Below are 42,619 nucleotides of genomic sequence, written 5' to 3'. Positions count from 1 at the left end.
TAGAGGAATAGCTACTCGATATGACAAGCTCAAAAGAAATTATCAAAGTTCTGTTGCTTTAGCCTGTATATTTTTATGGCTACCTTTATAGGGTTAATTATGAACAGTAAATGTCAACAGACCCTAATCGGAACTCACAAAAAAGAGCGCTTGATGCGCTCTTTTTTTATACTCATTTTTCTATTCCGCCTTTTCAAACACATAGGCTTTTTTAGGAAATGGATATTCCTTAAAGAACTTACGGTTGCGGCCCTGATCCCCATTCCAGATTTTATCCAGATCCATCACAAGATTCTGGTCCTGATTGATCCGATAATATAAATTCACATCCACCGCATCACAGCGCACAACGATCTCTTGTTCTGTGGGCTCAACATGCCATTGCACCTGCTTACAGGTTCGCTCTATTTTGGCCATATTGTGCGATGGATCTGAACCCAAACGCCCGAAACTGGTATTGGTCCAATAAACTGAACCATCTTCTAATAAATTTAAGATATATTCCGCTTCTTTTTCATCTTTGACACAACCGGCAAATGCATCAGTACAAGGAATACGCGCATGATAGCGCCCAACATATTGCATATCTTGTTGAGTCGGTTGCGTCATATGTTTAGAAGCAACATGAGGAACTGTTGCTTGTCCAGCAACCTCAGTCAGTGACATTCCTTCACTTGCACTTGTTCGTGCTTGCTCAGCATCTAACATGACTGGAATAGAACTTTCATCACCAGTTGGCTGCGCTTGGTTTGATGTTTTCATTGAATCTGGATGATAGCTATCACAAGCACTCAAGCCCAAACTCAATAAAAATCCTACACTAACATGCTGTAAGAAGAACCTGAACTGCATATCCACAAATCTCTAATATCAACATCGTTGTCACACTTTTTTCAAAAACATCCGATGGTTCTGCAAAATATAGGAAGCATTTGAATATTCGTCTATTCCCTCAAATGGGTAATTATGGCGGACGTAACTTGATGAAATAGCAAATTAACAAAGCAGAATGCTTTAAGTCGGTGCATTTTAGGCGATACTGTCGTTTTTTCCATCAGCCTTTTACACACCGTAACGATTCTCCCATCTGTTTAAACTTTAAAAAAACCAGTTCATCCCTATCTTATTATTAACAGCGACTTATCAGGAATGAAGCCTCATTCTACTGCTGTATCAAATATTTTAGGAGAAAAATTAAATGACCAATTCTGGTTTATATCGCTCAAACCGACAAAGCATGATCGCTGGTGTAATGGGCGGTATTGCGGAACGTTTTGGTTGGAATGCAAATTTATTACGCTTGATCTTTGTAGTGATTTCACTCATGAGCGCCGCTTTCCCTGGTATTTTGGTTTACCTGATTTTGTGGTTAGTAATTCCAAAACAACAGCAAAGTCGCGTTGATTATGTACAAGGCTATAATCAGCCCGTAAAAACCGTTTATGAAGACCAAAGCATAAAACGTTAATTTCTTTGCCTCTTTTGGTCGCTACGGTTGAATTTCCCCCTAATACAACCGTAGCTTTTTTTTATTCTGATTGAAGCTTTTGACGATTGAGTTGTTGTTGAAGCGCAGCGATCATATCTGCACGACTAATCATGCCAATCAAACGTTGATTTTCCACGACAGGAATATAATTAAAAGATTTTTCTACAAAATAGGGGACTAAATCCTGAATCGGCTGTGACGGTTCCACAGTCACGACACGCCGACTCATAATCTGCCTTACATAATGCTGCCATGAATTTCTTGGATCGGCGGCCCCCTTAAACCACTCCACCACCTCATATAAAGCCAGCGTTCCAACCAGTTTTTCTTCCATATTGACCACAGGCAGGCTCATCAGGTTAACTTCCTTGAACTTCTCTAACGCCTGATGAATATCATCATCTTCATGCAGCTTGATCACATCCTGACTCATGATATCGCGACAGATAAAATGACTGTTCAAGCGTTCACTTGCATGTTCCTGTGCTTCCAGAATGATTTTTTCCAGATCGTATTGGCTGATGTCCAGCAACTCGGTGTGTTGTTCCAAAGCATATTCGATATCTTTGGGTTGAATCGAGACTTTTTGTGTCGGTGTCGGGTCTTTGGAACGCTCATTGACATGCGCTGTAATCGGATAATGACGTCCAATCAAACGATTGAAAAAGACAGCAATCAACAAAAGTAAAATTGAGTTGAGTAATACGGGATATAAAATAAAGTGGAATCCTAAACGATGTACAGCATCACCGCCTAAAACCGCGGTAATCGCCACTGCACCGCTTGGAGGATGCAATGAATCAGTTGTCATCATCATAAAAATGGCTAACCCAACTGCGACACTAAAAGCAGAGGTTAAATCAGGTAATAACTGTGTGCATGTCACACCAATGAAACCAGCCAATATGTTGCCAACCACAACATTCCACGGTTGCGCTAAAGGACTACTCGGAACTGCAAAAAGCAGTACAGAAGAGGCCCCCATCGGCGCGATATACCATGCATTCATACCACCCAATACATACCAACTGATTAAAGAGGATATTGCTAAACCACAAAGCGCACCAAATCCTGAAAGTAAACGTTCTTTCAAAGGTAATACTTTGTAATTCGGTTTTAAGAAATTTAGCCAGTCTGATTGGGTTAAGCTCACAATGCACCTTGCTGGAATAGTGTTGTTTCATTGGTTGCAGCAGTATACGCCGACTCAGACTGAAGATGTATTTAAATTACAGTTTTAAATAATAACGAAAACTGATCAAGGTTAATTTAAATACTCCTCCAATTGCTCCAATCGCTCTGCATATTTTTGCATGGGGCAAAACTCATACATCGGCGAACCGATATAAGCACCAGCATTACGGCACTCTTGATCGACAAAATTTTTCCAGAGCTGTTGTGATTTCATGATGTCCTGATAGCGTTCAAGCTGCTTGTATTCCTGACTCTGTTTTTTTATTTGATCCAATACCTGCACAATCTGCTTTGCATATAAAGTTTTGGTTCTGGTACTACAGATCTCTACCACAGCATTATTGATATTCCCCAGTTTTAGCTGTTGAATGGTGTCATCGACACATTGGCTATAAGGATCTATCGCTTTACCTTGCGTTTTGGCAAATACCAAAGTACTCAAACAAGCCATAATCAGTACTGCTGTTTTTAAAACTAATTTAGTCATGAATGTGCTCTTTTGTTATGTTGGTATTTTTAAAATAATAATCAAAAAAATGCCTTAAACATATTTTTCATTCAAATATCGCCAATAGCGTTTAGGCAAATATTGCACATGCAATTTCACATTTTGACGTTCTTTAATATTGATACTATTGAAATAATCTTTCCAAAGCTGATCATATAATTCTTCTTGTTCATCTAATTCTAATTGGAAGTTTTGACTTGCCCCATTTTCAATATTACGGTCAATCTGATGAGCATCTAAAGACACCTCATGAATCTCATGTAAGTCATAATACAATCCATATTTACGTTGTTCGTCATAAATCAACCAACGTTGATCTTGATAACGACGCTTAAAATGCGGCTGTATTAAAGGCAGCACATTAAAATCAGGGCGAACCAAACTTAAAAACAATCCATCTGTGGTTTTCTTAAAACGCACAAATGCTTCCATACGATGCTTTTCGCGTCCCACCTTTTTCGTCCATTGTGAAATCGCTAAAACACTAGGATGCGAATAATTCTTCTCAACTGAATGTTGATGTCGAAAGACATAGATACAGTAATTAAATAAATGCTGATAGGCATCCAAGGATTCCGATAAATAGGCAAAATAAAATTGTTTCAAAGATGAATGCGACAATTTCTGCTGTAAAGCTGACCAAACACGTGCTGCATGTTGCTCATGATTTGGAATTTCAACTACCGTGGCAAATAAACCATGCTGTGCGCCTTGGTTTAAACACAATTGCACGTGGAATTCTTTAAATTGAAAAGCACGAAATACGCAGTTGAGTAAACCGACCATAGAGCCATCAAAATAGTAATAAACCACACCATCACTGAGCATTTTTAGAATCCTAAACTCAGCTGAGGTGACAGTTGTTTCACGTATTTAGATGAACCCTGCGTTAATATTTGCTGGCGAATATCAGCCGTAGAAAGTTCCTTTTGAAACCGTGGACTGTCTTCACAACGAATAAAAAACTGGGCACGTGAATACGCCACACCGAGTTGTTTCAGTAAATCAGTATGTATCTTGCCAAAACGACGCGCTTGCACGATTTTCTTGGCTGACTTTACGCCGATACCTGGTACACGAAGGATCATACGATAGTCAGCACGATTTAAATCCACTGGAAACTGCTCAGGATGACGCAACGCCCAACTCAGTTTTGGGTCTACATCCAAATCTAAATGTGGGTGTTTTTCATTGACGATTTCATTGACTTCAAAACCATAAAAACGCATCAACCAATCACTTTGATAAAGCCGATTTTCCCTTAATAAAGGCGGCGCCGAACCGACCGCTGGTAAATAGTTATTTTCTGTGTTGATTGGAATATAACCTGAGAAATATACCCGTTTCAGTTTAAATTCCTTGTAATGTCGATCTGCCATCACAAGTACGTCTTGATCAGTTTCCTGATGTGCGCCGACCACCATTTGCGTGGTCTGCCCTGCGGGTACATATTTTGGCACATGCTTGATAATCTGGCGTTCATCTTTGAGTTGAATCAGTCGATCTCGCACTAGCCCCAAGTCTTTTTGTACTTCTTGATGTGATTTTTCAGGCGCAAACGCTTTTAATCCGACCTCAGTTGGCATTTCTAAATTGATGCTCATACGGTCAGCATAAAGTCCTGCTTCATGAATCAGTTCAGGCGATGCTCCAGGAATAGTTTTGAGATGAATATAGCCATTAAAATTTTCTTCTAGACGTAGTTTTTTCACCACTTGAAGCATCCGCTCCATCGTATAGTCTGCGGATTTAAAAATACCTGAGCTAAGGAATAATCCCTCTATATAATTTCGACGATAAAAATTAATGGTCAGGTCAACCACTTCTTGTACGGTAAATGCAGCACGTTTGACATCATTAGAACGACGTGACACACAATAAGCACAATCAAAAATACAGACATTACTGAACAAGATTTTCAGCAATGAAACACAGCGCCCATCTTCGGTATAGCTATGGCAAATCCCTGCCCGACTGGCATCACCTAAACCTTTGTCTTTATTTTTACGGTCACTACCACTAGAGGAACAGGACACATCATATTTAGCTGCGTCCGCAAGAATTTGTAATTTTTCACGAATGCGATCAGACATATCAAACACCTCTGTGACAACATCATTTCAAAGCTAACATTTCATGATTTGAAAATTAAGATTGAGAAAGATGTTATGCGTCATGAGGTGACGTTTATGTGAATGGTTTCCTATTCAGGACTTTGCCAACTGGAAAATATGTCTGCTATGGGGTACGTTTTGAATTAACTCGAAAATTAAACAAAAGCGTTTAAATAATTTATTATCAGAACTTGTCGCTGAAACGCTCGAATCCTTTGCACTGCACCCGAAAATCCTTATACTTAACCACAATTTTTGTTTGATTCCAGTGGATGCACCATGAGTCGTGCTATATCGCATATTGATACATTTCAGGGCTTAATTCTTGCCCTACAAAACTATTGGGCGGAGCAAGGCTGCGTCGTATTACAACCATATGATATGGAAATGGGTGCAGGGACATTCCACACTGCAACTTTCTTACGCGCATTAGGTCCAGAAACTTGGAACGCGGCTTATGTTCAACCATCACGCCGTCCGAAAGATGGTCGTTATGGTGAGAACCCAAACCGCTTACAACACTATTATCAGTTCCAAGTGGTACTTAAGCCAAACCCAGACAATATCCAACAGCTTTATCTTGATTCGTTAAAAGCGATCGGCATCGATACACTGACTCACGATATTCGCTTCGTAGAAGACAACTGGGAATCTCCAACACTAGGCGCTTGGGGCTTAGGTTGGGAAGTTTGGTTAAATGGTATGGAAGTGACGCAATTCACTTACTTCCAGCAAGTCGGTGGTGTTGAATGCTACCCTGTTACTGGTGAAATCACATACGGTTTAGAACGTCTTGCGATGTACCTTCAAGGTGTAGACTCAGTTTACGATCTTGTTTGGACCAAAGGTCAGTTCGGTACTGTGACTTATGGTGATGTATTCCATCAAAATGAAGTGGAACAATCGACCTATAACTTTGAATATGCGCCAGTCGATAAATTATTTGAATTATTCGATTTCTATGAAGCTGAAGCAGCTCGTTTAATGGATGCTGAACTTCCACTTCCTGCTTATGAGCAAGTGATTAAAGCATCGCATAGCTTTAACTTATTAGATGCGCGTGGTGCGATTTCTGTAACTGAACGTCAACGTTATATTTTACGTGTTCGTACCTTAGCGCGTTCAATCGCTCAAAGTTATGTGGCTGCGCGTGCGAAACTCGGTTTCCCAATGGCAGAACCACATTTACGTGATGAAGTATTAGCACAGTTAAAAGCACAAGTTGAAGCAGAAGCAGCCCAAGCTGAAAAAGCGAAGGAGAATAAATAATGACAAAGCATACTGTTTTATTCGAACTTGGCTGTGAAGAACTTCCACCAAAAAGCTTAAAAACTTTACGTGATGCCTTACAAGCTGAAACGGAAAAAGGCTTAAAAGATGCAGGCTTAAATTTTGCTGCGATCGAAGCTTATGCTGCACCACGTCGTTTAGCGCTCAAAATTGTTGATATTGATGCTGCTCAAGCAGACACACAAAAACGTTTTGACGGCCCTGCTGTTCAAGCCGCTTATGATGCAGAAGGCAAACCAACTAAAGCACTTGAAGGCTTTATGCGTGGTCAAGGCATTACGGTTGATCAGCTTTCGACGTTCCAAGCAGGTAAAGTAGAAAAAGTTTGCTTCTTGAAAGATGTGAAAGGTCAAAGCCTTGATGCTTTACTGCCACAAATTTTACAAACTGCATTAGACAACTTACCAATCGCAAAACGTATGCGTTCTGCTGCAAGTCGTACTGAATTCGTGCGTCCAGTAAAATGGGTCGTATTGCTGAAAGATGATCAAGTGGTTGAAGCAACTATTCAAGATCATAAAGCAGGTAATGTGACTTATGGTCACCGTTTCCATGCACCTGAAGCAGTGACTTTGGCGCATGCAAATGACTACCTTGCTGCTTTAGAAAAAGCTTATGTCGTTGCGAACTTTGAAAAGCGTCAAGCAACCATTCAAGATCAAGTGAAAAAGTTAGCTGATGAAGTTAATGCAACTGCGATTGTCCCAGCAGACTTACTTGATGAAGTCACCAGCTTGGTTGAATGGCCAGTTGCATTACGTGCGACTTTTGAAGAGCGTTATTTAGCTGTTCCTCAAGAAGCCTTAATTACAACCATGCAGGACAACCAAAAGTATTTCTGTTTGATCAATGCAGAAGGTAAATTACAGCCTTACTTTATTACCATTTCAAATATTGAGTCGAAAGATCCGATTCAAATTATTGAGGGCAATGAGAAAGTTGTACGCCCTCGTTTGTCGGATGCAGAATTCTTCTTCCTACAAGATCAAAAGCAACCGCTTGCATCTCGTAAAGAAAAACTCGCAAATATGGTATTCCAAGCACAATTGGGTACGCTTTGGAATAAATCAGAACGTATTGCGAAATTAGCTGTAGCATTGTCACCAATTACAGGTGCAAATGCAGCCGATGCTGAAAAAGCAGCGTTACTCGCTAAATGTGATTTGACCTCTGAACTTGTGGGTGAATTCCCTGAACTTCAAGGGATTGCAGGAACTTATTATGCTCGCCTTGAGGGTGAGAATCATGAAGTTGCTGAAGCTTTAGGTGAGCAATACTTACCTAAGTTTGCGGGTGACGTATTACCACAAACCAAGACAGGCACAACGATTGCGCTTGCAGATCGTTTAGATACGCTGGTTGGTATTTTTGGTATTGGTCAAGCGCCAACAGGTTCTAAAGACCCATTTGCATTACGTCGTTCTGCAATCGGTATCTTACGTTTAATCATCGAAAATGAACTCGATGTCACGATTGAAGAACTGGTTAACTTTGCGCTTCAAGGTTATGGTGACGTGGTTAAAGATCATGACAAGACGCGTGCGGATGCCGTTGCGTTCCTTGAAGGTCGTTACCGTGCTAAGTATGAAGACCAAGGCGTAGCAGTTGATGTGATTCAAGCGGTTCAAGCACTTGCTCCAAAATCTCCTCTTGATTTTGATAAGCGTGTGACTGCGGTCAATCATTTCCGTACCTTGCCAGAAGCGGCTGCATTGGCTGCGGCTAATAAGCGTGTTGCCAATATTCTTGCCAAAGAAGCAACGCCTGAAGGTGCTGTGGTTGAAGCGAATCTAGTTGAAGCTGCTGAAAAAGCGCTTTATGCAGAACTTCAAACATTGACACCAGTGGTTCAGCCTTTACTTGCTGCACGTAACTATACTGAAGCGTTGTCTAAGCTTGCTGCTCTTCGTGCGCCAATTGATGCCTTCTTTGAAGGTGTGATGGTTATGGCTGATGATGCTGAATTAAAAGCCAACCGTTTACGTTTATTGGCGCAATTACGTGATTTATTCACAGCAATTGCAGATGTAAGTGTATTGCAGGGTTAGGTTATTTGATTCATTGAAGTAATCTAGAAACCCTGCTAATAATAGTGGGGTTTATTTTTAGAGGCAATAATGAGCAAACTTTCTCAACCACAGCGTGTATTTGAGCTTTTAAAACAATCACCGTTAAAAAAATTTAAAGCTCGAGATATTGCCGAAGGAATTGTTACTTTATTTCCCGAAGATTATGTGGAAAAACGAAAAAACCCACGCTTCAAAACCGATGACGAGTTTATTAGTCAAGTGTTTGCTGAAATTGGCGCACACAAACATGGCATCCTAAAACTATCACCCTATATTCATGTACAAGACAAACCTCGACCGCGTGTGTATTGGTACGACCCAAATCATCAAGCTGAACATGGCGAATCTTTTGCCAATGAAGAATTAACTTCAAACGAAAATTTTGAAGAAACTGAAATTAATCTCCCATTGATTAAATCAGGAAATTTATCCGAGCATGATTTATACCCCCTACTGATTGAATTTTTAAGAGTACAGTTCGGTTTATATTGCCTGAGAATTGATGAAAAACGCTCTAAAAACTCTCGTGGGCAAAACGGCAATCAATGGTTACACCCCGACATTGTTGCCATGCAACCTTTAGATAAACACTGGCATGAACTCGTTAAAAGCTGTGTTAAACATGGCTCTGGTCAAAATGTGCGTTTGTGGTCATTTGAAGTCAAAAAAGAACTCAACAGCTCCAATATTCGCAGTAGCTTCTTCCAAGCAGTCAGTAATTCCAGTTGGGCAAATGAGGGCTACCTCGTAGCAACATCTATATCAACAAATGAAGTTGAAGAGGAGCTGCGAATGCTTTCGGCTTTGCATGGTATTGGCGTTATTTTACTCACTCCAGAAAATCCGACTGAAAGTGAAATTTTACTTCCTGCCAAACGCAAACAAGAACCCGACTGGCAAACGATAAATCGAATTTTGAAAGAAAATAGCGACTTTAAACATTTTATTGATTTAGTCGCAAATTACTTTCAGACAGGTCGCACCTACCAAGAAAATTGGAATAAATAAGGCATAGGACATTTGCCTACATTTAGCGATGTTAAAAGCAGGCAAACCGTCATCCTTGCGACTGATTCATACAAAGCACATCAAAGCACAACGGTTTACGCACTGTATCAATTTCACATCACCTACATTCTTTTCTTGAACTTGGCGATAAGCTATAAAACTTGAATTGCAACATTATTGCCAAAAGGATAAAAGATGATGAAAAAAATATCTGCTCTGTGTTTAGCGACTACACTGATCGCATCGTCTTCTCTCTGGGCAACCGAAAATACAACAGCCACAAATGCAAACACGACTACGGCTGAAAAAACACTCCCTTATGGTGACAACCCGAGCCTTGGTCGAGTATTGCTGTATAAAACAGGTAAAGGGCTACAAAACCTAGGTGAATCCATCCAAGGTGCATCGGAAAACACCTCACAAAAAATGAGTGAAAAGTGGAAAACCACAAAAGAATACACGGCTGAACAATCCGTCATTGTTCAGGAACAAACCGAAAAAGCCAAACAATATACTGCTAAAAAATGGCAAGACACCAAAGATGCCGTGATTGGAAACAATGATGGAAATATTCCTATTGAACGTGCTGAACTGAGCCAACCCTCATCAAATTAATACGATTGAACAAAATTTATAGGAATGAATGAAACAATGACAGTTATGCCTTTTAAAACCATTTTGCTTTGTTTAGTCAGTAGTATTGGCTTTACCGCGTGTTCAACGCTCTCTTCTCAAGCCGAGCAGCCTTTACAGCAACTGCAAGTGGTTCAGAACATTGATGCCCTACCCGATACCAAGACCAATGCCGCATCCTTAAATAAATACAAGAATCATTGCATGATCCAGTTTACAGGTTATTTTGATGGTGGGCAGAGTACGGAATCATGGGAATTTAAAGGCAATCAGTTAAGTCGGGCTTTTTCTGAGACCTATCAATATGTGCCGAATCGTTTATTCAATGCGACCACTGAAAAACCTGTATTAGATCAGAAAACGCGAAAAACCACAGTATTTGACATTCAGAAACCTGAGGTAAAACATAACTTTGACAAGTTAAAAAGCTACTTTAACCAAACCGTTTTGGACCAATGTAGCTAAGTTTGCCATCTCCACAATTTCTATCCAGAGTGTGTTTGAGCTGTAATGTGCTTGTAAAGTTTTGCTGAAATCCATCGCTTTCTTTCATTTGCTCGATATGATTCATTTGCGTTGATGAAGTACCCCAAACGGTACATCGCTTAAGGAAATCGCAATGAAGAAAATGATCAAAACAGCTATCGTGACAACAAGTATTCTCGCTTCTGCCTCTATTTTCGCACAAAATGTTGGGGTCAATGCCAATGGGTCAGCTCAGGTTAATGTCCAGTCTGGTGGCTTGATTAGCGGCGTTGCAGGTGCGGTCAAAAATACTGCTCAGGGCGTAGGTCACGCAGCACATCATGTTGGCCATGCCGCTGTACACACAGGTGTAAATGTGGGTTCACAGGTGGTAGACAAAACCGCAAAAGTGGTTAAAAACACTAAGGATTATGCGGTAGAGAAAGCTGCTGATGGCAAGGAGTTTGCTGCTGAAAAAAGAGCAGAAGCAAAAAAACGTCATCAGCAACATCAGGCTGAGCAAAAGTCGATTGGCCTGAATACCCAAGCAGGGGTTAACGTTGGAAACTCATCCATTCAGGCACAAACGGGCTTGAATGCAGACAGGAAACAGGCTCAGGCAGGTGCAAATGTTGGCGTGAAAGTATTAGGTGTGAATGCGAATGTAAATACCAATGCCAAAGTGGGTACAAACTAATTTTCTAACCCATCGTCAAAAGCCCTTTGCTTAAGCAAAAGGCTTTTGATTATGTGATTTAGTCTATCAATTGTAGTTTAGTCTGCTCATCTGCATGATTTTCAATAAAATGTCCCTGCCCATGATCATCACAACTCAAGGTTAAATTTTTATAACTGAGTTGATAAAATTCAGTATAGCGTTTAAAAATCAATAAAGACTGATCCAAAGCCAAAGCTTCACCGACTTTAACTAACTTATGAATCCCACGATCATTCATCGTCAAAACATAAGATTCTGCATTTAACTCAAGTTGAACAACGGCATTCGCACTGGCTTTCAATGGCAATAGATATTGTTGATTCGGCTGAATTGCTTCAGCGTTATAAGCCTCTAGCTTTAAGCTAACTAAATTAAAAACTAACCATGTATTTTGAATCGTGCGAATGGTCGGCACTGAGCTGTCCATCTGTTGGATAAAATGCGGATGAATACCTAACTTCTGTAAATTTTGCTCAGTACCCTGTTGTAGATTAAATAATTGTTGAACCAATTTTTGCTTAAGAACAGCATCAAAATAACGTTCATCTAATTCAAAATCGTTATTTTGTAAGATTCGCAATAAAGCTTGATGATGCCTGCTCAATAATGCATCTAATACATGGCGATAGTAGAACTTACTTTGCTTTTTAACCTCTCGAACACGCTTATAAAAATAAGTAATCTCAAAAGGTTGCTCAACAAAATCATTGAGTAATTGCGAACTTGCCAAAACCGAGAGTGCTTCATGTCCTGTAAAAGGCAAATGAATCACATGCATTTTTGGTAATAAGGGCTGTATTTTTAAGAAATGTTCTTTATCTTCTGCATAGTATGGATCATAGACAATGATGTATTCACGAGATGAATCCACTTCATCTGCCTGAATCTGCATATTTTGATGAATAGATGCGTCAAAAAATTCTGCATAACGGCGATCATGAACCACATCAGGGTCTATCGAATATTGTGGTACAAAAGCAACGATTTTATGCATATTCAATAAATTAGAATATTTAATCGCAGCATAGCCTCCCATTGATCCACCATAACCCACAATCTGCTCAAACTGTTGTAAGGTCGGCTGAATCTGTCGCTGCATCTCAAGCATGCTGCTTTGAGGAAACCAAGATTTTTGCTTCGGCATAATACCGATAACATTGTATTGATATTTTATGAGTGATTTTTCAGCATTAATTGACATTCCTTTGGCACGACTAATCAAATCGCCAAACGAAACCACTAAAGTGTCACTTGAACCTTTTAAAAAAATAACGCGAATATGTTCATCTTCAAATATTATTTGCTTATCCATGCTCACACTGAAAAATTAATCCTAGGCTTGTCGCAAAAAGCCATCAAATGATGTCTTTGCCAAACCCTATTTGCGGAGTATCTTATTTTATAGAGATAAGACAGATTAAAAAGCGCAAAAAATGACACAATCCTTACATCCTTCGGCTCAAAAAGGCTTTAGTTTAGGGGCTGAACTATATCAACAAGTTCGTCCCAGTTACCCACCAGAAATCGTCGTTTGGCTGCAAGATCAGCTCAAAGTCGGTGAAAATTCCACTGTTATTGACCTCGGTTCAGGGACTGGCAAATTCTTACCTTTCCTGCTTCAGACACAGGCAAAAGTGATCGCGGTGGAGCCCGTGGCAGAAATGCTACAACAGCTTCAACAGGCCCATCCAACAGTCGAATGTCTACAGACTTCAAGCGATCAACTTCTGGTGAAGGATGCATCCATTAACGCCATTATTTGTGCCCAATCTTTTCACTGGTTCTCAAATATCGAAACGCTCAAGGAAATGTATCGGGTATTAATTCCTACGGGGCATCTTGGACTGCTTTGGAATCAACGTGATATTACTGTTGACTGGGTCAAAGCGTTGGCCGATGAAATCGCACCATTTGAAGCAGATACACCACGTTATCATAGTGAGAAATGGAAACAGGTTTTTGAGCAACAACAGCTCTTTCAATTCAACGGTCTTCAGACCTTTCAACTCAAACATACCGGCACAGTAGAACAAGTGGTCAGCAAACGCTTACTTTCCACGAGTTTTATTGCAGCAATGCCAGAACATCAACAACAGCAATTAAAAGCAAGATTTGAACAAATTGTATTTGATTTTACAGGCCAAACTGCTCAAGATCAGATTGATTTTCCTTATACAACCTTTGCCTACCATTTCCAAAAAATAGCAAAGTAACAATAAATCAGGTGTTTCTATGACCTTTAAATTTAAAACCACAATTGCACTCAGTTGCTTGATCAGCTCTACACTATTACTGAGTGCTTGTAACAAAGATCCTAAAGCACCCTCTCAGCAAGAACAGCAAACTCAAAATTCTAATGATGCGATTGGTCAGCTTAAGCAAATCCCGATTAAACAGTTCCCTACAACGGCTGACGATGCGCATGATATTGCAATTTTAGATGACTATGACCGTCGTTTTACCGAAATGAGCGATAGCATGGAAATAGAACTTGCAAAGATGAAAGAAGCCAATACGCTCACTCCAGCGTTTGAACAGGAACGCCAAAAAGATAATGTTCAATCGGCATTGAATATGCTGAAAGAGTTAGAACTTAAAACAGAACAAGGTCGATATATTCAAGGACTTTTATATGAATACTGGGATAATCAAGCCAAAGTACTTGAGCAAAGTACCTTAGCGAGTACTACAGAAAATACTGATACGGCCAAACAAGTTGATCATTTAAATGAATATCTACATGCGCAAAGCCAACTACACCATTGGAAAAGTTCTCAACCAACAGAAACTAAAAAGGCGAGTGAGTGATATAAAAAATTGAGGGTCATACGACCCTCTCTTGTTCAACAAGATTAGATTTTTTGTTTTTCTATCCACTGAATTGAATTAACACGGAATAACTCACAAGCACCATCACCCGTATCCGTAGCTGTTAAAGAAGATCGCCAAACCAAATTTTTATCCCGAATCTCAACCAACTCACCTTTCAACTGCACCAAATCCCCACGCTTCACTTGTTTGATTTGCTGGGCAATTTCAGGATTTGCGGGAATAATATGCATATTGGAAACCATTTGCATGGCTTGATTTGCAGGAACAGGTAGTTTATCTATTTTCCAATTCAAATAGCGGTCATATTGATTTACTGAGATTTTACGTGCGATCTCGGGCTTGGCAAACAAACCCCAACTCACGGCATAATCAATCGGAGAAAATTTTGCTTGTTCGTCATCTTGGTACATTTTAGAACCAAGAATACGGAAGTTGCCATAAAAAGGCTGTAACACCGAAATAGACTGATCCTTTGCGATCGGCGATAAACCATTGGCAATGTTATATTCTATTCCGCTGGTCGATGCATGTGTCTGCCCAAGCATAACCACCATGCCTAAACTCATCCATAGACGTTTTTTCATGGCTTATCACCCTCAAAATCTAACTAAATTCTTAGAAAAGCGTATCTCTTCATAGTATGCTTAGACGATGAAAAAAATTACTTTTTTTAGTAACAATCAAACTTACTTTAGTCATATTTTTGTGGCTTTGTTACTGATTTCTCTAATCTGAATCAACGAATGGATCTCTATGATTTATCAATTCTATCAACGTCGAGTTTTCCCACATTTACTCAATCAAGTCATGCAGACTGCAAGTTTGATGGATAAGCGTCGTGAATTATTGGTTCCTATCGAAGGTGAAGTCCTCGAAATAGGTTTTGGTACAGGTTTAAATATTCCTTTCTATGGCAATGTTGACTCACTTTATGCTTTGGAACCCAATCCAGATATTTATCATCTTGCCGTTGAACGAGTTCAGCATGCGCCTTTTTATATTAAGCATGTACAATCCAGCGCAGAAAAACTTCCATTTGCCGATGCAAGTTTAGATCATATTGTTTCCACATGGACTCTCTGTAGTATTCCAAAACTTGATGTCGCCTTAGCAGAAATTTATCGAGTGTTGAAACCTACAGGCACCTTTCATTTAATTGAGCATGTGAAACATCCTGACTCGATCAAATTACAATCCTTACAGACCCTACTTACTCCAATACAGAAAAGGATTGGAGATGGATGCCATCTCAATCGCGATATTGAACGACACCTTGCACAAGCTAAATTTAAATTTCTTGAGAAAGAATATTTTGATGCAGATGGTATTCCTGCGATTGCACAAAAAATGCTATTGGCTCGCGTGCAGAAGTTATAAATTCAAAGCAATCATTAATTTTCAAAATCAATTCTTAGCGTTTCAAAACGAATACGTCCTTCACGTACTGCTTGAGCAATTGCCTGCTGTCCTTTGCTCAAGCGCGCACCACCACTTTTAATATCAAGTAGAATCACTTCAATATCGTCTGCAGTCCCATCACCATCACGAAAATCGGTATAGCCATCAAAAACCACGTAATCGACAGGATCACCGAGAAATTTTGCATCACTGGGTAAATACTGAAATTCAGGTAAAATCGGTGCAAACTGTTCTGCCATTTTTCCTTTTAACACCGCACGACTGGTATTTACACTACGTTTCTGTGCATCTAGCAAAGCTTGCTTATGTTCTAATTCTAATTCAGCAATATATTTTTCATATTCCGCCTGAATACGACCATTCCGCGTATTGGACAAAATCAGCGTGGTAATCACAACACCAATACAACCACCAATTAACATTGCAAGCCAAACCGACATAAAACTTTCCTTTTTCTGAATCTGCTATTTAACTGCAACATTAAACTTTTGTCATGTGTCACACACTCTACTGAAAAAGATGCTAAGGTATAGTTGAATACAAAACGCTTGTTAAAAAATCTAATTTCATGAAGACAATATTAATTGCAAATCAAAAAGGTGGCTGTGGTAAAACCATGACAGCCATTACGCTTGCCACAGCACTGTCACAAAAGGGCTATAAGGTCGCGTTGGCTGATGCTGATAACCAAAAATCATCATTACAATGGTTAAAACAACGCCCTGAAACTGTTGCTGCCATTCAAAGCCTCGACTGGAGGCATGAGAAATCAATTGGTGATGCACCTAAACATCTCGATTATTTAATCATTGATGCCCCAGGCGCACTGTCAGGTGAGCATGCAGAACAATTGGTCAGCGAAGCCCATGCCATTGTGACCCCTTTACAGCCCTCATTCTTTGATATTGATAGTACGCGTCGGTTCCTAAAACATTTACAAGACATCAAACGCATACGTAAAGGAAAAGTACAAATTCTGTTGATTGCCAATCGCGTGAAAGCGAATAGCTCTAGTTCAAAAGACATTCAAGACTTCTTTAATAAGATTGAACAAGAACCTGTCGCATGGATTTCAGAACGTAGTGCTTATGGCACGTTGGCTATGCAAGGTTTAAGTATTTTTGATAAACCACAGAAAAATTTTGTGAGTATTCAAAGCCAATGGCAACCCGTTCTGAATCAGTTAGTCGATGATCCAAGTGAATGGTTTTAAGCCGCCTTGCTCCATTAGCAGGATGGAACAAGGCATGAGACCATTGATGTAACTGCATTAATAAAACTTATCTTTATTTAGGTTCAATGAAAGGTGCGGGGTTTGGGCTAGGTTGGTCTGTGTCATCACCCTCATCTTTCAGGTTATGTCTCATTTCATCACTATCGAGGTTTTCCATAGCTTTACGGATGGTCTCGTTACCGTGACTGCCATCATTTGACTGGATTGCCTGTTCACGTTCCGCACCTTGCTCCTGTAGTGCATTTTCAGGATTTTTAGGAATATCTTCCCTTTCTATAGCCTGCTGTAATTGATCACTGTCCGTCAGGCCTTCCACTTGCTGATAACTGAGTTTATCACCGTTCAAGAGGGTAGCCACTGCGCTTTCGGCTTGTGTACCATTGCTGTTATTCGGTTGTGAATGATGGTCCTGACCTGTTTTTGCAGAGGTATTGTCCTGATTATTTGAATGTGTCATCGAACTGCTCCTTAAATTCACTTTATGGATGTGTGATGAATTCAATATAACAATACGCTTTGTAACTCTTTGCCAACTCTTGTATTAAACTCGATAGCAAATGTTGCTATGGTAAGTTGCTGTATTGCAGTCTTAAAACTTTCGTAAATGCTGAGATATACATATTGCCGATCACTGGCCACTCCATTGAAAATAATCGGCTGGCTGAAACATGCCAACGGTTTAGCCCCTGATTCCATTTAGAGATTTCAACGTGAAATTACTGAATGAAAATTTTACTGGACGCATTTTTCAGTTAATATGATTTTATTCAACTTTTAGCCCTAGAGACGGAAGCTTGTGCAACAATACGCTCCCACATTACAACGTGTTTTATTGTTTGGACTGTTCTTTGTCTTAATGTATTTGGGATTCAGCATTCTCAAATACTTTATCGTCCCTGTTCTTTGGGCAGCGATTATTGCTTATATGACATGGCCTGTTTATTTATGGGTACAACGTCGCTTTTTCGGTGAAAATCGACCAACGCTAAATGCAACGATCATGATTACGTTGGTCATTTTAGTGATTGGGGTTCCCTTTGTTTGTGCCATTTTCATGCTGCAACTCGAAGGCCGAAATTTATATTTTAATTTACAAAAACAATTATTTTCAGGTCATATTCAAGTCCCCGAGTTTATAAAAACACTTCCGATTGTGGGTAAGGATATCAGTCGTACAGTCAATGAATTAAGTGCCGATCCGAATAGTATTGCGAAGAATGTTGCCGAATGGATACAAGGTCATTTGAGCTATGGCCGTTTTGTACTGAGTGAGATTAGTCGGAATTTAGTTAAACTGACCTTTGCAATCATGACGTTATTCTTTTTCTATCGGGATGGACAGATGATTCTGGCACAGGTCAGCCGCGCTATGGAAATGGTGATTGGCCCACGTGTACACCATTATCTAGAAACCATTTCAGAAACAACACGCGCTGTAGTGTATGGCGTGGGATTAACTGCTGTGGCACAAGCCATTTTAGCAGGTCTCAGTTACTTTGTAGCAGGTGTGCCGAACCCAATGCTACTCACCATGGTAACGTTTATTTTGGCCTTAATTCCATTTGGAACTCCCATCTCCTATTTAGGGGTTGGTTTATGGCTATTTGCTCAAGGCCAAACTGTCGAAGCAATTGGTGTGATTACATGGGGTGTCTTGATTGTAAGTAGTTCAGATAATGTGATTCGACCTTTAGTTATCTCAGGCGCAACTCAAATTCCATTCATTTTAATTATGTTTGGTGTGCTAGGAGGAATCGCAAGTTTTGGTTTAGTGGGCTTATTTATTGGTCCAGTCATCTTAGCTATTTTATTGGCAATCTGGCGTGAATGGCTGCATGAGAATGTTCAGGAGCCAATCGCTGCCATTGAAGCGCCACCTGAAACAAAGTCGTAATCTATTTACACGATTTACCATTTAATCTTACTGACAACTTGCGAGTTATCCCATAGTTTATTTGAATCAAACAAATAAAGCTGATAGATAAGGATAATTTGCAATGATTTCAACGGTACAAAAGTCTTGTGTTCTGACAAGTTTAGTTTTGATGATGAGTGCATGTTCTTCTATTAACTTAGACAGCAATGCATCCAAAATTCAAACACAGCCAACGACAACAGATCAGAAACAACTCATACAAGTTTACCAAGTCGATGCCAAAGGTGTAGGTGCATCCATTGGAACAGTAACATTTAAACAAACAGCAAAAGGTCTATTAATTACCCCCGCGCTTGGAAAACTTTCCCCAGGTGAACATGGTTTTCATATCCATGAAAACGGCTCATGTGAAGCTGCTGAAAAAGAGGGCAAAATGGGAGCCGCCCTCGCTGCGGGCGGGCATCTTAACCCAGAGAAATTTGCCCATCACGGTACGCCACTGGATGGACATTTAGGTGATCTACCAGCCCTAAAGGTGAATGACAAGGGTTTTGCAACAACGCCTGTGCTTGCTCCACGCCTGAAACTTACCGATATTCAGGGTCGGGCAATCATGATTCACGCAGGTGGAGATAATTATTCAGATACACCTAAGCCTTTAGGTGGTGGTGGCGAGCGAATTGCCTGTGGTGTTATTCAATCATAAAAGCACTGTGGGTATCTAAAAAGATATCCACAGTTTCGTAGATATTTTATGCAGCTACAAATGACTACGCTATTGGTTCAGCATATATTTAATTGATTCCCTCGGCTTTACGTTCTTGCATCACTTGTTTGAGCACAGCTCTTGGTTGCATAAACCAAAAACCGATCAAACTGACACTCGTTAAAGCAAAAGCCCAAATATGGAAATGCGTATAAAGTACACGCACCAATTCTATAATCACAAAGAAACTCATCATCAATAGCATTGAAACAGCCGCAGCGACTGTCCCTTTGGATACTTCTGAAGACATTAATGCAAAACGATATAAAACTGAAAAACTAATCCCCTCTCCTAAGCTTATTAAGGTCATACCGATCAATAAACACGGCACTAGATAAGTTTGCCAAATCACGCCTAAAATTAAAAACAGCGTTCCAATCAACATAATCGGTAAGCCCATCAAAATGGTTTTGCCTAATGGAAAGCGATCAATTATTTTGATCAGGATAATATTCCCTGCAATTAAGCCAAAAAATACAGGAAATTGCGCTAAACCATATTGCACACTACTGAGCTTTAACTCATCGACCAAGATAATGGGTGATAACGCAATCCACAGCATTAATGGCATCCCAACCAAAGGTAAAGCAATGCTTAACCCTAAGAAACGGCGATTGGTGAATACTTTTTTAAAATCATCAAAAATATAAATAAAAGGTTGTCTCGCTCGACGCTCTGGGGTTGCTGGCATAAATTTATTTAGACCAAACCAACTCAGGAATGAAACGATTGCAATCGCAACAAAACCCCAATGCCAAGAGACATAATCAATCAGAAATGCACCAAGAACTGGCCCAAGTAATGGCGCAAGCAAGGAAATATTGGCCATTAATGCCATCACTTTAATGGCATCACGTTCCTCAAACGTTTCCTGAATTGCAGCATAACCCACTGCCGAAATGACCGTAAGGCCAATTCCCTGTAAGAAACGTAAAGTCAGGAATTGTTGGATATTCTGGGTCAGTAAGATGAGCAAACAACAGATGGTAAAGAATGCCACGCCTGCCAATAATACTTTCTTACGTCCAAGACGGTCTGACAGAGGTCCAAGCAACCAAGCAACACTTGCTCCACCCAATAAATAAAAAGACATGGAAGATGGTGCCCATGTTGCACTAACACCGAATTGTTCTGTAATTGCCAACATTGCTGGCTGAATTAAGTCATTACCAATATAGACTGAAAATTCGAATAGCACTAAAGCTAATGGAAACATGAGCGTTATACGGTTTAACGTCATGCTTTGATTGTTCGTCATCATGTTCTATTCACAAAAATAACCAATTCGCGTGCATCCATCTCCTTGAAAAAAAGAAAATAGATTCCGCACCACGTCATTTTATGGTTCTGATTTAAATTAAATTTTGATTTTCATGCAGTGAGAGCGCATGTAATAAATATGGAAACACCGTATTCACAAGGTGTATAAATTGCGTGAGATTCGTAAATATTTTACCTATCGTAAAAATTTACAAGCGCAACTTTAGCACTTTTTAAAAATGCCTGCAATTTAAGCAATAAAATGAATTGTGTGGATATGTGAATAACCAAAAAGTTATCCACATTTTTGTCTATATTTTATCCAGCACCAAATTGCAGCTCAGGTTTAAGAGCACAATTCAAACTGGAATTTATTGGTATTGTCCCCTCTCGCACACTGATAGCTTTGTTTTTTATTTACAATCTTCCAGACTTGTTGATCACGCTTTAACTCATATTCGGTACGAATAGCTGCAACAGAATCATCTAATTGGGCTTGTTCAACAGTGATTTCCGCATCTGTTGGGTTTTCAGCACGATTAAACTGCTGATCAATTTTGAGATTAGTTTCATCATGAAATAAATTTGGTTGATCGAGTAAAACCGCATGTATTGCTGTACTTTTTTGTACCGCTGCTTGCTGCTGTGACTGTGCAATCGGCTGATTGCATGCGGTTAAAAATAAGCTACACCCTAAAACCATCCAAATTTTATACATTTTGTACCTTTCCTATTTACCACATGCATTTATGCTACTATGCAAAACTCGATTTCAAAGCAACAAAATGTATGTGACTTATGAGAGATTTGTTGTATTTATCAATTATTTGAACATCATCACAAGTCACTAAAAAAACAAATTTTATAACATGAATATCACCACGGATTAGCCATCACCAATGTCAGATTTAGCAAAAAAATTAGCAATTATTTTAGTCGTCAGTAGTACGATTGTCGGCTGTTCGAAAAAAGAAGAAAGTGCTGTAAGCGATGCATCTGTAGCGACAGAAAGTGCGGCGCCCAATAGTGAAACAATTCGAGCAAATGCAGCAAAAAACCCCGAACAGTTAGTAAGCACACAACAAAGTGCTCTCGAACAAAATCGGCAATTAATTAAAAGTGCTGAATTAAAATTTGAAGTGAACGATGTATTAAAAACTACATCTACACTTGAGCAACAGTTATTACAATACAATGGCTATATTGAGAATAAGCAAATTGACTATCAAGTGAGTGACCGTTCTCAACATGATCGTATCGATGGAACCGTGGATATTTATGAAAAAATCACACCAGCGGTACAACTGACGGTACGTATTCCAAATGATCAGGTGACAACATTTCTAAATCATTTATTGCCTTTAATGCTGAACTTTAATACACAAAGCTATGAAGCAAAACGTTATGAATTAAAACTGTTAGAAGAGAAACTCAATACAGCGAACCAAAGTAATAGCGCATCTAATCCAGTAAATAATCAATTACAACAGCTCACTGATTTAGAAGTGAAAGATCGCCTAGCGTATAGCACCATTCGTTTAGAATTTTTCCAACAGCCAAAAGTGCGTAAGAGTCATGACCTCAATATTCATCGTATTGCATCACTAGACAGCGATCCATTACTCACCCGAATAGCCGAAGCATTCAAAATTGGACTATCCTATTTTAAAGAAACGCTCATCTGGTTGATCCAATTTTGGGCATTTTATATAGTGATTATTGCAATTTGGTTGATCCGTAAAGCTTATAAAACACGAAAACAGAACCCATAATTATTGATTTTTAGTCAATAGTATTTTGCTTATTTATACATTTTTACTCATGAATAGATTTTCTAAAATATATCCAAGTTTTAGAAATCTATTTTTTGAGTTTAATTTTATGAGCAATATTTTAATTATTAATGGTGCTAAACAATTCGCTCACTCGAATGGTGAATTGAATGACACCCTGACTGACTTTTCCGAATCACATCTAAAAGCTTTAGGTCATACAGTACAAGTGACACGTACCGACAGTGACTATGACATCCAAGCCGAAATTGAAAAATATTTATGGGCAGATGTAGTGATCTATCAGATGCCAGGCTGGTGGATGGGCGCGCCATGGACCATGAAAAAATATATTGATGATATCTTTACCATTGGTCATGGTTCACTCTATGCAAGCGATGGACGTAGCCGTTCTGATGCATCGAAAAAATATGGTTCAGGTGGCTTGCTCCAAGATAAAAAATACATGTTGTCGTTGACGTGGAATGCACCAATTGAAGCGTTCACTGATCCAGATCAATTCTTTCACGGCGTTGGCGTTGATGGTGTGTATTTAGCTTTCCATAAAGCCAATCAATTCTTGGGTATGGAATCATTACCTACATTTATCGTCAATGATGTAATCAAAATGCCCGATGTACCAAGCTACATCGAAGCGTACAAAGCCCATTTAGATCAGCTTTTTGCGACGGCCCATTAAGAGAGAAAACCTATGTTGACGATTATTGCAGAAATTCAGACACATGCAGGTGCAGAACATCGCCAAGCAGTTTTAGATACTTTCCAAAAAATCATTCCAACTGTACTGGCAGAGGATGGTTGTCATGGCTATGCCCCATTGATTGATCATCTGCCAGCGATTGCTATGCAGACGCAAGATGAAAATAGCATTGTGATGTTAGAAAAATGGCAAAGTACTGCTCATCTCGAAGCACATATGCAAACTGCGCATATGCAGCAGCATTTTGAAGCAACCAAAGACCATGTTGCTGATGTGAAAATCCGTATTCTAAACAGTGGGATTTAATAGATAAAACCATTAACCTAAGTTCGACATTAAATATAATCTTCAGAAATGCGTTCACTGAATATTTAAGTCGAACTTAGATAATAAATAAGCGAATCATTTTATTAATAATAATATTGTTTTAAATGGCGACTATATTCAGTTAAATAACACGCTAAGCCCTCTCGACGATCAGCTTTTTGCATTTCTTTAGCGGCTAATTGCTCAATTTTGATTTCCAATAAATTCAGAATCGCGGCTTGTTCCACTTCAGGAAGTTGGGCTTTTTCTTTCTGCTGTTTTTTAATTTCTAAATAATCCTCTGCCCAATGACGTAATGGATCATGCTCAGAGACTTGCACAAATAAATCGGTAATCAATAATTCAGGCATGACTTCTTGGGTTGCTAACTCTGCCGACATCAAACCACGAATTGAATAAAATACTTTCTTATAAGTAAAATTATCCGCAGTTTGCATTACTTTCATGCCACCTTTTGCCAGTGATAAATAATGATGATATAGCGCACTATAATCGATTCGCTCAATCAGTCCATCGCGAAAGCTTTGCCATTCTGGAAAAGCATTAAAATAAACAATATGTGCTCTGGCCCATTCCAATACCGTTGGGTTACTTTTTGCCAATAAGCCAAACATTTTATCGAGGTCATAAGAGACAAAGTCAAAATCACCATCCATGATTTCGATCAGATCACGGTACTTTTTATAATCAAAATATTGGTCTTTGCTTGGTAGATGAAAACCGCGCACATCATAGTCACTGTCAGGGCTTGCCATACCCCATAAACGACTCCCACTTTCAATATAAAATAGTGGAATATCTTGGCGTTGTTCGAATAGTTTTTCGATTTCTTGGTGAATGTTCATATTTCTCTCTAAGATTCGATTAAACGAGAATTTTATTATTTGTAACCTGTCAATTTGATTCTCTACCCTTAGTTTGTCCAATAAAAAATAGTATTTTTAATTTACTAGCTAAGTTAACCTATAACACATCAGTAAAATAGATAAATCCTATCCGTTCATTTTTTAAGTTATGGAGCTCGTAATTCCTAAAGAAATTTAATTCTCCGTCATAACAAAGAAAATTTATCTCACAATGAATAAGCTCTCCTAATATCCATGAAGAGAAGTCTTTGAATATAAATGAACAAGAGTAAAATAGATTTCCAATTTTTACTCTCAACAGAATACGCATACACTTTACATTATGTTCATTATAAGAATGATCAATATAATCTCCATATACTTGATCACTCTCTAGATAAATATAAGCTTGAATTTTCATATTGGTTTTATAAAAAAAGTGCATCTTTCGATACGCTTTTAACAGAAATTCTTTTATTTAATCAAGCATTAAAGATCAAATAATTTTCCTGGGTTCATAATCCCATTCGGATCAAATGCCAATTTCAATGCTTTCATATATTCAATTTCTTCAGGCGAACGAGAATATTCTAAATATGGCTTTTTAGTCATCCCCACACCATGTTCGGCAGAGATCGAACCATCATATTTTTTCACAGTCTCAAACACATATTTATTCACCACCTGACACTTCGCAAAGAATTCGTCTTTAGTTAGGTTTTCAGGTTTTAAAATATTTAAGTGCAAGTTACCGTCACCAATATGACCGAACCAGCAGATTTCAAAATCTGGATAGTTTTGTGAAACGATTGCATCAATTTCTGAGATAAACGCAGGGACATGCGAAATTAACACTGAAATATCATTCTTATAAGGAATATACGGCGCAATTGACTCTGAAATATCTTCACGTAAACGCCATAAGCTTTGAGCTTGTTCTAAGCTTTGACTCATTACGCCATCAATCACCCAACCCTGTTCCATACAATGCTCAAAAATCTGCATTGCTTTGTCCATAATCGGCTCATACGGCGCTTCAAATTCAAGTAATACATAGAATGGGCAAGTTGTTTCAAATGGACGTTGTACATGACCACGATCCAACACTTTTTGCATTGCCACTTCACCAAAGAACTCGAATGCGGTTAAGTCGATTTCTTTTTGGAAAGCATGTAATACAGGCATCACCGCTTCAAAGTCAGGCGTACCCAATACCATGACTTGTAGGTTTTGTGGTTGACGCTCAAGTTTAATCTCAGCCTCTGTCACCAAACCTAATGTGCCTTCTCCACCGATAAACAAATGCTGCAACGCATAACCCGTCGCATTTTTAATCATGCCTTTGTTTAAACGTAAAATGTCACCTTTACCCGTAACAACCGTTAAACCAAGCACCCAGTTACGTGTCATGCCGTATTTGATGACTTTAATACCGCCCGCATTGGTACCAATGTTTCCACCAATTTGACTAGAACCTGCTGAAGCGAAATCTACTGGATAATACATTCCTTGTTCTTCTGCAAAATTCTGCAATTGCTCAGTCACCACGCCTGCTTGAACACGAACCATACGATCCGCTGGCAAGAATTCTAAGATTTGATTCATCTTGTCAAAGCTAATCACGATCTCGCCATTGTTCGCTACCGCACCAGCAGATAAACCTGTACGACCACCTGATGGCGTGATTGCCACTTTAAAACGGTTCGCCAGTTTTACAATCGACTGAACTTGTTCAGTGCTTGATGGAAAAACGATGACTGATGGGTTCGGATCAAAATGTTTAGTATGATCTCGCCCCCAATTTTCTAAACTGTCAGCATCGGTTTTAATACGGTTTTCACCTACAATTGCCGTCAATTGGGTCAATAATTCAGGTGTCAAAGCGACTGAAGCATTCATCGTTTACAGGCCTAGCAAGAAGTAAATATAGGGCTTTTGGATAACAACATAATATCTTTCAAAACCTTACAAAAAAAGGTCTGGAAACATCCAAAATATAGAAACGCTAGCGAAAGAATCAAACTTTCAATTGATCAGTTTGATTATCGTATTTCCTTATTTTACATGTAAGCAAGCGAGGGATAAAGCACAGGATGGCAATAGTGTCATAACAAAATGTGTATAAACCCTAAAATTCATTCGAAACTGAAAAAATTCTCAACATTTATGCTGAGCTAATTTTAAACGAAATATCTATATCTCAAAGCTCTATGCTATGATACTGCAACTAAATTTTGGCCTTTGTAGCGGAGCCGTAATGAGCCAACATCTATCACTACCTAAAGACAAAATCCGTTTCCTTTTGTTAGAAGGTGTGCACCAAAATGCCATCGATACATTAAACGCTGCGGGTTATACCAACATCGACTACCACAAAACTGCACTTGAAGGTGAAGCTTTAAAAGAAGCGATCAAAGATGCTCATTTTGTTGGTATTCGTTCGCGTACTCAATTGACTGAAGAAATCTTTGAAGCAGCGAATAAATTGATTGCGGTAGGTTGTTTCTGTATCGGTACCAACCAAGTCGATTTAAAAGCAGCGATGTCTCGTGGTATCCCTGTTTTCAACGCACCATATTCAAATACACGTTCGGTTGCAGAATTGGTTCTTGCCGAAGCAATTTTATTACTTCGTCGTGTACCTGAAAAATCAAAAGATACACATGCAGGCGGTTGGAACAAATCTGCAGTTGGTTCTTTTGAAACGCGTGGTAAGACTCTAGGTATTATTGGCTACGGTTCAATTGGTTCACAACTTTCAGTTTTAGCTGAAAGCTTAGGTATGAAAGTTTGCTATTATGATGCGGTAACTAAATTACCGTTAGGTAATGCACGCCAAGTGGGTTCATTGGATGAGCTTTTAGAAACTGCTGATGTAGTTTCTTTACACGTTCCAGATGTTCCTTCTACGCGTAACTTCTTCAAGAAAGAACAGTTCGCGAAAATGAAAGAAGGTTCGATCTTCATTAATGCTGCACGTGGTACATGTGTCATCATTGAAGATTTGGCAGATGCGATTAAATCTGGTCACATCGCTGGTGCAGCGGTCGACGTATTCCCGAAAGAGCCAAAAGCAAATGGTGAAGAATTCCAATCTCCACTTCGCGGCTTGGACAACGTGATTTTAACACCGCACGTGGGTGGTTCTACGATGGAAGCGCAAGCAAACATCGGTTTAGAAGTTGCTGAAAAATTCGTTGCGTATTCAGATAAAGGTATGACACTTTCTGCGGTGAACTTCCCAGAAATCGCATTACCACTTTCTGATGGTCAACATCGTTTACTTCACATCCACAAAAACGTTCCTGGTGTATTGTCTAAGATCAATACATTGTTCGCTGAACAAGGAATCAATATCTCTGGTCAATCTTTAATGACTAAAGGTGATATCGGTTACTTGGTAATGGATGTTGATGCTTCTGCATCTCAAGAAGCTTTGGATACTCTACATAATGTAGAAGGTACAATCCGAGTACGTGTATTGTTCTAATTTAGACAATTCACTCAAAAGCCACGGCACTTGCTGTGGCTTTTTTATTCGCATTTGAATTATTATGTGAATAATATACCAATTGTTCAAATAATAAGTTGCTTCTCTAATGTTAAAAACCCCACTTCATGCCTTATTGTTATTAATGATTGCCATGTTGTGTGTACAAGGAAGCGGTTCTTTAGCCAAAATTTTGTTCCAAAATTTTCCAGTCCTTACCGTATCAGCCATGCGTCTGTTTTTTGGTGCACTCATTTTAGCGGTAATTTTTAAAATTTGGACCATCAACTTCAAAGTGGTTCGTTGGAAAGCAATTCTCAGCTATGGTTTTGCACTTGCTGGAATGAACGCCCTGTTTTATTTATCACTAGAGCGTTTACCTTTGGGCTTAGCGGTTGCCTTTGAGTTTATCGGCCCTTTAAGTGTTGCACTATTTCACGCACGACAGCGCTATGATTTTATTTGGGTGGGTTGCGCCATTCTAGGTTTAGTATTGCTATTTCCTCTACAACAAGCACAACAACATTTAGATTTAGTCGGTGTATTTTTCGCTGTGGCTGCGGGTGCATGTTGGGCGCTATACATTATCGCAGGTCAAAAACCATCAGGTATTTCAGGTAATCATACCGTTTGTTTAGGCATGAGTATTGGTATGCTATGTTTATTACCTTTCGCCATCTTTTCAGGGGCGCTTGATCGTGTCATTGAATTGCCAAATATCTACTATTTTATTGGACTGGCAATCTTAGCAAGTGCATTGCCCTTTACTGTAGAAATGATCGCATTAAGAAGCCTAACTCCTTTAAGTTTTGGAACACTCATGAGTCTTGAACCTGCCGTAGCTGCATTATCAGGATTTATTTTTCTGGGTGAGACTTTATTGTGGAATCAATGGCTTGCGCTTGGCACGATTATCATCGCATCGATCGGTTGTACATTTACCACTCAACATGCTCGACAGCAAAAAGTGAATAAATAAAATGAAAGCGTTCCATCACGATGTACTGTCTTCATCTTATAATCAAACCACCTATTTTGTAGGTATTTTTTACTTTGCTTTTGTAGATCTTTCATGAAAAATATCCAGTTGGTCGCGGTGCTGTACATGGTTCTTTCCATGGTGTCTTATCAAATCAGCGCTTCATTTGCCAAACAACTTATTGCAACACTTGATCCACTGACCGTCACGATTCTACGACTCTGCTTTGCAACGATTTTGGTTGCGATCATGTTCCGCTCATGGAAAGTATTATCTAAGCTAAAGTATTTAAAATGGCGTGATTTATTACTTTATAGTGCATCCTTAGGTTGTATGAATATTTTGTTCTATACATCTTTAGGCAAACTACCTCAAGGGATTGCTGTAGGTCTAGAATTCATCGGTCCTTTAGGATTAGCATTACTATCAATCAAAAAGCGCAGTGATTATATTTGGGTGGTTTTTGCTATCTTAGGAATCGCATTAATGGTTCCTTGGCACGATGCGAACTCGGAAAATTTCTCCTATTTTGGAGCTGCTTGCGCTTTAAGTGCTGGACTCTTTTGGGCCTTGTATATTTATTTTGGGCATCGCGTGGTACAACAAAATATTGGGATGCATGCGCTTACTATTGCGATTGGTTTGTCTGCACTGACCTTATTACCATTCGGACCTTGGAACAACACGCCTGCCTTAATCGATACGCAATATTGGAGCAAAGCCCTAGTGATTGCAGTATTAGCCACCGCCATTCCCTATGCGCTTGATTTGATGGCATTGAAACGGTTAAGCAAACTCAGTTATGGAACACTGACGAGTCTTGCACCTGCTTTAGCAGCATTAGCAGGACTCTTCATACTGCATGAGCAAATTAGTTTGATTCAATGGATCGCTCTTCTTTGTATCATGATCGCATCAATTGGAGTGACCTTACGTGGTGAAAAATCACAACCACAGTAAGATCACTTCTTAAACTTTAAATAGAGAAAAATTAGGCATCTGAAATTTTATATTTTTTATATTCAGCTAGATATTTCTTACCTAATTTTTCCTTTTCACTATCTGCCAAAATTTTTCCTGCTTGTTGGAAAAACTTATGTTCCTCTTCTTTTAAATGATGATGCACCTTTTCACTTAATTGTTTTGCTGTTGCTAACCAACTCGGATTACTCATATCAGTTTCTTCTAATTTTTCAACCAGTTCATCCATTTCATGATGCTCAGATAAAGCATGGCGGGTAATGTCTAAACCCACATCATCAAACATTAGAGGAATATATAAATAACGGTCTTCGGCAACTGAATGCGCATAGAGTTCATTCTTAAGCTGTTTAAATAAATCTTCCCTTTCTTGAGTATGTCCGCTGGTCTGAATTAATCGTTCAGCTAAGTTACGTTGTTGTTCGTGGCTTTCTCTGAGTGCCTCAAATATATTCATTCTTTACCTCTGCGATGGCTAGCATAATCAACACTTACTTCAATTCTTATCTAGTTGATCTGTTTGGCTGAGCTTTCATATTAAAAAATGATACTTTTTTAAACAGCGATGTTTGCGTAGGTTTTTGTATGGAAAGTTTATTTTTATAGATTAAACTGCAACAAAAATTTGATAAGTCAACCGACAAATTAAAATACTGACCAAAATCAAAAATAAAATACGAATAAAACCACTACCGTATTTCAAAGCCAAACGTACACCCAATAATGAACCTGCAATATTGGCAGCCGCCATCATAAAACCAAGCTGAAAGAAGATATGCCCTGCGGGAATAAAAAAACTCAGTGCCGCCAGATTAGTCATAAAATTGCCAATCTTGGATAATGCAGAAGCATGTAAAAAATCGACTTGAAGAAAGCGAATAAAAAAGAAGATAAAGAAGCTACCTGTACCAGGACCAAAGATTCCATCATAGAAACCGATCGCTAAACTACCCAATGCGGCAAAAAATAATAATTTTGGTGTGATGTGTTGATCAACATGTACTTGCCCAAATTGCTTTTTCATAAAGGTATATATCGCGATCACAATCAGCATGACTAAGACAATCGGTCTTAATATATGAGTAGGCACCAATGAAACGCAGGCTGCACCTACATACGCACTGACAAAAGCAAAAATTGCGATCACCCATAATAATGACCACTGCAACTTTACTCGACGTACAAATGAAAAAGCTGCTGAACCCGTTCCAAAAATAGAGGCAAGTTTATTTGTTCCAAATAATGTTGCAGGAGCCGTTTGTGGTAATGCACCCATTAATGCTGGAATCTGAATTAACCCACCACCACCAACTGCCGCATCAATGGTTCCCGCATAGAATGCAAAGAACACTAGACTCAGAATCAGCTCCCATTCCATCAACACTAACTCTATAAATTCAACAAACGTTTTGGCACAAGACGCTTTTTATCTGTAATTTCAGCTAAGCCTAAACAACGCTCACCATCGAATACCAATACTTCAGCAGCAGCTTCGTGCTCAATATTACTTTCTTGACCATTACCAAAATATTTTTCACGCCCTTCGGGTAATTGAACCCGTGGAAAATGCTCAACAGGTGCATAAACAGGCAACAATAATGCATCCCGCTGTTCCTGAGTAAGCCCTTCTAAATATTCGATGGTATAACTTGGATTAATTTCAAAATGACCCGTTTGAGTACGATGTAATTTTGTTAAATGTCCACCGCAGCCCAAAGCTTCACCAATATCTTCACCTAACACTCGGATGTAAGTTCCTTTAGAACACGTCACATCTAAGGTCAAACTGTCTTCGGTAAAACTTAAAAGCTTGAGTTCATAAATAGTGACTGGACGCGCTTCACGCTCAATTTCAATTCCTTGGCGCGCTAACTCATACAAAGGGCGACCTTCTCGTTTCAGTGCCGAATACATCGGTGGCACTTGCTTGATATCACCACGCAACTGTTCTAGAACCTGTTCAATATTAGCTTCAGTTAATGCGGGCACATCTCTTTGTTGAAGAATTTCCCCTTCAACATCACCCGTAGCAGTTGTTTGTCCAAGTTTTACTGTTGTTTGATAACGCTTGGTAGAATCCAATAAATAATGCGAAAACTTGGTTGCCTCCCCTAAGCAAATCGGTAATAAACCTGTTGCAAGCGGATCTAAAGCACCTGTATGTCCTGCTTTCTGTGCATTAAAAAGTCGACGTACTTTTTGAAGTGCGGAATTGGAACTTAAACCCAAGGGCTTATTAAGCAAAAAAACACCACTCAGATGGCGATAAGAACTTTTTTTCATAATTGAAAAGTCAAAGTATAAAACGGTATTTTATCAAAACTATTCATCGGATTTTTAAAAATTAAACGCTCAAAAAAACAACATTTATGATAAATTTATATTCGTTTCCGAAATTAAAAGCAAATGGATTATGCTTAATGAATAAAAATGGAAAAAAAATAGCATTATTATGTAGCTTATTGATCATTTCAGCAGTCACGCTGAGCGTATTGTATTGGTTATATCCAAATCAGTCTCAGCAATCACTTGATTCAACTGATGAATATAGCAACAACAGTAATCCTTCACAGCTGCATAAGAGTCCAAAGAATATCAATCAACTCGATACTTCTTTTAATAGCACCAGCCAAATGGATACTGAGATTGACTGCAAATTACAATTCAATAGCGCTCAGCATTTAATTGTGAATGAACGCACGCGGAATTGTTTTGAGTATTTTATTTCTCAATACGGCGAGCGAAATATTGATGAAATTCGGCATAACTTTCAGCTTTATATCGCTAAAACATTTCAAGCTTCACAACAACAGCAGATTTTAGCCTTGTGGTCACGCTATGTAGATTATCGCAAAGAGCTGAGTAAGTTACAGGTGCAACAGCCTGCTCAGGAAAGCTATCAATATTTTCAAACTATTTTTAATTCGATGCATGATTTAAAGCAGCGTTTTTTTTCAAATACCGAAATTGAGGGACTGTTTGGATCAGAGGATATCTATCAACAATACACCCTTGATCGCATGAAAATTCTAGAAAATAACGGATTAGATGCATCAGCGAAAGCAAAACAACTACAACAACGTTTTGAGCAGCTTCCTCAAGATTGGCAAGACAATCTAAAGGATTTATCCAAACTTGATGATTTGCACTCCTTAACTGCACAAATCAAGGCCAGAAATGGTTCAGCCCAGGAACTTCGGGATATGCGGGTCAATCTGGTTGGAGAGGCAGCCACTCAACGTTTAGAGCAGCTTGATCAACAACGTTCTGACTGGAAGCAACGCGTACAATCCTATCTGGATGAACGTAAAACCATTGTGGACAGCAACATGAGCACTTCAGCCAAGGATCAAGCCATTCAACAGCTCAAAAAACAACAGTTCCAGTCTCCACAGGAACAGCAACGTCTACAAACATTTGAAACGGTTCATGACCAAGGAGGCACCTTACCTTTTAGCAACTAGGAACACCTAATACAAGACATTGAAATAATGCGATTTAGCAAGGATGCAATGTCAGTTCGCAAGAACATCAAGACCCTGATGAAAACAAAAACTGAGAGTAATATCATGCAAAAACTAATCCGCTGTCTTGCACTATCTATGATAGCAATGGGCGTATCAACAAGCTACGCATCAAACGCAACACAAGTTACAGGTACGGCCTCCTCTACTTATGCTAAAACCAAATACCCAATGGTTTTTGTACATGGAGTGGCAGGTTTTTCACGTGTAGGAAGTGATCCTCTAGGCGTTGATTATTGGCATCAAATTCTTCCTAACCTTGCTCGTAATGGTGCAAATGTCTGGGCGACACGACTTTCACCTTTTAACTCAAATGAAATTCGTGGTGAACAACTCGCGCAACAAGTTGAAGAAATTATTGCGATTACTGGACAACCTAAAGTTAATTTAATTGGTCATAGCCAAGGCGGTCCAACGATCCGTTACGTGGCTGGCATTATGCCAAGTAAAGTTGCATCATTAACCAGTGTAAGCGGAACCCATAAAGGCTCACCCGTTGCCAGTTTGATTATGAATGTAGATGGTACTGTCTTAGGTACAGCTGGCTCTGCCGTCGTGAACTTTTTCTCAGGAGCGATTACATGGTCACAAGGACTTGATCCAAAAAGCTATCCTCATGATGCTTTAGCCGCTGGACGTAGTATTTCGGTAGAAGGTTCAACCAAATTCAATACACGATTCCCAATGGGCGTACCAACTACAACATGTGGCGAAGGTAATTATCAAGAGAAAGGAATATATATGTATTCATTCTCAGGAACTCAAGCAGTCACAAACATTCTTGACCCACTTGACCCACTATTTGCAGGTACGAGCCTAATTGTCGATATTAAAGGAGATAATGATGGTATGGTAAGCCGTTGTAGCGCTAAGTTTGGACGTACAATTAGAGATAATCTCCCTTGGAATCATGCAGATGAAGTGAATCAGGTTTTAGGTTTGAAATCACTGTTTGCACCTGATCCAATTGATATTTATCGTCAACATGCCAATCGACTAAAATTACAAGGATTATAAAACAGCCATAAAAAAATGCGCCAAAGGCGCATTTTTTTGCTTTACAACAAAGTTAAAATTAACCTTGTTTACGAGCTGGTAACTTTTCACGAATACGTGCAGCTTTACCAGACAACTCGCGTAGGTAGTAAAGTTTAGCACGACGAACGTCACCACGACGTTTCACTTCGATTTTAGCAACGATTGGAGAGTGAGTTTGGAAAACACGCTCAACACCAACACCGCTAGAGATTTTACGAACTGTGAAAGCAGAGTTTAAACCACGGTTTTTCTTCGCGATTACAACACCTTCAAATGCTTGAAGACGCTCACGGTCACCCTCTTTTACTTTAACTTGAACGATAACAGTGTCACCAGGAGCAAAAGCAGGGATATCAGTTTTTAACTGTGCATTTTCAACAGCTTGAACTAAAGGATGTTTACCACTCATTGTGGAATCTCCAATATGTGCGGGAGAGAAGAGGTCTCTTACACCGCTGAGGATAGAGGCTAAAACGCATATCGCTCGTTTAACTTTCCCTTTAAAGCAAAATTACCCTAAAGAGCCTATTTTCAACTTAAACTCAGTTTAAGTAGTAACTCGAAGCAAAGCTTCTCGTCTGTTGCAAACACAAACTTCTAATAGTTTAGTCTTGCGAATCTTTTAGCCATTTTTTTTGCTGCTTGCTCAACTCAACTTTATCAACCAACTCTGGTCGACGCTCTAAAGTTCGTTGATAACGCTGTAAAAAACGCCATTTCTCAATATTGGCATGATGTCCTGATTTCAGTACCTCAGGCACATCTAACCCTTCGAAATGGTCTGGCTTGGTATATTGTGGACAATCCAGTAAACCATCCACAAAAGAATCTTGGATCGCAGATTGCTCGTCAGACATGACATTCGGCAAACGGCGAATAATACTGTCAAGCAACACCATCGCTGGCAGTTCACCACCCGATAAAACGTAATCCCCAATTGACCATTCTTGATCAACATAATGCTGGATTAAACGCTCATCAACTCCTTCATAACGCCCACACAATACAATCAAACCATCATAATCAAGGAATTGTTGTACTGCCTGTTCATTTAAAGTTTTCCCTTGCGGTGACATATACACCACTGGGGCATGAACACAGCCTGCTTGTGTTGCAAGTTGTTTGGCATGGTTAATCGCTTTTGCCAAAGGCTCAGCCATCATCACCATACCAGGACCACCACCGAAAGGACGTTCATCCACTCGTTTGTAGTTGCCCTCTGCAAAATCTCGTGGGTTAATGCAAGTCACTTGCACGATGTCACGCTTTGCTGCACGCCCGCTAATTCCGTGCGCTGTAATCGCTTCAAACATTTCAGGAAATAATGTGATGACTGCAAAAAACACCGCAGACTCCTTTATTTTCCTGCTGCGCTACTATTCCAAAAAGGATTAGTAGTCTACGCCCCAATTGACGTAAATACGACCAGCTTCAAGATCAACGCGTTGTACCACATCTTTATGCCAAGGAATCATTCGCTCTTCAGCATCAATGCTATCAGGTGTCGCTTTCACGACCATGACATCATTAGCACCGGTTTCAAACAGTTCGTAGATTTGACCGAGATTCACTTCTTGTTCTTCATCATCAAGACCTAACACTGTTAGACCTTTAAGATCAGACCAGTAGTACTCGTCTACATCTGCTTTAGGAAGCTGTGATTTGGCAATCCAGATATTTGCACCAACTAAGTTTTCTGCACCCGTGCGATCATTCACGCCTTTTAATGCAACAACCAAGCCTTTGCCATGTGGTTTCCAACGTTTTACATCTATGGTTTGCCAACCTGCCTTGGTCTCAATGTACCAAGGAAGGTAGTCAAACATATTGCTCATAGGTTCTGTATTAGAATAAACCCAGAGCCACCCATTCAATCCATAAGCTGAACGTAACTGTCCAATCTGAATACGATCTTCTGGCACATTCTGTGTTGATGTCATGGGCTACCTACGACAATTATGCAGTAGTTGCAGCTTTTTTAGCTTGAGCAGCTAAAGAAGCAACGCGATCTGAAGGTTGAGCACCTTGAGCAACCCAATGAGCAAAACGGTCAGCATCTAAACGAACTTTTTCAGCTTTACCTTGTGCAGTTGGGTTAAAGAAACCAATACGCTCGATGAAACGACCATCACGTGCATTGCGGCTATCAGTTACAATGATTTGATAGAATGGGCGTTTTTTTGCACCACCGCGCGCTAAACGAATAACAACCATGAGAACAACCTTATAGTTTTTACGGATTATCCCTGTACCGACCATCGATACATTTCAAACCCCTTTCATAGAGGGCAGTATTTTACGCGAAGTTTGCCCTGAATGAAAGATCAAAAGTTGGTTATCCACAATTTTGAATTTACTTATCTGTCCAACTCAAACACGTACCTGTAGCATCGTCTTTACCTTTATACCAACATTGCGTACCATTATGAGTTAGAGTTAATGCACCATCATTTTTTTGAATACCTGTGGTTATAGGAGTAGCTGTTAATGTCCATGATGAATCAGGAGCATTTGTTATAGTTAAATTATAATAAGCCGATCCAGTTCTAGGTGAAACTGTTTTGCCATACACCTCAGGATTAGTAAGTGGATTAGCTGCATAACCCAGAGTTGTATTATTTTTTCCATAATCTCCATTTGCTAATTTATAAGATTGTAGTTTTTGTGCTATTTCCATCATCGTACTTTGAGTTTCCATACGATTTTTTTGTTTTACATAACTTTGATAAGATGGATAAGCCACAGAAGCCAGAATAGCTAAAACTGCCACAACAATCATAACTTCAACAAGTGTAAAGCCCTTAATCTTACTCATTATTATTTCCATTCCTTGGTATTTGCACCACAATTCGTACTAGTAATATCCAACGAATCTTTAGTCATACACTTTATTCCTCTAGAATCCAATAAAAGATATTCAGAATTTCTAAGCGCACTACCTCTAGTTTGATTGGGAATAGCAATCATTTTCCAGCCCTGCCCAATTGTAGAGTCTTCTAAGGCCTTAGTTGAATCGTTAATATCAACAATCTTGATTTGATAGTTGTAGTTACTTGCAGAATCATATGGAATATTGACCTCTCCTTTTGTTGAGGTCTGATGCTCCGGAATATAACCAGCATAACTTAATTGCTTTCCTTTGTAATTTTCTAAACGCTCAGCAATTTTAAGCATTTCTGACTGTGCCTTTGATTTATTCGCTCTCGCGATGTAAATTTCATAGCTTGGAATAGCGATTGCTGCAAAAACTGCAACAATCACTACTACAATCATCAACTCAATTAAAGTAAAACCTGTATTTTTAATTTGAGGTTTGATCATCGTTATCTTCCTCACCATTCAAACCAACGTACAGGTTTAATTTTTCTATATTGACTATAGGTATAAGTCTTTTGCTCAGTAGGCACTGTATTGTTATTATTACAATTACCCACACACATCTCCTTAGTTTCAGGATTAGGATTTACTAATATTTGTTTTCGGGGATCATTAGAAGTAGGACCAAAATTTGGGCCTACAATTCCTAGATAATCTTTTTTCAAATAAGCAGCACACTCTCCATAAGGCATACATATACGATAAATCGTTGAAAGACCTCTTACCCCACCAGTACAACTATTTGCTACTCCCCCAGTAGCAGTAGCTTTTGGATCATACAAGGAAACATATAGATCGTTCCCTTTAAGATCTGATTCCTCATATGCTCTTGCATAATTACCAGAGTCGATAGATCTCAATTCAAATGCCCACCCCTTTAACATTTTATTTTTGATACTTGCAATATTATCTGAACTAATCTGTGTGGTATCAGTTTTCCCAAGTACACCTGATTTGGCTAGATCATCATATTTAATAATTGCAGAAGGGGTATAATTAGTCGCTAAAGTATTGCTAACTACATCTCGGTCGATAATACCGTAAACCTTATTTTTTGCTTTCTCTTCTTCAAGTGGGAAACTTCGATTACCTGATCCTGCTGTCAACAATACAAATCGCTCTTGCCCTTCATCAAATACAGCCACAGACAAACGCTCATAGAAACGAGGAACAAATAGTGTGGAACCGCTTCCTGTCTGTAGGTTTGCAATAGTCTGAACACGAACTGCTAAATTGCTATCTACTTTTGTAGAGATTTGGTTCGCATTATTTAAATCGACTCTGAATATTTGCCCACCTAAATCTGCAAAATAGATAACATCAGTTAAACCATCTGCATCATAGTCCAATACAGTAGGTTGACCCACAACACTATAACGAATATCAGAATTCTGTGTAAATTTATGACTTTGAGTAATGTCTGAAGTATCTGCACTTGTCATCCAGAGTAAAGAACCATTGCTTGCATCTACAATATATAATGCGTTCCCTCTCGTAGAGGTGGTAGGTTCAACATAACTACTTGCAGGTTTCTCATAAATAGACTGATCATATCCTCCACCAAAAATTAATACTCTTTTCTTCTCCCCTTTAACCCGTACATTGGCAATTGTAGGTTTAGACCAGATTTGTGCCATACGCGAAAAACCTGGTGTAGCTGGAGTATTATGAAATAATAAAGATGGTGCAGAAGGTGTACTTATATTCAGCCCATAGAGAGCCTCTCCACCCATTCGTAATCCACCATAAATATTCATTTTATCTGCTTCATATTTCGCAGTAGTTACTGCCCCACTAGTTACAGTAGTAACCTTAAAGGTATTATCAGCTGTCCAAGGAGCATCTACGCCATATTTAATACCATTTGCAGATATTGCATTTTCACTAGCTAATGTTTCAGGCTGATTTACTAATATTTCTTTGGGTATAAAGACGGATTGTTCCTTACCACTGATAGCATCAACAATATGTAAACCACCTTCAATTGAACCATAAATTACATATTCATCCCTACTAGTTACTTTATTATTTAAAATATTGATATCTGATGACTTAGTGACAACTAATGGTTTTGAATGTACAACCCCTCCTAAGAAGCGATAAGGATCTGTAGGATGTGCTATAGCGGTCAAGGTTGCTTTATTTAAATTTGCTGGTTCAGCTTGATAGCCTAGATACTTAAGTAGGGCTTTACGAACATTTGCAGGGAAATCGCTTGCGGTTCCTATCTTGTCATTATTAGGAATATCTTCAGCAAGGTTATCTTTAGTAACTTTCTTGACATTCCCATTTGATAGCACATAGACATTACGGCTGCTATTTATATTACTGATAGTATCATTAGCTATCAAGCGTGAAGATGGAACAGGTATTTTATTCCATGCTCCACCTATATTTATTGGACTATTATCACCTGTAGTAGTTGACCATAAGTCTTTTGCTAAAGGATTAATTTCTTGAGAAGAAGTGTAAAGTGTATTTCCACCAGTCTCACTGTCACTTAATGTTCCATTATAAACATAGTACTTTTTCAGATTTCCTAACCAGGTGGCTCGTGTAGAGTCTTGTAATGGCTGCAACATCGGGAAGAAACCAGTATTCATGGCCTTCGTTTGATCAAGAGGGTCTTTAGGTATACTTATGACTCCAAGGTTAGATGGTTTAAACTCCACCTCCAACCCGCTTAGGAATTGCGTCATACTACTAATGATATCTTCTGAATTTGATGCCTGATAAAAACCGCCAGTCCCATAATCAGAAGTTCCCCATAAACAGGAGTTTTGAATATCTTTGGAAAGTCCTGGCGCATTGCAATTATAAGTCCCATCTGCATTTTTCGGAATACCAGCAAAAGAACTCCCGAAGCCGATCACAGCAGTTTGAATTTGCACTCCTTGCGGATTACTTTTATTCATGAGTGCTTTTGAGTACTCACCAATACATTCCCAAGCTGAATTATTTCGATCCGATGACCCAGTTGATGAAAGACTGGAACTACAATTGTTTGCCATACTTATAGCATTAGTACCATCACTCTTTTTGAGTGTTAGATTCATCAAGTTTCTGATAGCTTTGGGTTCTGTACCATTTGGATAACCATCGGTAAGGAAATAAATCCCATTGCCACTACAAGTTGAATTAGCGACAGCAGGACTTATATAATTCGAAGAGTTCTTAATATCAGCAAGAGTAGAATAAGTGTTGTGTGCTGTTGAAGTAGAATAATTTCCTACACCTGAGATATATTTACCCGTATTTAAATAACCACTATAAATAGAGTCTGTACCATTTGTTATCGTGTAAGTACTATCTGTTTTTTTAGCGTATACAGCAGAATCAAACCACCCCGTATAACGTGTTACTACATATTCTTTTTGTTCTAGATCTTTTACACTTTGAGCCCCTCCATCACTCCATGTTATCAATTCAGAACCCCAAAATGTACCGTTTTCACATGGCCAATAGTAGTATCCATTTTCACTAAGAGAAGGGGTGTTTTTTTTAGGATTTGGCCAACTTGTACATTCTTTCCAACCAGCCCCAAGCCCAATAATACCTGGTGTATAAGCATACATATCTTTATAAACAGGTACTTCTTCAGTAGTTATACCACTGGTCTTAGTACCCATCATATAAGCGCCAGCTTCTGCATACGCGGCAGCCGTTGGCGTACCCCCAGTTGCTTTTAAACCGGCAACAAAATTTTTTAAATCTGTAACATGAGTAGGATCACTCATCGCTTTTGCCGGTATAGAAACAATACCTTTTTGCCCTTTACCTTCGTATGAATAATAACCTGCCCCCAATTTAATTCCAGATAATGCTCGACTATTTAGCAAAGTAAACATGGCATCTTTAAGACGTGTTAAACGGTCATAACATTTATAGCCTGTTCCATTCACAGTACAATCATTTCGCACACGCTGCTTATAAGTATTATCCAAACCATCATAAATACTTTTAGTAACGGAGCAATAATATCTTTTATATGAGGGAGTTGTTGTAGAATCTTCACTTAATACTGCTTTACTACCTCCGTTTCCATTACGATCTACAACACATATATTGTAATCATCCTGCAAACTCATACTCGAGCCACCGTATCCAGCACCCCACCCCATACTTCCTGAGGTATCTAGCATCATAAAAATACTGGTCTTACCAGAACTATTTCCTTGATAAATACTTAAATCGCTGGCATAACTCCCATTCATACAGCCGAAAAGTAGAACAGGAGATAAGGCCATTATTTGATATTTAGTTTTCATGACTACCCCTTATTTAAATGTTTGATTTCGATTCATTTAATCGAACAATATACTCAGCCACTTGTGTATTTAATGGAACACCCAATTTATTTAAACATTCATGTAAAGTCTCTATCTTTACTTGCCCTAAGGTAGTATCTGCACGATTTTTTAATAATGAGTCATCCATTAATCTATTTCTTAGACATACATTCATGTCGGCAATACTCGCTGATGTCATAGCAGGAGCAAACGAGGTAACTGTGACTCTTACTCGTTTAGTATTAGTATTAGTAGAATCTTTTGGATCCCCGCCTTTATTGACATATTCAAAGCGATTAACTTCAATAGCAGGATCATCCGGACTTACAACAGCAACTTGGGTTACAATTGCCTTGCGGCTTATAGAGAACATAGAAGTTGGATCGCAAAATGCATTAATATTTCCTGATTCTGCAGTCGATTTAGCTTCAATAGAATTTTTTGCTTTTCTTTCTATAATCCTAAAATCACTTAGATTAAAAAATAAATTATTTTTTACCTTACTTTTATTTACTTCTACTTCAGTTGGCTTAAAACACAATTGTAATTCTTTACCTTCATTACCATCGAGTAAAACATGCCCCACTGGAGTTCCAGCTAAATTTTCTGATTCATTTGTATTAAAGTTTTTTTCTAGATGATCTAATGCAACATCAGAAGTTTGCATTAATAAAGTTTGAACCTGTGCATTAGTTGCGATTTTTAAACTAAAAATACTGTTACGTATTGCGTATAAACCAATAATAGTAATTAATACTAATAATATTAATACCGGGCAGAGTAAAACTTGAAGTGCGACATAAACCACCTAATTAATTTAAAGGGTTTATGGAGTATATAAAATTGTCATACCATCATCTTAACTTTGAAGATCGTACTGCATTAATGCTTGAGTCAAGAA

Annotated in this window: 45 protein-coding genes and 1 pseudogene; 22 read left to right on the top strand and 24 right to left on the bottom strand. The window is 38.9% G+C overall.

The window, feature by feature from the left end; genetic code table 11:
* A pseudogene (locus HYG88_RS11980) lies at positions 1-91 on the top strand (IS5/IS1182 family transposase); the annotation flags it as partial.
* Positions 92-180: 89 nt separating this feature from the next.
* Here HYG88_RS11980 and HYG88_RS11975 read toward each other — a convergent pair.
* Complete coding sequence (locus HYG88_RS11975) at positions 181-852, bottom strand: hypothetical protein (RefSeq protein WP_005156377.1); 672 nt, start codon at positions 850-852, stop codon at positions 181-183.
* 346 nt (positions 853-1,198) lie between these two features.
* On the opposite strand from HYG88_RS11975, the gene HYG88_RS11970 reads away from it, so the two are divergent.
* Positions 1,199-1,468, top strand: coding sequence for a PspC domain-containing protein (locus tag HYG88_RS11970; RefSeq protein WP_005156379.1), 270 nt, complete (start codon positions 1,199-1,201; stop codon positions 1,466-1,468).
* Between the two features lie 61 nt (positions 1,469-1,529).
* Here the strand turns inward: HYG88_RS11970 and HYG88_RS11965 are convergent, their stop codons facing one another.
* The 4 genes from HYG88_RS11965 to HYG88_RS11950 all read right to left on the bottom strand — a co-directional run bounded on the left by HYG88_RS11965 (position 1,530) and on the right by HYG88_RS11950 (position 5,284).
* The gene (locus HYG88_RS11965; RefSeq protein WP_178883179.1) at positions 1,530-2,642 is read right to left on the bottom strand and encodes an HPP family protein; all 1,113 of its coding nucleotides are present in this window, start codon (positions 2,640-2,642) and stop codon (positions 1,530-1,532) included.
* Between the two features lie 111 nt (positions 2,643-2,753).
* Positions 2,754-3,170 (bottom strand): lysozyme inhibitor LprI family protein, encoded by a 417-nt coding sequence (locus tag HYG88_RS11960; protein ID WP_178883178.1) that lies wholly within the window; start codon positions 3,168-3,170, stop codon positions 2,754-2,756.
* A gap of 54 nt (positions 3,171-3,224) precedes the next feature.
* The gene (locus HYG88_RS11955) at positions 3,225-4,019 is read right to left on the bottom strand and encodes a TIGR03915 family putative DNA repair protein (RefSeq protein ID WP_125299084.1); all 795 of its coding nucleotides are present in this window, start codon (positions 4,017-4,019) and stop codon (positions 3,225-3,227) included.
* 2 nt (positions 4,020-4,021) lie between these two features.
* Entirely contained in the window at positions 4,022-5,284 is a 1,263-nt protein-coding gene (locus tag HYG88_RS11950; protein ID WP_178883177.1) for a putative DNA modification/repair radical SAM protein, read from the bottom strand.
* 300 nt (positions 5,285-5,584) lie between these two features.
* On the opposite strand from HYG88_RS11950, the gene glyQ reads away from it, so the two are divergent.
* From glyQ to HYG88_RS11920, 6 genes are all read left to right on the top strand, one after another.
* Positions 5,585-6,574 (top strand): glycine--tRNA ligase subunit alpha, encoded by a 990-nt coding sequence (gene glyQ, locus HYG88_RS11945; RefSeq protein ID WP_004964427.1) that lies wholly within the window; start codon positions 5,585-5,587, stop codon positions 6,572-6,574.
* The gene (gene glyS / locus HYG88_RS11940) at positions 6,574-8,643 is read left to right on the top strand and encodes a glycine--tRNA ligase subunit beta (RefSeq protein WP_178883176.1); all 2,070 of its coding nucleotides are present in this window, start codon (positions 6,574-6,576) and stop codon (positions 8,641-8,643) included. Before glyQ ends, glyS begins: the two co-directional genes overlap by 1 nt.
* A 69-nt stretch (positions 8,644-8,712) precedes the next feature.
* Positions 8,713-9,672 (top strand): COG2958 family protein, encoded by a 960-nt coding sequence (locus HYG88_RS11935; RefSeq protein ID WP_178883175.1) that lies wholly within the window; start codon positions 8,713-8,715, stop codon positions 9,670-9,672.
* Positions 9,673-9,870: 198 nt separating this feature from the next.
* The gene (locus HYG88_RS11930; RefSeq protein WP_178883181.1) at positions 9,871-10,287 is read left to right on the top strand and encodes a hypothetical protein; all 417 of its coding nucleotides are present in this window, start codon (positions 9,871-9,873) and stop codon (positions 10,285-10,287) included.
* A 36-nt stretch (positions 10,288-10,323) separates the two neighbouring features.
* Positions 10,324-10,770, top strand: a complete 447-nt coding sequence (locus tag HYG88_RS11925; RefSeq protein ID WP_178883174.1) for a hypothetical protein — start codon at positions 10,324-10,326, stop codon at positions 10,768-10,770.
* 154 nt (positions 10,771-10,924) lie between these two features.
* Complete coding sequence (locus HYG88_RS11920; protein ID WP_087547341.1) at positions 10,925-11,467, top strand: hypothetical protein; 543 nt, start codon at positions 10,925-10,927, stop codon at positions 11,465-11,467.
* Positions 11,468-11,525: 58 nt separating this feature from the next.
* Here HYG88_RS11920 and HYG88_RS11915 read toward each other — a convergent pair whose 3' ends face one another.
* Positions 11,526-12,800: a hypothetical protein gene (locus HYG88_RS11915; protein ID WP_178883173.1), complete on the bottom strand. Its 1,275-nt coding sequence runs from the start codon at positions 12,798-12,800 to the stop codon at positions 11,526-11,528.
* A 121-nt stretch (positions 12,801-12,921) separates the two neighbouring features.
* On the opposite strand from HYG88_RS11915, the gene HYG88_RS11910 reads away from it, so the two are divergent.
* Together HYG88_RS11910 and HYG88_RS11905 are read left to right on the top strand one after the other, a co-directional pair.
* Complete coding sequence (locus tag HYG88_RS11910; protein WP_178883172.1) at positions 12,922-13,701, top strand: class I SAM-dependent methyltransferase; 780 nt, start codon at positions 12,922-12,924, stop codon at positions 13,699-13,701.
* 19 nt (positions 13,702-13,720) lie between these two features.
* Positions 13,721-14,296 (top strand): hypothetical protein, encoded by a 576-nt coding sequence (locus tag HYG88_RS11905; RefSeq protein ID WP_178883171.1) that lies wholly within the window; start codon positions 13,721-13,723, stop codon positions 14,294-14,296.
* A 44-nt stretch (positions 14,297-14,340) separates the two neighbouring features.
* Here the strand turns inward: HYG88_RS11905 and HYG88_RS11900 are convergent, their stop codons facing one another.
* Entirely contained in the window at positions 14,341-14,904 is a 564-nt protein-coding gene (locus tag HYG88_RS11900; protein WP_178883170.1) for a hypothetical protein, read from the bottom strand.
* Between the two features lie 169 nt (positions 14,905-15,073).
* On the opposite strand from HYG88_RS11900, the gene HYG88_RS11895 reads away from it, so the two are divergent.
* Positions 15,074-15,697: a class I SAM-dependent methyltransferase gene (locus HYG88_RS11895; RefSeq protein ID WP_046739994.1), complete on the top strand. Its 624-nt coding sequence runs from the start codon at positions 15,074-15,076 to the stop codon at positions 15,695-15,697.
* A gap of 14 nt (positions 15,698-15,711) precedes the next feature.
* Here HYG88_RS11895 and HYG88_RS11890 read toward each other — a convergent pair whose 3' ends face one another.
* Positions 15,712-16,179: a Holliday junction resolvase-like protein gene (locus tag HYG88_RS11890; RefSeq protein WP_005156416.1), complete on the bottom strand. Its 468-nt coding sequence runs from the start codon at positions 16,177-16,179 to the stop codon at positions 15,712-15,714.
* Positions 16,180-16,307: 128 nt separating this feature from the next.
* On the opposite strand from HYG88_RS11890, the gene HYG88_RS11885 reads away from it, so the two are divergent.
* Entirely contained in the window at positions 16,308-16,952 is a 645-nt protein-coding gene (locus tag HYG88_RS11885) for a ParA family protein (protein ID WP_005156418.1), read from the top strand.
* Positions 16,953-17,025: 73 nt separating this feature from the next.
* Here the strand turns inward: HYG88_RS11885 and HYG88_RS11880 are convergent, their stop codons facing one another.
* Positions 17,026-17,430, bottom strand: a complete 405-nt coding sequence (locus HYG88_RS11880) for a hypothetical protein (RefSeq protein ID WP_087547345.1) — start codon at positions 17,428-17,430, stop codon at positions 17,026-17,028.
* A gap of 339 nt (positions 17,431-17,769) precedes the next feature.
* Here HYG88_RS11880 and HYG88_RS11875 point away from each other — a divergent pair, with 339 nt between their 5' ends.
* Both HYG88_RS11875 and sodC read left to right on the top strand, forming a co-directional pair.
* Complete coding sequence (locus HYG88_RS11875; RefSeq protein ID WP_178883169.1) at positions 17,770-18,867, top strand: AI-2E family transporter; 1,098 nt, start codon at positions 17,770-17,772, stop codon at positions 18,865-18,867.
* A gap of 103 nt (positions 18,868-18,970) precedes the next feature.
* A complete protein-coding gene (sodC, locus tag HYG88_RS11870) occupies positions 18,971-19,555 on the top strand; it encodes a superoxide dismutase family protein (protein WP_178883168.1) in 585 nt (194 codons plus the stop codon).
* A gap of 88 nt (positions 19,556-19,643) precedes the next feature.
* On the opposite strand, the gene HYG88_RS11865 is transcribed toward sodC, so the two are convergent.
* Together HYG88_RS11865 and HYG88_RS11860 are read right to left on the bottom strand one after the other, a co-directional pair.
* Positions 19,644-20,873 carry an MFS transporter gene (locus HYG88_RS11865; protein ID WP_178883180.1) on the bottom strand — a complete coding sequence of 410 codons (1,230 nt, stop codon included), beginning with the start codon at positions 20,871-20,873 and terminating at the stop codon, positions 19,644-19,646.
* A gap of 348 nt (positions 20,874-21,221) precedes the next feature.
* The gene (locus HYG88_RS11860) at positions 21,222-21,593 is read right to left on the bottom strand and encodes a hypothetical protein (RefSeq protein WP_178883167.1); all 372 of its coding nucleotides are present in this window, start codon (positions 21,591-21,593) and stop codon (positions 21,222-21,224) included.
* Between the two features lie 181 nt (positions 21,594-21,774).
* Between HYG88_RS11860 and HYG88_RS11855 the strand changes: the two genes are divergently transcribed.
* From HYG88_RS11855 to HYG88_RS11845, 3 genes are all read left to right on the top strand, one after another.
* Positions 21,775-22,647: a DUF4349 domain-containing protein gene (locus tag HYG88_RS11855; RefSeq protein WP_178883166.1), complete on the top strand. Its 873-nt coding sequence runs from the start codon at positions 21,775-21,777 to the stop codon at positions 22,645-22,647.
* Between the two features lie 109 nt (positions 22,648-22,756).
* Positions 22,757-23,347: an NAD(P)H-dependent oxidoreductase gene (locus HYG88_RS11850; protein ID WP_087547349.1), complete on the top strand. Its 591-nt coding sequence runs from the start codon at positions 22,757-22,759 to the stop codon at positions 23,345-23,347.
* Between the two features lie 12 nt (positions 23,348-23,359).
* On the top strand, positions 23,360-23,674 hold the full coding sequence (locus tag HYG88_RS11845; RefSeq protein ID WP_178883165.1) for a putative quinol monooxygenase: 315 nt from the start codon (positions 23,360-23,362) through the stop codon (positions 23,672-23,674).
* Positions 23,675-23,778: 104 nt separating this feature from the next.
* Here the strand turns inward: HYG88_RS11845 and HYG88_RS11840 are convergent, their stop codons facing one another.
* Positions 23,779-24,540 (bottom strand): DNA polymerase beta superfamily protein, encoded by a 762-nt coding sequence (locus tag HYG88_RS11840; protein WP_087536020.1) that lies wholly within the window; start codon positions 24,538-24,540, stop codon positions 23,779-23,781.
* A gap of 489 nt (positions 24,541-25,029) precedes the next feature.
* On the bottom strand, positions 25,030-26,439 hold the full coding sequence (locus tag HYG88_RS11835) for an FAD-binding oxidoreductase (protein WP_178883164.1): 1,410 nt from the start codon (positions 26,437-26,439) through the stop codon (positions 25,030-25,032).
* Positions 26,440-26,797: 358 nt separating this feature from the next.
* Here HYG88_RS11835 and serA point away from each other — a divergent pair, with 358 nt between their 5' ends.
* The 3 genes from serA to HYG88_RS11820 all read left to right on the top strand — a co-directional run bounded on the left by serA (position 26,798) and on the right by HYG88_RS11820 (position 29,969).
* Positions 26,798-28,030 carry a phosphoglycerate dehydrogenase gene (gene serA, locus HYG88_RS11830; protein ID WP_005156478.1) on the top strand — a complete coding sequence of 411 codons (1,233 nt, stop codon included), beginning with the start codon at positions 26,798-26,800 and terminating at the stop codon, positions 28,028-28,030.
* A gap of 109 nt (positions 28,031-28,139) precedes the next feature.
* On the top strand, positions 28,140-29,009 hold the full coding sequence (locus HYG88_RS11825; RefSeq protein ID WP_005156479.1) for a DMT family transporter: 870 nt from the start codon (positions 28,140-28,142) through the stop codon (positions 29,007-29,009).
* A gap of 93 nt (positions 29,010-29,102) precedes the next feature.
* A complete protein-coding gene (locus HYG88_RS11820; RefSeq protein WP_178883163.1) occupies positions 29,103-29,969 on the top strand; it encodes a DMT family transporter in 867 nt (288 codons plus the stop codon).
* Between the two features lie 31 nt (positions 29,970-30,000).
* Here HYG88_RS11820 and HYG88_RS11815 read toward each other — a convergent pair whose 3' ends face one another.
* The 3 genes from HYG88_RS11815 to truB form a co-directional block, all read right to left on the bottom strand.
* On the bottom strand, positions 30,001-30,447 hold the full coding sequence (locus tag HYG88_RS11815; RefSeq protein ID WP_005156482.1) for a hemerythrin domain-containing protein: 447 nt from the start codon (positions 30,445-30,447) through the stop codon (positions 30,001-30,003).
* Positions 30,448-30,597: 150 nt separating this feature from the next.
* Positions 30,598-31,368 carry a TSUP family transporter gene (locus HYG88_RS11810; RefSeq protein WP_005156485.1) on the bottom strand — a complete coding sequence of 257 codons (771 nt, stop codon included), beginning with the start codon at positions 31,366-31,368 and terminating at the stop codon, positions 30,598-30,600.
* Positions 31,369-31,379: 11 nt separating this feature from the next.
* Entirely contained in the window at positions 31,380-32,273 is an 894-nt protein-coding gene (truB, locus tag HYG88_RS11805; RefSeq protein ID WP_005156489.1) for a tRNA pseudouridine(55) synthase TruB, read from the bottom strand.
* 137 nt (positions 32,274-32,410) lie between these two features.
* On the opposite strand from truB, the gene HYG88_RS11800 reads away from it, so the two are divergent.
* Both HYG88_RS11800 and HYG88_RS11795 read left to right on the top strand, forming a co-directional pair.
* Positions 32,411-33,454 (top strand): lipase secretion chaperone, encoded by a 1,044-nt coding sequence (locus tag HYG88_RS11800; protein WP_178883162.1) that lies wholly within the window; start codon positions 32,411-32,413, stop codon positions 33,452-33,454.
* Positions 33,455-33,559: 105 nt separating this feature from the next.
* Positions 33,560-34,531 carry a triacylglycerol lipase gene (locus HYG88_RS11795; protein ID WP_178883161.1) on the top strand — a complete coding sequence of 324 codons (972 nt, stop codon included), beginning with the start codon at positions 33,560-33,562 and terminating at the stop codon, positions 34,529-34,531.
* Positions 34,532-34,589: 58 nt separating this feature from the next.
* On the opposite strand, the gene rplS is transcribed toward HYG88_RS11795, so the two are convergent.
* The 8 genes from rplS to HYG88_RS11755 form a co-directional block, all read right to left on the bottom strand.
* Positions 34,590-34,961 carry a 50S ribosomal protein L19 gene (rplS, locus tag HYG88_RS11790; protein ID WP_004660214.1) on the bottom strand — a complete coding sequence of 124 codons (372 nt, stop codon included), beginning with the start codon at positions 34,959-34,961 and terminating at the stop codon, positions 34,590-34,592.
* A gap of 196 nt (positions 34,962-35,157) precedes the next feature.
* Positions 35,158-35,898 (bottom strand): tRNA (guanosine(37)-N1)-methyltransferase TrmD, encoded by a 741-nt coding sequence (trmD, locus tag HYG88_RS11785; protein ID WP_178883160.1) that lies wholly within the window; start codon positions 35,896-35,898, stop codon positions 35,158-35,160.
* Between the two features lie 45 nt (positions 35,899-35,943).
* On the bottom strand, positions 35,944-36,492 hold the full coding sequence (gene rimM, locus HYG88_RS11780) for a ribosome maturation factor RimM (protein WP_005156501.1): 549 nt from the start codon (positions 36,490-36,492) through the stop codon (positions 35,944-35,946).
* Positions 36,493-36,508: 16 nt separating this feature from the next.
* On the bottom strand, positions 36,509-36,766 hold the full coding sequence (gene rpsP / locus HYG88_RS11775; RefSeq protein ID WP_004660208.1) for a 30S ribosomal protein S16: 258 nt from the start codon (positions 36,764-36,766) through the stop codon (positions 36,509-36,511).
* 139 nt (positions 36,767-36,905) lie between these two features.
* Complete coding sequence (locus tag HYG88_RS11770) at positions 36,906-37,367, bottom strand: type IV pilin protein (protein WP_004809942.1); 462 nt, start codon at positions 37,365-37,367, stop codon at positions 36,906-36,908.
* Between the two features lie 2 nt (positions 37,368-37,369).
* Positions 37,370-37,873: a type IV pilin protein gene (locus tag HYG88_RS11765; RefSeq protein WP_004809943.1), complete on the bottom strand. Its 504-nt coding sequence runs from the start codon at positions 37,871-37,873 to the stop codon at positions 37,370-37,372.
* A gap of 11 nt (positions 37,874-37,884) precedes the next feature.
* Positions 37,885-41,697, bottom strand: coding sequence for a PilC/PilY family type IV pilus protein (locus HYG88_RS11760; RefSeq protein WP_178883159.1), 3,813 nt, complete (start codon positions 41,695-41,697; stop codon positions 37,885-37,887).
* Between the two features lie 13 nt (positions 41,698-41,710).
* Complete coding sequence (locus HYG88_RS11755) at positions 41,711-42,526, bottom strand: hypothetical protein (protein WP_178883158.1); 816 nt, start codon at positions 42,524-42,526, stop codon at positions 41,711-41,713.
* Positions 42,527-42,619 lie beyond the last annotated feature (93 nt).

It is taken from the genome of Acinetobacter sp. SwsAc4, from assembly GCF_013391535.1.
GTDB lineage: Bacteria > Pseudomonadota > Gammaproteobacteria > Pseudomonadales > Moraxellaceae > Acinetobacter.
This window is presented reverse-complemented; position numbering and strand designations above follow the sequence as displayed.

Bases quoted from the DNA above. Each gene is read 5' to 3' on its own strand.
- HYG88_RS11815 (WP_005156482.1), bottom strand. From the start codon at position 30,447: ATGAATATATTTGAGGCACTCAGAGAAAGCCACGAACAACAACGTAAC.
- HYG88_RS11895 (WP_046739994.1), top strand. From the start codon at position 15,074: ATGATTTATCAATTCTATCAACGTCGAGTTTTCCCACATTTACTCAAT.
- HYG88_RS11885 (WP_005156418.1), top strand. From the start codon at position 16,308: ATGAAGACAATATTAATTGCAAATCAAAAAGGTGGCTGTGGTAAAACC.
- HYG88_RS11810 (WP_005156485.1), bottom strand. From the start codon at position 31,368: ATGGAATGGGAGCTGATTCTGAGTCTAGTGTTCTTTGCATTCTATGCG.
- serA (WP_005156478.1), top strand. From the start codon at position 26,798: ATGAGCCAACATCTATCACTACCTAAAGACAAAATCCGTTTCCTTTTG.
- truB (WP_005156489.1), bottom strand. From the start codon at position 32,273: ATGAAAAAAAGTTCTTATCGCCATCTGAGTGGTGTTTTTTTGCTTAAT.
- HYG88_RS11975 (WP_005156377.1), bottom strand. From the start codon at position 852: ATGCAGTTCAGGTTCTTCTTACAGCATGTTAGTGTAGGATTTTTATTG.
- glyS (WP_178883176.1), top strand. From the start codon at position 6,574: ATGACAAAGCATACTGTTTTATTCGAACTTGGCTGTGAAGAACTTCCA.
- HYG88_RS11850 (WP_087547349.1), top strand. From the start codon at position 22,757: ATGAGCAATATTTTAATTATTAATGGTGCTAAACAATTCGCTCACTCG.
- HYG88_RS11925 (WP_178883174.1), top strand. From the start codon at position 10,324: ATGACAGTTATGCCTTTTAAAACCATTTTGCTTTGTTTAGTCAGTAGT.
- HYG88_RS11905 (WP_178883171.1), top strand. From the start codon at position 13,721: ATGACCTTTAAATTTAAAACCACAATTGCACTCAGTTGCTTGATCAGC.
- HYG88_RS11900 (WP_178883170.1), bottom strand. From the start codon at position 14,904: ATGAAAAAACGTCTATGGATGAGTTTAGGCATGGTGGTTATGCTTGGG.
- HYG88_RS11835 (WP_178883164.1), bottom strand. From the start codon at position 26,439: ATGAATGCTTCAGTCGCTTTGACACCTGAATTATTGACCCAATTGACG.
- rplS (WP_004660214.1), bottom strand. From the start codon at position 34,961: ATGAGTGGTAAACATCCTTTAGTTCAAGCTGTTGAAAATGCACAGTTA.
- HYG88_RS11910 (WP_178883172.1), top strand. From the start codon at position 12,922: ATGACACAATCCTTACATCCTTCGGCTCAAAAAGGCTTTAGTTTAGGG.
- HYG88_RS11860 (WP_178883167.1), bottom strand. From the start codon at position 21,593: ATGTATAAAATTTGGATGGTTTTAGGGTGTAGCTTATTTTTAACCGCA.
- HYG88_RS11935 (WP_178883175.1), top strand. From the start codon at position 8,713: ATGAGCAAACTTTCTCAACCACAGCGTGTATTTGAGCTTTTAAAACAA.
- sodC (WP_178883168.1), top strand. From the start codon at position 18,971: ATGATTTCAACGGTACAAAAGTCTTGTGTTCTGACAAGTTTAGTTTTG.
- HYG88_RS11855 (WP_178883166.1), top strand. From the start codon at position 21,775: ATGTCAGATTTAGCAAAAAAATTAGCAATTATTTTAGTCGTCAGTAGT.
- HYG88_RS11795 (WP_178883161.1), top strand. From the start codon at position 33,560: ATGCAAAAACTAATCCGCTGTCTTGCACTATCTATGATAGCAATGGGC.
- rimM (WP_005156501.1), bottom strand. From the start codon at position 36,492: ATGACATCAACACAGAATGTGCCAGAAGATCGTATTCAGATTGGACAG.
- HYG88_RS11890 (WP_005156416.1), bottom strand. From the start codon at position 16,179: ATGTCGGTTTGGCTTGCAATGTTAATTGGTGGTTGTATTGGTGTTGTG.
- HYG88_RS11770 (WP_004809942.1), bottom strand. From the start codon at position 37,367: ATGAGTAAGATTAAGGGCTTTACACTTGTTGAAGTTATGATTGTTGTG.
- HYG88_RS11865 (WP_178883180.1), bottom strand. From the start codon at position 20,873: ATGACGAACAATCAAAGCATGACGTTAAACCGTATAACGCTCATGTTT.
- HYG88_RS11800 (WP_178883162.1), top strand. From the start codon at position 32,411: ATGAATAAAAATGGAAAAAAAATAGCATTATTATGTAGCTTATTGATC.
- HYG88_RS11915 (WP_178883173.1), bottom strand. From the start codon at position 12,800: ATGGATAAGCAAATAATATTTGAAGATGAACATATTCGCGTTATTTTT.
- HYG88_RS11920 (WP_087547341.1), top strand. From the start codon at position 10,925: ATGAAGAAAATGATCAAAACAGCTATCGTGACAACAAGTATTCTCGCT.
- HYG88_RS11960 (WP_178883178.1), bottom strand. From the start codon at position 3,170: ATGACTAAATTAGTTTTAAAAACAGCAGTACTGATTATGGCTTGTTTG.
- HYG88_RS11950 (WP_178883177.1), bottom strand. From the start codon at position 5,284: ATGTCTGATCGCATTCGTGAAAAATTACAAATTCTTGCGGACGCAGCT.
- HYG88_RS11845 (WP_178883165.1), top strand. From the start codon at position 23,360: ATGTTGACGATTATTGCAGAAATTCAGACACATGCAGGTGCAGAACAT.
- HYG88_RS11840 (WP_087536020.1), bottom strand. From the start codon at position 24,540: ATGAACATTCACCAAGAAATCGAAAAACTATTCGAACAACGCCAAGAT.
- HYG88_RS11765 (WP_004809943.1), bottom strand. From the start codon at position 37,873: ATGATCAAACCTCAAATTAAAAATACAGGTTTTACTTTAATTGAGTTG.
- HYG88_RS11820 (WP_178883163.1), top strand. From the start codon at position 29,103: ATGAAAAATATCCAGTTGGTCGCGGTGCTGTACATGGTTCTTTCCATG.
- HYG88_RS11880 (WP_087547345.1), bottom strand. From the start codon at position 17,430: ATGACACATTCAAATAATCAGGACAATACCTCTGCAAAAACAGGTCAG.
- HYG88_RS11970 (WP_005156379.1), top strand. From the start codon at position 1,199: ATGACCAATTCTGGTTTATATCGCTCAAACCGACAAAGCATGATCGCT.
- HYG88_RS11930 (WP_178883181.1), top strand. From the start codon at position 9,871: ATGAAAAAAATATCTGCTCTGTGTTTAGCGACTACACTGATCGCATCG.
- glyQ (WP_004964427.1), top strand. From the start codon at position 5,585: ATGAGTCGTGCTATATCGCATATTGATACATTTCAGGGCTTAATTCTT.
- HYG88_RS11760 (WP_178883159.1), bottom strand. From the start codon at position 41,697: ATGAAAACTAAATATCAAATAATGGCCTTATCTCCTGTTCTACTTTTC.
- HYG88_RS11955 (WP_125299084.1), bottom strand. From the start codon at position 4,019: ATGCTCAGTGATGGTGTGGTTTATTACTATTTTGATGGCTCTATGGTC.
- rpsP (WP_004660208.1), bottom strand. From the start codon at position 36,766: ATGGTTGTTATTCGTTTAGCGCGCGGTGGTGCAAAAAAACGCCCATTC.
- HYG88_RS11825 (WP_005156479.1), top strand. From the start codon at position 28,140: ATGTTAAAAACCCCACTTCATGCCTTATTGTTATTAATGATTGCCATG.